General features: G+C 63.8%; 62 protein-coding genes and 1 pseudogene (2 of these 63 cut by a window edge). 28 read left to right on the top strand and 35 right to left on the bottom strand.

Annotated features, from left to right (window positions below; genetic code table 11):
• Nucleotides 1–497, top strand: the 3' end of a protein-coding gene (gene infB, locus AB7C87_RS20795) for a translation initiation factor IF-2 (RefSeq protein WP_369731430.1). 1309 nt of this gene lie to the left of the window's left edge; the window shows 497 of its 1806 coding nt (coding positions 1310–1806); the start codon falls outside the window, past its left edge; the stop codon is at nucleotides 495–497.
• A gap of 49 nt (nucleotides 498–546) precedes the next feature.
• Nucleotides 547–726, top strand: coding sequence for a DUF7987 family protein (locus AB7C87_RS20790; RefSeq protein WP_369731429.1), 180 nt, complete (start codon nucleotides 547–549; stop codon nucleotides 724–726).
• 177 nt (nucleotides 727–903) lie between these two features.
• Here the strand turns inward: AB7C87_RS20790 and AB7C87_RS20785 are convergent, their stop codons facing one another.
• The 3 genes from AB7C87_RS20785 to AB7C87_RS20775 all read right to left on the bottom strand — a co-directional run bounded on the left by AB7C87_RS20785 (nucleotide 904) and on the right by AB7C87_RS20775 (nucleotide 2907).
• Nucleotides 904–1443, bottom strand: coding sequence for a hypothetical protein (locus AB7C87_RS20785; protein WP_369731428.1), 540 nt, complete (start codon nucleotides 1441–1443; stop codon nucleotides 904–906).
• Nucleotides 1444–1585: 142 nt separating this feature from the next.
• On the bottom strand, nucleotides 1586–1960 hold the full coding sequence (locus AB7C87_RS20780) for a cyclophilin-like fold protein (protein ID WP_369731427.1): 375 nt from the start codon (nucleotides 1958–1960) through the stop codon (nucleotides 1586–1588).
• 26 nt (nucleotides 1961–1986) lie between these two features.
• On the bottom strand, nucleotides 1987–2907 hold the full coding sequence (locus tag AB7C87_RS20775) for a PH domain-containing protein (RefSeq protein WP_369731426.1): 921 nt from the start codon (nucleotides 2905–2907) through the stop codon (nucleotides 1987–1989).
• Between the two features lie 192 nt (nucleotides 2908–3099).
• Between AB7C87_RS20775 and AB7C87_RS20770 the strand changes: the two genes are divergently transcribed.
• From AB7C87_RS20770 to AB7C87_RS20750, 5 genes are all read left to right on the top strand, one after another.
• Nucleotides 3100–3468 (top strand): hypothetical protein, encoded by a 369-nt coding sequence (locus AB7C87_RS20770; RefSeq protein ID WP_369731425.1) that lies wholly within the window; start codon nucleotides 3100–3102, stop codon nucleotides 3466–3468.
• Between the two features lie 181 nt (nucleotides 3469–3649).
• Entirely contained in the window at nucleotides 3650–5311 is a 1662-nt protein-coding gene (gene pyrG / locus AB7C87_RS20765) for a glutamine hydrolyzing CTP synthase (RefSeq protein ID WP_369731424.1), read from the top strand.
• Nucleotides 5312–5506: 195 nt separating this feature from the next.
• On the top strand, nucleotides 5507–5911 hold the full coding sequence (locus tag AB7C87_RS20760) for a DUF5518 domain-containing protein (protein ID WP_369731423.1): 405 nt from the start codon (nucleotides 5507–5509) through the stop codon (nucleotides 5909–5911).
• Nucleotides 5912–6194: 283 nt separating this feature from the next.
• Nucleotides 6195–7112: a glutamine-hydrolyzing GMP synthase gene (guaA, locus tag AB7C87_RS20755; protein WP_369731422.1), complete on the top strand. Its 918-nt coding sequence runs from the start codon at nucleotides 6195–6197 to the stop codon at nucleotides 7110–7112.
• 2 nt (nucleotides 7113–7114) lie between these two features.
• Entirely contained in the window at nucleotides 7115–7435 is a 321-nt protein-coding gene (locus tag AB7C87_RS20750) for a DUF7126 family protein (RefSeq protein ID WP_369731421.1), read from the top strand.
• Nucleotides 7436–7879: 444 nt separating this feature from the next.
• Here AB7C87_RS20750 and AB7C87_RS20745 read toward each other — a convergent pair whose 3' ends face one another.
• Nucleotides 7880–8611, bottom strand: coding sequence for a 5-formyltetrahydrofolate cyclo-ligase (locus AB7C87_RS20745; RefSeq protein ID WP_369731420.1), 732 nt, complete (start codon nucleotides 8609–8611; stop codon nucleotides 7880–7882).
• Entirely contained in the window at nucleotides 8608–9276 is a 669-nt protein-coding gene (locus AB7C87_RS20740) for a MogA/MoaB family molybdenum cofactor biosynthesis protein (protein WP_369731419.1), read from the bottom strand. Before AB7C87_RS20740 ends, AB7C87_RS20745 begins: the two co-directional genes overlap by 4 nt.
• Nucleotides 9277–9353: 77 nt before the next feature.
• On the opposite strand from AB7C87_RS20740, the gene AB7C87_RS20735 reads away from it, so the two are divergent.
• Nucleotides 9354–10394, top strand: a complete 1041-nt coding sequence (locus tag AB7C87_RS20735) for a zinc-binding dehydrogenase (protein WP_369731418.1) — start codon at nucleotides 9354–9356, stop codon at nucleotides 10392–10394.
• A 61-nt stretch (nucleotides 10395–10455) separates the two neighbouring features.
• On the top strand, nucleotides 10456–10773 hold the full coding sequence (locus AB7C87_RS20730) for a DUF7977 family protein (RefSeq protein ID WP_369731417.1): 318 nt from the start codon (nucleotides 10456–10458) through the stop codon (nucleotides 10771–10773).
• A 91-nt stretch (nucleotides 10774–10864) separates the two neighbouring features.
• On the opposite strand, the gene AB7C87_RS20725 is transcribed toward AB7C87_RS20730, so the two are convergent.
• From AB7C87_RS20725 to AB7C87_RS20710, 4 genes are all read right to left on the bottom strand, one after another.
• Nucleotides 10865–11182 carry a DUF7853 family protein gene (locus AB7C87_RS20725; RefSeq protein WP_369731416.1) on the bottom strand — a complete coding sequence of 106 codons (318 nt, stop codon included), beginning with the start codon at nucleotides 11180–11182 and terminating at the stop codon, nucleotides 10865–10867.
• A 133-nt stretch (nucleotides 11183–11315) separates the two neighbouring features.
• Complete coding sequence (locus AB7C87_RS20720; RefSeq protein WP_369731415.1) at nucleotides 11316–11876, bottom strand: NUDIX hydrolase; 561 nt, start codon at nucleotides 11874–11876, stop codon at nucleotides 11316–11318.
• 93 nt (nucleotides 11877–11969) lie between these two features.
• Nucleotides 11970–12908, bottom strand: a complete 939-nt coding sequence (locus AB7C87_RS20715) for a diacylglycerol/lipid kinase family protein (RefSeq protein ID WP_369731414.1) — start codon at nucleotides 12906–12908, stop codon at nucleotides 11970–11972.
• Nucleotides 12909–13022: 114 nt separating this feature from the next.
• Nucleotides 13023–13436: an Lrp/AsnC family transcriptional regulator gene (locus AB7C87_RS20710; protein ID WP_369731413.1), complete on the bottom strand. Its 414-nt coding sequence runs from the start codon at nucleotides 13434–13436 to the stop codon at nucleotides 13023–13025.
• A 102-nt stretch (nucleotides 13437–13538) separates the two neighbouring features.
• On the opposite strand from AB7C87_RS20710, the gene carA reads away from it, so the two are divergent.
• From carA to AB7C87_RS20695, 3 genes are all read left to right on the top strand, one after another.
• Nucleotides 13539–14615 (top strand): glutamine-hydrolyzing carbamoyl-phosphate synthase small subunit, encoded by a 1077-nt coding sequence (gene carA, locus AB7C87_RS20705; RefSeq protein ID WP_369731412.1) that lies wholly within the window; start codon nucleotides 13539–13541, stop codon nucleotides 14613–14615.
• A 254-nt stretch (nucleotides 14616–14869) separates the two neighbouring features.
• The gene (locus AB7C87_RS20700) at nucleotides 14870–15220 is read left to right on the top strand and encodes a winged helix-turn-helix transcriptional regulator (protein WP_369731411.1); all 351 of its coding nucleotides are present in this window, start codon (nucleotides 14870–14872) and stop codon (nucleotides 15218–15220) included.
• A gap of 576 nt (nucleotides 15221–15796) precedes the next feature.
• A complete protein-coding gene (locus tag AB7C87_RS20695; protein WP_369731410.1) occupies nucleotides 15797–16723 on the top strand; it encodes a DMT family transporter in 927 nt (308 codons plus the stop codon).
• 35 nt (nucleotides 16724–16758) lie between these two features.
• On the opposite strand, the gene AB7C87_RS20690 is transcribed toward AB7C87_RS20695, so the two are convergent.
• Complete coding sequence (locus AB7C87_RS20690) at nucleotides 16759–17535, bottom strand: SIMPL domain-containing protein (RefSeq protein WP_369731409.1); 777 nt, start codon at nucleotides 17533–17535, stop codon at nucleotides 16759–16761.
• A gap of 110 nt (nucleotides 17536–17645) precedes the next feature.
• On the opposite strand from AB7C87_RS20690, the gene AB7C87_RS20685 reads away from it, so the two are divergent.
• A complete protein-coding gene (locus AB7C87_RS20685) occupies nucleotides 17646–18530 on the top strand; it encodes a universal stress protein (protein WP_369731408.1) in 885 nt (294 codons plus the stop codon).
• Between the two features lie 187 nt (nucleotides 18531–18717).
• Here the strand turns inward: AB7C87_RS20685 and AB7C87_RS20680 are convergent, their stop codons facing one another.
• The 4 genes from AB7C87_RS20680 to purH all read right to left on the bottom strand — a co-directional run bounded on the left by AB7C87_RS20680 (nucleotide 18718) and on the right by purH (nucleotide 25378).
• Nucleotides 18718–20343 carry a hydroxysqualene dehydroxylase gene (locus tag AB7C87_RS20680; protein WP_369731407.1) on the bottom strand — a complete coding sequence of 542 codons (1626 nt, stop codon included), beginning with the start codon at nucleotides 20341–20343 and terminating at the stop codon, nucleotides 18718–18720.
• Between the two features lie 156 nt (nucleotides 20344–20499).
• On the bottom strand, nucleotides 20500–22308 hold the full coding sequence (locus tag AB7C87_RS20675; protein ID WP_369731406.1) for an extracellular solute-binding protein: 1809 nt from the start codon (nucleotides 22306–22308) through the stop codon (nucleotides 20500–20502).
• A 274-nt stretch (nucleotides 22309–22582) separates the two neighbouring features.
• Nucleotides 22583–23542 carry a hypothetical protein gene (locus AB7C87_RS20670; protein WP_369731405.1) on the bottom strand — a complete coding sequence of 320 codons (960 nt, stop codon included), beginning with the start codon at nucleotides 23540–23542 and terminating at the stop codon, nucleotides 22583–22585.
• A 198-nt stretch (nucleotides 23543–23740) separates the two neighbouring features.
• Complete coding sequence (gene purH / locus AB7C87_RS20665; RefSeq protein ID WP_369731404.1) at nucleotides 23741–25378, bottom strand: bifunctional phosphoribosylaminoimidazolecarboxamide formyltransferase/IMP cyclohydrolase; 1638 nt, start codon at nucleotides 25376–25378, stop codon at nucleotides 23741–23743.
• A gap of 176 nt (nucleotides 25379–25554) precedes the next feature.
• Between purH and purB the strand changes: the two genes are divergently transcribed.
• Nucleotides 25555–26943: an adenylosuccinate lyase gene (purB, locus tag AB7C87_RS20660; RefSeq protein ID WP_369731403.1), complete on the top strand. Its 1389-nt coding sequence runs from the start codon at nucleotides 25555–25557 to the stop codon at nucleotides 26941–26943.
• A 48-nt stretch (nucleotides 26944–26991) separates the two neighbouring features.
• On the opposite strand, the gene AB7C87_RS20655 is transcribed toward purB, so the two are convergent.
• The 6 genes and pseudogenes from AB7C87_RS20655 to AB7C87_RS20630 form a co-directional block, all read right to left on the bottom strand.
• Nucleotides 26992–27183, bottom strand: a complete 192-nt coding sequence (locus tag AB7C87_RS20655; protein ID WP_369731402.1) for a hypothetical protein — start codon at nucleotides 27181–27183, stop codon at nucleotides 26992–26994.
• A gap of 86 nt (nucleotides 27184–27269) precedes the next feature.
• Nucleotides 27270–27932 (bottom strand): helix-turn-helix domain-containing protein, encoded by a 663-nt coding sequence (locus tag AB7C87_RS20650; RefSeq protein WP_369731401.1) that lies wholly within the window; start codon nucleotides 27930–27932, stop codon nucleotides 27270–27272.
• A gap of 120 nt (nucleotides 27933–28052) precedes the next feature.
• Nucleotides 28053–29156, bottom strand: a complete 1104-nt coding sequence (locus AB7C87_RS20645; protein WP_369731400.1) for a M20/M25/M40 family metallo-hydrolase — start codon at nucleotides 29154–29156, stop codon at nucleotides 28053–28055.
• Nucleotides 29156–30391 carry a diaminopimelate decarboxylase gene (lysA, locus tag AB7C87_RS20640; protein WP_369731399.1) on the bottom strand — a complete coding sequence of 412 codons (1236 nt, stop codon included), beginning with the start codon at nucleotides 30389–30391 and terminating at the stop codon, nucleotides 29156–29158. The genes AB7C87_RS20645 and lysA overlap by 1 nt, the downstream gene beginning before the upstream one ends.
• Before the next feature lie 26 nt (nucleotides 30392–30417).
• Nucleotides 30418–30867, bottom strand: a pseudogene (locus AB7C87_RS20635) (transposase); the annotation flags it as partial.
• Between the two features lie 781 nt (nucleotides 30868–31648).
• Nucleotides 31649–32038 carry a hypothetical protein gene (locus AB7C87_RS20630; protein WP_369731398.1) on the bottom strand — a complete coding sequence of 130 codons (390 nt, stop codon included), beginning with the start codon at nucleotides 32036–32038 and terminating at the stop codon, nucleotides 31649–31651.
• 216 nt (nucleotides 32039–32254) lie between these two features.
• On the opposite strand from AB7C87_RS20630, the gene AB7C87_RS20625 reads away from it, so the two are divergent.
• The 3 genes from AB7C87_RS20625 (at nucleotide 32255) to AB7C87_RS20615 (ending at nucleotide 34369) form a co-directional block, all read left to right on the top strand.
• On the top strand, nucleotides 32255–32536 hold the full coding sequence (locus tag AB7C87_RS20625) for a winged helix-turn-helix domain-containing protein (RefSeq protein WP_369731397.1): 282 nt from the start codon (nucleotides 32255–32257) through the stop codon (nucleotides 32534–32536).
• Nucleotides 32537–33677: 1141 nt separating this feature from the next.
• Nucleotides 33678–34028, top strand: a complete 351-nt coding sequence (locus AB7C87_RS20620) for a MarR family transcriptional regulator (RefSeq protein ID WP_369731396.1) — start codon at nucleotides 33678–33680, stop codon at nucleotides 34026–34028.
• Entirely contained in the window at nucleotides 34025–34369 is a 345-nt protein-coding gene (locus AB7C87_RS20615) for a type II toxin-antitoxin system PemK/MazF family toxin (protein WP_369731395.1), read from the top strand. Before AB7C87_RS20620 ends, AB7C87_RS20615 begins: the two co-directional genes overlap by 4 nt.
• A 28-nt stretch (nucleotides 34370–34397) precedes the next feature.
• Here AB7C87_RS20615 and AB7C87_RS20610 read toward each other — a convergent pair whose 3' ends face one another.
• The 5 genes from AB7C87_RS20610 to dapA all read right to left on the bottom strand — a co-directional run bounded on the left by AB7C87_RS20610 (nucleotide 34398) and on the right by dapA (nucleotide 37824).
• Entirely contained in the window at nucleotides 34398–34787 is a 390-nt protein-coding gene (locus AB7C87_RS20610; protein ID WP_369731394.1) for a type II toxin-antitoxin system VapC family toxin, read from the bottom strand.
• Nucleotides 34784–35032: an antitoxin VapB family protein gene (locus AB7C87_RS20605; protein WP_369731393.1), complete on the bottom strand. Its 249-nt coding sequence runs from the start codon at nucleotides 35030–35032 to the stop codon at nucleotides 34784–34786. Before AB7C87_RS20605 ends, AB7C87_RS20610 begins: the two co-directional genes overlap by 4 nt.
• A 61-nt stretch (nucleotides 35033–35093) precedes the next feature.
• Nucleotides 35094–35930, bottom strand: a complete 837-nt coding sequence (locus AB7C87_RS20600; RefSeq protein ID WP_369731392.1) for a 2,3,4,5-tetrahydropyridine-2,6-dicarboxylate N-succinyltransferase — start codon at nucleotides 35928–35930, stop codon at nucleotides 35094–35096.
• A gap of 149 nt (nucleotides 35931–36079) precedes the next feature.
• Entirely contained in the window at nucleotides 36080–36847 is a 768-nt protein-coding gene (gene dapB, locus AB7C87_RS20595) for a 4-hydroxy-tetrahydrodipicolinate reductase (RefSeq protein ID WP_369731391.1), read from the bottom strand.
• Nucleotides 36844–37824, bottom strand: coding sequence for a 4-hydroxy-tetrahydrodipicolinate synthase (gene dapA, locus AB7C87_RS20590; RefSeq protein WP_369731390.1), 981 nt, complete (start codon nucleotides 37822–37824; stop codon nucleotides 36844–36846). Before dapA ends, dapB begins: the two co-directional genes overlap by 4 nt.
• Before the next feature lie 514 nt (nucleotides 37825–38338).
• On the opposite strand from dapA, the gene AB7C87_RS20585 reads away from it, so the two are divergent.
• The 3 genes from AB7C87_RS20585 to AB7C87_RS20575 all read left to right on the top strand — a co-directional run bounded on the left by AB7C87_RS20585 (nucleotide 38339) and on the right by AB7C87_RS20575 (nucleotide 40347).
• Nucleotides 38339–38767 (top strand): ester cyclase, encoded by a 429-nt coding sequence (locus tag AB7C87_RS20585; protein ID WP_369731389.1) that lies wholly within the window; start codon nucleotides 38339–38341, stop codon nucleotides 38765–38767.
• A gap of 129 nt (nucleotides 38768–38896) precedes the next feature.
• Nucleotides 38897–39730, top strand: a complete 834-nt coding sequence (locus tag AB7C87_RS20580; RefSeq protein ID WP_369731388.1) for a M48 family metallopeptidase — start codon at nucleotides 38897–38899, stop codon at nucleotides 39728–39730.
• A gap of 119 nt (nucleotides 39731–39849) precedes the next feature.
• A complete protein-coding gene (locus AB7C87_RS20575; RefSeq protein WP_369731387.1) occupies nucleotides 39850–40347 on the top strand; it encodes a LabA-like NYN domain-containing protein in 498 nt (165 codons plus the stop codon).
• 8 nt (nucleotides 40348–40355) lie between these two features.
• Here the strand turns inward: AB7C87_RS20575 and AB7C87_RS20570 are convergent, their stop codons facing one another.
• Nucleotides 40356–40532, bottom strand: a complete 177-nt coding sequence (locus tag AB7C87_RS20570) for a hypothetical protein (RefSeq protein ID WP_369731386.1) — start codon at nucleotides 40530–40532, stop codon at nucleotides 40356–40358.
• A gap of 199 nt (nucleotides 40533–40731) precedes the next feature.
• On the opposite strand from AB7C87_RS20570, the gene AB7C87_RS20565 reads away from it, so the two are divergent.
• On the top strand, nucleotides 40732–41220 hold the full coding sequence (locus AB7C87_RS20565) for a PUA domain-containing protein (RefSeq protein WP_369731385.1): 489 nt from the start codon (nucleotides 40732–40734) through the stop codon (nucleotides 41218–41220).
• A gap of 150 nt (nucleotides 41221–41370) precedes the next feature.
• On the opposite strand, the gene AB7C87_RS20560 is transcribed toward AB7C87_RS20565, so the two are convergent.
• Nucleotides 41371–41514, bottom strand: a complete 144-nt coding sequence (locus tag AB7C87_RS20560) for a hypothetical protein (protein ID WP_369731384.1) — start codon at nucleotides 41512–41514, stop codon at nucleotides 41371–41373.
• Between the two features lie 152 nt (nucleotides 41515–41666).
• Between AB7C87_RS20560 and AB7C87_RS20555 the strand changes: the two genes are divergently transcribed.
• The 4 genes from AB7C87_RS20555 to AB7C87_RS20540 all read left to right on the top strand — a co-directional run bounded on the left by AB7C87_RS20555 (nucleotide 41667) and on the right by AB7C87_RS20540 (nucleotide 45163).
• The gene (locus AB7C87_RS20555) at nucleotides 41667–42047 is read left to right on the top strand and encodes a nascent polypeptide-associated complex protein (RefSeq protein WP_369731382.1); all 381 of its coding nucleotides are present in this window, start codon (nucleotides 41667–41669) and stop codon (nucleotides 42045–42047) included.
• A 4-nt stretch (nucleotides 42048–42051) separates the two neighbouring features.
• Nucleotides 42052–42855 (top strand): methyltransferase domain-containing protein, encoded by an 804-nt coding sequence (locus tag AB7C87_RS20550; protein WP_369731381.1) that lies wholly within the window; start codon nucleotides 42052–42054, stop codon nucleotides 42853–42855.
• 227 nt (nucleotides 42856–43082) lie between these two features.
• Nucleotides 43083–44186 (top strand): ABC transporter ATP-binding protein, encoded by a 1104-nt coding sequence (locus AB7C87_RS20545; RefSeq protein WP_369731380.1) that lies wholly within the window; start codon nucleotides 43083–43085, stop codon nucleotides 44184–44186.
• Complete coding sequence (locus AB7C87_RS20540; RefSeq protein ID WP_369731379.1) at nucleotides 44183–45163, top strand: ABC transporter permease; 981 nt, start codon at nucleotides 44183–44185, stop codon at nucleotides 45161–45163. Before AB7C87_RS20545 ends, AB7C87_RS20540 begins: the two co-directional genes overlap by 4 nt.
• A 16-nt stretch (nucleotides 45164–45179) precedes the next feature.
• Here AB7C87_RS20540 and AB7C87_RS20535 read toward each other — a convergent pair whose 3' ends face one another.
• Entirely contained in the window at nucleotides 45180–45866 is a 687-nt protein-coding gene (locus tag AB7C87_RS20535) for a helix-turn-helix domain-containing protein (protein ID WP_369731378.1), read from the bottom strand.
• Between the two features lie 141 nt (nucleotides 45867–46007).
• Nucleotides 46008–46268: a MarR family transcriptional regulator gene (locus AB7C87_RS20530; protein WP_369731377.1), complete on the bottom strand. Its 261-nt coding sequence runs from the start codon at nucleotides 46266–46268 to the stop codon at nucleotides 46008–46010.
• A 122-nt stretch (nucleotides 46269–46390) separates the two neighbouring features.
• On the opposite strand from AB7C87_RS20530, the gene AB7C87_RS20525 reads away from it, so the two are divergent.
• The gene (locus AB7C87_RS20525; protein ID WP_369731376.1) at nucleotides 46391–46624 is read left to right on the top strand and encodes a HalOD1 output domain-containing protein; all 234 of its coding nucleotides are present in this window, start codon (nucleotides 46391–46393) and stop codon (nucleotides 46622–46624) included.
• A gap of 21 nt (nucleotides 46625–46645) precedes the next feature.
• Here the strand turns inward: AB7C87_RS20525 and AB7C87_RS20520 are convergent, their stop codons facing one another.
• Together AB7C87_RS20520 and AB7C87_RS20515 are read right to left on the bottom strand one after the other, a co-directional pair.
• Nucleotides 46646–46954 carry a transcription factor S gene (locus tag AB7C87_RS20520; RefSeq protein ID WP_369731375.1) on the bottom strand — a complete coding sequence of 103 codons (309 nt, stop codon included), beginning with the start codon at nucleotides 46952–46954 and terminating at the stop codon, nucleotides 46646–46648.
• Between the two features lie 86 nt (nucleotides 46955–47040).
• Nucleotides 47041–47298: a DUF5789 family protein gene (locus AB7C87_RS20515; RefSeq protein WP_369731374.1), complete on the bottom strand. Its 258-nt coding sequence runs from the start codon at nucleotides 47296–47298 to the stop codon at nucleotides 47041–47043.
• Between the two features lie 127 nt (nucleotides 47299–47425).
• On the opposite strand from AB7C87_RS20515, the gene AB7C87_RS20510 reads away from it, so the two are divergent.
• Both AB7C87_RS20510 and AB7C87_RS20505 read left to right on the top strand, forming a co-directional pair.
• Entirely contained in the window at nucleotides 47426–48742 is a 1317-nt protein-coding gene (locus AB7C87_RS20510; protein WP_369731373.1) for an MFS transporter, read from the top strand.
• A gap of 296 nt (nucleotides 48743–49038) precedes the next feature.
• Nucleotides 49039–49542, top strand: coding sequence for a DUF5797 family protein (locus tag AB7C87_RS20505; RefSeq protein WP_369731372.1), 504 nt, complete (start codon nucleotides 49039–49041; stop codon nucleotides 49540–49542).
• 36 nt (nucleotides 49543–49578) lie between these two features.
• Here the strand turns inward: AB7C87_RS20505 and AB7C87_RS20500 are convergent, their stop codons facing one another.
• The 4 genes from AB7C87_RS20500 to AB7C87_RS20485 all read right to left on the bottom strand — a co-directional run.
• Nucleotides 49579–50625 (bottom strand): DUF5787 family protein, encoded by a 1047-nt coding sequence (locus tag AB7C87_RS20500; RefSeq protein WP_369731371.1) that lies wholly within the window; start codon nucleotides 50623–50625, stop codon nucleotides 49579–49581.
• A gap of 188 nt (nucleotides 50626–50813) precedes the next feature.
• Nucleotides 50814–52166, bottom strand: coding sequence for a right-handed parallel beta-helix repeat-containing protein (locus AB7C87_RS20495; protein WP_369731370.1), 1353 nt, complete (start codon nucleotides 52164–52166; stop codon nucleotides 50814–50816).
• Nucleotides 52167–52374: 208 nt separating this feature from the next.
• Nucleotides 52375–53121 (bottom strand): DUF4013 domain-containing protein, encoded by a 747-nt coding sequence (locus AB7C87_RS20490; protein WP_369731369.1) that lies wholly within the window; start codon nucleotides 53119–53121, stop codon nucleotides 52375–52377.
• 6 nt (nucleotides 53122–53127) lie between these two features.
• Nucleotides 53128–53910, bottom strand: the 3' end of a protein-coding gene (locus AB7C87_RS20485; protein WP_369731368.1) for an ATP-binding protein. 1068 nt of this gene lie beyond the right edge of the window; the window shows 783 of its 1851 coding nt (coding positions 1069–1851); the start codon falls outside the window, past its right edge; it ends in the stop codon at nucleotides 53128–53130.

The following is a 53910-nucleotide window of genomic DNA, read 5'->3' as shown; positions in this document are numbered from 1 at the left end:
TCGCCGACGAGGTCATCTACCAGCTCATCGAGGAGTACGAGGAGTTCGTCGACGAACTCGAGCGCGCCCAGCAGGATACGATCCTCGAGAACATCGTCCGACCGGCCCGATTCAGGATCCTCCCGGATCACACGTTTCGACAGAACGATCCCGCCGTCGTCGGCGTCGAGGTGAATTCGGGAACGCTCCAGAACAACTCGAACGTCGTCAAGTTCGACGGGAACGATCCGGAGCGCGTCGGCCAGGTCAAAGGCATTCAGGAACAGGGCGAAGACATCGACGAGGCTCGCGCCGGCAACCGGGTCTCGGTCGCGATCGACGGGCCGACCGTCGGCCGCGGCATCGAGGAAGACGACGAACTCTGGGCCGAACTCCCCGAGAAACACGCGAAGATCTTAGAACAGGAACTGACCGACGAGATCCCCGGCGACGAACTCGAGGCGCTGAACATGTACCTCGACAAACAACGGAGCCGCGATCCGTTCTGGGGCAAATAAAAATCAAATACCCGACATTCTTTTGTAATCTCGAGCGAGAGGGGGCTGTATGGTTTCCCGTGAAAACAAAGTTCTGACCGGGTTCGTCGTGGTTGCACTCGTTCTCGCCTACGGAGGATTTTTGTTGACAGATGTGCCATCGACCGTTCTAATTGGGATACTGATCTTCGTTGGCACCGTCGCACCGTTACTGGTGAATAACTACCTCGACAACCGAGAATCGACCTGACCGACTGAATCGCTGTACGCACGTTGTTCGTCCGCCAGCGTTCACTTCTGGGGCATGTAAGCGGGCACTGCGACCGTGTTGTATAGTAACAACTGCAACGATGTAGACACCCATCGCCGATCCGTCTGGCGATCAGGTGTGCACTGACGTGCAGTGACTACTATCGTATCGTCGAGTTCAGCCGCATCGATCGTCCATCGACAGATCGCCGGAAAACGGTGCGTCGATCACGTCGAACTCCGCCCGAATCATCGTTTCCCCTTTCTCGTGATCGACGTCGTCGCCCGCAACGTGCGCTCGCGGTTGGTTCCGGACGCTGGGCTCCCAGTGGCCCCTGACTTCTGTCCGCCCGTCGTGTGGAAACAGTCGCGCGTGTAACTGCCAGTCCCCGTCGTCGGATAGCCGAACGAGGTTGCCGCGTTCGTAGACGACCTCGTCGTATCGCTCGTACGCGTGAAGGTACGACAGGTAGTATTCGGAGAACCCGCGCCGTTTGAACTCGGCGATCGCGTCCACCGGGGACATATCGAGCACGCCGATATATCCCGCCTCCGACGGCGTACAGACGGCGAGTGATTGTGGTACGTGATCGTTGAACTGCTCGTAGGAGAGACGCGCCGTCGTCGTTCGAACCGACGACGGTGACGCGACGTGGGCGAGCCCGCCGGCCGTAAGCAATCCGGCACCGGAAACGGCCAAAAAACTCCGCCGATTCATTCGGATGAGACACTGTTAGAGCGGAGTAAATACACCAGGATGCAATCGTCCACACACTATGGGAGTTGGCACTCGTTCCGGCGTTCGAGTCCGGCGGAGCGGCCGATTCGGCGACGGGTATCCGACCGCGTCGCATTGTCCGTCACTCGAGTCGCTCGAGGCGAACCCGCGCCCCGCCGTCGACTTCCTCGAGCGCCGACGTATCGGAGAGCCGGGCGACGACGTCGACCGGCGAAGCCGCACGGGGCTCGCCATCCACGCTCGCGGGCGTCTCGCCCCAGAATAGACACAGTTTGCTCCCGGGCGGCCAGTAGGCGATCGCTCCCTTCGGAACTGCCTCCCTGGCGTTCTCCGCCGGGGCGTCGACCGGGACGTCGAAGTAGAGTTCCTCACCCCATCGGACGGCGTCCCCGGAAAGCGGGAGCGCCTCCTCGAGCGCTCGTCGCGTCTCGGGTGCGTCGTCGGTCCAGTCGGCCTCGAGTTCGAGGTCGTCGACGGTGACGCGAAGATCGGCCATAGCTGGGCCGACGAACTCGAGTTACTTCAACGCCGACGGTCGGGTTCCGTGGCCGGATCCGCGGACGAAGTCGTCCGCGCTCGCTCGCGGGCGCGGTCAATCCCCTCGAGCACGGCATCGGGGTCGTCGATCACCGAGCGATCGCACCGCAGACTCGGCCACAGCCGTTGCTCGAGGACGAGTTCGTCGTCGGTCAGCCGAACGTCGTCGATCCGTTCCCAGGGGACGAGTGAGCTACTGAGCCCCGTCTCTATGAGAATGCCGGCGTCGTGTGCCGCCATCTCGGAGCTACCCCACCGATCGGACGGTTCGAACTGGCCCATGATCCCGTCGTCCATCCAGAATGTCGCGAGCATCACGGCGCCCCAGAACGCCCAGAACAGGCCAAACCTGCTCCCCAGTACGGTGCTGACGAGACCACCTGCGATCACCGCGAGCCAGACCGCCGTGAGGACGTATCTATTCGAAAGCGCGGAGAGCTTCCGGTACGACCAGGTGGCGGTGGGCTCGTCGCGCGTCAGAAACGTAACGTAGCGGCTTCGTGCCATGTGGGCGACGCCGAACCCGAGAGCGCCGGTGAGGACGAACGAGACGGCGGCGAGGAGGAGAAGCCGATTGCTGGGATCGATCGACGTGTAGGCGGAAATCGGTATCATCGCTCCGAAGGCTGCCGCGGGCGCGTAGCAGGCAAGTCGGCGCCACAGACGTTCGCCAATGCGTTCGGCCAGTCCGGACGTCCGGCCCGCGAGGACGAAGCCGACGATGGTCGTAAACGTGACGGCGGTCGGAAACGTCGACAGGATCGTCGGCGTCTCCGCGCCCGCGAGGACGCCGGCGGCAGCGAGGACGCTGGCGACGAGTATTCCGGCGTAGAATCCGACCGCCGTCTTGAAGCCGATGTCGGGTGCGCCGAGATCGGCGACGTTCACGCGATCACGAGTTGCCACGGTGGATCGTTCGACGCTCGTCGGTATAAAGGATAGCGTTCCGACAGAAACCGTTCGCCGTCGCAATCGTCGAGACGCGGAGCCAGCACGAACAGGACTGCGTTGGATACCGTCGTAGATGACGTCAGTGGTTATAAACTGGTTGAGCCTTCCACTGGAACCACTATCCGATCGTTGCTGGTGGGTTCAGGTATGCTCGTCCATCTCCGCCAGTACAAACACGAGGAGGTCCAGTTCGACGACAACCGGACGACCGGCGAGTCCCAGACCGAGGACACGGTCGACAAGGATCCCGAGGAGTACTTCGGGAAGAGTACCGACGAGTTCACCGCCGAGACGTGGGAGACCGTCGAACACGAGGGTGATCCGATCCAGCGCCGCTCGCTGACGATCGACGGCGTCGCGTCCGTCTCCGTCCCACAGGAACCGACCGACGAGGACGATCCGGATCTGCCCGGACGGACGGTCCAGATTCGGATGGGTGGCACCGCCGAGTACGTAGCGCAGGCCGAGATCGTCGAGGCACAGGACGAAACCCCGCAGGATCCGGAGAGCGAGTGAACGGCCACGAAGAAGGACCGGCGAATGATCGACCGTACGGTCGCGACGCCCGGCTTTCGCCTCCGCGCGGACTCGAGGAGCGACGGCTGTCAGCGGACCGTTTCACCGCCTGGAGTGACAACGCCTGTCGGAGCCGATCCAGTCCCGAAATCGTTTTCAACTGCTCGCGCGGACACTCGGTATGCCGACGGAATCGGACACTCATTATGACCCCTCTCTGGGGAACAAGTTCATCTTCGTCACCGGCGGGGTGATGTCGGGTCTCGGCAAGGGGATCACGGCCGCGAGCACCGGCCGTCTCCTCAAGAACGCCGGGTTCGACGTCACCGCGGTCAAGATCGATCCGTACCTGAACGTCGACGCGGGGACGATGAATCCCTACCAGCACGGGGAAGTCTACGTCTTAGAGGACGGCGGCGAGGTCGACCTCGATCTGGGGAACTACGAGCGGTTTCTCGACGTCGATATGACCTCGGATCACAACGTCACCACGGGGAAGACCTACCAGCACGTCATCGAGAAAGAACGCGCGGGTGACTACCTCGGGAAGACCGTCCAGATCATCCCGCACATTACTGACGACATCAAACGCCGCATCCGCGAGGCGGCCGAGGGAACCGACGTCTGTCTCGTCGAGGTCGGCGGCACCGTCGGCGACATCGAGGGGATGCCCTACCTCGAGGCGCTCCGGCAGTTCGCCCACGAGGAGGACGAGGAGGATATCCTCTTTGCACACGTCACCCTGGTTCCGTACTCGAAAAACGGCGAGCAAAAGACGAAACCCACCCAGCACTCGGTCAAGGAGGTGCGCTCGATCGGCCTCCAGCCCGACGTGATCGTCGGTCGCTGTGAGGATCGACTCGAGCCCGAGACGAAAGAGAAAATCGCCCTGTTCTGTGACATCCCGACGGAGGCGGTGTTCTCGAACCCCGACGTCGAGGACGTCTACCACGTGCCGCTGATGGTCGAAGACGAGGGGTTAGACCAGTACGTCCTCGAGCGGTTTGGTCTGGCCGACGAGGCACTCCCCGAGGGGGAGCGAGCCAACGAGTGGCGCGAGATCGTTACCACGGAGAAAGACGGCGAGATCGACGTGGCGCTGGTCGGCAAGTACGACTTGGAGGACGCGTACATGTCGATCCACGAGTCGCTGAAACACGCCGGCTTCGAACTCGGCGTCGACGTGAACGTCCACTGGGTCCACGCCGACGGCATGGCCGAGAGCTACGACGGCCAACTCGAGGGCGTCGACGGGATCATCGTCCCCGGCGGCTTCGGGATGCGCGGTGCGGAAGGGAAGATCCGTGCAGTGCAGTACGCCCGCGAGAACGACGTTCCCTTCCTCGGGCTCTGTCTTGGCTTCCAGATGGCCGTCGTCGAGTACGCCCGGAACGCGCTCGGGCTCGAGGGAGCCCACTCGGCGGAGATGGACGGGGAGACGCCACACCCGGTCATCGACATCCTGCCCGAACAGTACGAGGTCGAGGATATGGGCGGAACGATGCGACTCGGCGGACACACGACGGTGATCGAACCTGAGACGCTCGCATACGACCTCTACGATGATACGTCCTGTTCCGAGCGCCACCGCCACCGCTACGAGGTCAACCCCGAGTACTTCGAACAGTTCGAGGACGAACCGCTCGTCTTCTCGGGTACCGCCGGCAACCGGATGGAGATCCTCGAACTCGAGGACCACCCGTACTTCCTGGGAACGCAGTTCCACCCGGAGTACACGTCCCGGCCCGGTCAGCCGAGTCCACCGTTCCTGGGGCTGGTCGAGGCGGTCGTGGAGCGAGCCAACGGTGATGAGGCCGCTGTCGAACCCGAAGCACAAACCTGATTCCCTGCTCGCACTCGCGTGTGAGTGCGGTGACGTTCGACGACGATAGGGAACGAACGATCGAGATACGGTGTCGATGCTGTCCATTTGTGATGGACTGGGAGCGCCTCGAACCGTGTCCGAAAAAATATACAATAGCCGACCCGATTACCGGGTAGGATCGTGGCTATCCCGACCAGAATTATCCAGTGGCTATTGGACGAAGATGTATCGGCTGCGACAGCGCTCGGGTTCCTCTCCCTTCCCGTCACGGTGGCCGTCTCCCTGAGCACGGGGCCGTCCCATTACAGTGCCGGCCCAGTGGTACTCGCTGGGTTCCTCGCGGGACTGTACTACAGCACCCGATCGACCTCCGCCGTTCGCGCTGGCTTGCGAACCGGCGTCATCGGCAGTCTCCCCGCCGTCTGGGCCTCTGCCAGTTTTGTCGCGTCTGGATGGGCGATATCGCCCGGCTACGCCGCCCTCGGGGTCGCGTTCGCGTTGCTCTGGCACTTTCTCGCCTTCGTGGCCTTTGGCTTTTTCAGTGTCCTCGGTGCGCTCGTCGGCAACGTTATCGGTCGCGTCCCTCCGTTTCGTCGCATCGGCTCGACGGCGGTCTGACCCGACGATCCGGAACACCGCCGCGTACTTCGGCTCGACGACAACGGTCGCGCTGGTCTCACCGACCGTGACGAACTGTCGCGGCAGGTCGGCAGGTCGAGGTTCGCAGACGTCGTCACGTCGTTCGAACACTCGAGCCGTTGTTCGAAACCGTCTCACGGCGTGATCGACTGACGATTCAAAATCGTTTTGTCCGTCCCGATCCGAAACTCGTCATGGCGACTACGCTCGATAGCACTATTCTGTACGCAGTTGCGACGAGACGGCAGGAGGGTGAACACTGATGGTAGACACAGAGACGTTCGTACCCGACGCAGTAGCAGAGATCGAAGACGAAATCGGCGACGCAAACGCCGTCATCGCCCTCTCGGGCGGCGTCGACTCCTCGGTCGCCGCCGCACTCGCCTACGAGGCGATCGGCGACCGACTCACCCCGGTCTACGTCGACACCGGCCTGATGCGGAAAGGCGAGACCGCCCAGATCCGCGAGACGTTCGACTACATGGAGTCGCTTCGCGTCGTCGAGGCGAAAGATCGGTTCCTCGAGGCGCTTTCCGGGGTCACCGACCCCGAAGAGAAACGGTCGGTTATCGGCGAGCAGTTCATCCGCGAGTTCGAGCGCGAGGCGAAAGACGCTGGCGCGGACTACCTCGTCCAGGGGACGATCTACCCCGACCGCATCGAGAGCGAGGGTGGGATCAAGTCCCACCACAACGTCGGTGGCCTCCCCGAGGTCGTCGACTTCGAGGGCATCGTCGAACCGGTCCGCGACCTCTACAAGGACGAGGTTCGCGAGGTCGCTCGCCACCTCAGTCTCGAGGAAGTCGTCGCCGAACGAATGCCGTTTCCCGGCCCGGGGCTCGCCGTGCGCGTGATCGGCGAAGTGACCGAGGAGAAACTCGAGGTCGCCCGCGAGGCCTGTCACGTCGTCGAGGAGGAACTCGAGGAGTACGAGCCCTGGCAGGCCCTCGCCGCGGTGATCGGCAAGGCGACGGGCGTCAAAGGCGACAATCGCGTCCACGGCTGGGTCGTCTCCGTTCGCTCGGTCGAGAGCCGCGACGGGATGACCGCCCGCGCCCAGGAACTCGACTGGGAGACCCTCCAGCGAATCCAGTCGCGGATCACCGGGACGAACGAGAACGTCGCCCGCGTCGTCTACGACGTGACGCACAAACCGCCGGCGACCATCGAGTACGAGTGACGATGGAGGTGATCGTCGCCGGACCCGACGAGGACGGGATCGCACCGGCACTCGAGGACGAGGGCGCGACGGTCGGCCGTCTCGAGGGCGTCGTCTCGCGTCCGGAACTCGAGTCCGCCGGAATCGTCGACGCGGATCTGTACGTGCTGACCGACGTCGACCAGGCGACGACGATTCCGATCGTCTGCGATCTCAACGACGAGATCCGAACCGTCGTCTACGCACGCGATACGGTCCCGGAGTTCGTGCGGGGCCAACTCGACTTCGCGGTCGACCCGGAGTTGATCGACCCGTCCGTCGTCGCGGACGAGTTGCTCGACTGACGACGAACCGGACGCCGGCGTCCGGTCGCGCCGGACCGTCGATCGGCGCGTTCAGTTTTGCCGACGATCGCTCGTCGCTTTGCGCAGTCGGTAATGTAAAACCATTATGAAATCTGTGGTTACGAGGTATGAACGTTCTAACTGTTGATATCGGTGGATTGAATCCGAGTTAAATGCGACGGAATTCGGCGTAAGAACGGTATACCGTCATCCCCGTTCAAGTGGTTCTCCCCGGTAGGATGTGATGGAGGTCGACGGGTAGACCCCACCGAGGCACCCCACGCCTGTTCCCGTGACTTCCAGCAATCCCACCACAGCACCCTTCCCCCCACCATTGCCATACCGTTTCCGACGCGGGCTACTGCACCGGCCTGCGTCACACCCTGCGGTTCTGGCACCCCCGGGACGTGCGTTGCGTCCCGGGATGGACTTTTCGTACGCGAGTTACAACTGACGTTCCCGAAGTCGACTGAGGACGGGGATCTCCGTCAGGCGTTCCTCCTCGAGGAGGCCCCAGTCGATTCCGGACGGCACCGCGGCGCCGTCCGGTCGCATCACGCGTTCGGGCGTGACGACTAGGTTCATCGGGACGTCGTGTGTGCCGAACTCGAGGTCGTCGTCGACGAGCTGTCGGTCGTGGACGGTCGTCGCGACCGTTGTCGCCTCGTCGACGAGGTCGAGTTCTCGACAGATGGCGTACTCGAGGTCGCTGTATCCTTCCCCCTTTCCAATGCGGCCGCCGTCAGCGACGGCGACGCTTCCGGCGACGATCAGGTCGATCGACTCGAGGGCGTCCGGGCCGACCTGTACGCCGTGGTTCGCGGAGCCGGAGACGGTGGTCGCCTCGTCGTAGTCCTCGAGCACGTCGGGGTCGAGTTCGAGAAAACACCGCTCGTCGCGTAGCCGTGGAACTGCCATGTAGACGGTCTTTCCGTCCCGGAGCGCCCGTCGTCGCACGGGGAGTTGTGGTGCGTCGGGGTTCGCCTTGATCGTCGTCGCCTCCGCCCACTCGGGCTGGTCTGCGAGGCGTTCGGCGGCTTCTTTGGCGCCCGCAAAATTCGGAATCCGCCCGTGGGGTGGGAACGGAAACCGGGCCGTACCGCTCTCCTCGAGGTCGTCCCAGACGCGTTGTCGAACCGATTCCTTGTCGATCTCGTCCACTGATTCGCTCGTCATCGGTTTCGGGGTTCGGCGTCGTTGGTTCCGGTTTTGCTTCGTGATTCGGCGTCGTTGGTTCCGTCGCCATTTCGCGATTCGGCGTCGATCAGCGTCGCGTCGTCGTGGCTCCCATCGTCGTCTGCGCCGCCGTTGCCACGCGCGAGTTCGACGAGGTGGCGCGCTTCGTGGAGGAGTATCTCCTCGACGCCGAGTCGGGCGGCCTCGGCGTTCCCCGGTAGGCTGAAAACCGGGGTCGATTCGGCGACGCCCGCGAGGGTTCGGGCCGCGACGACACGGGTGCCGACGGCGTCGTAGGCGAGCATCGTGAACAGGTCGGTGAATGCCGGAAGCCGCTTGTCCAGAAGGGGTTCGATCGCCTCGATGGCGATGTCGTCCGGTTCGACGCTCGTGGCGCCAGCGGTCACGACGACGTCGACGTCGTCGCGTTCGATCACCCGAAGAACGATCGACTGCACGCGATCGTGGTCGGGGCCGACGTGCTCTCTCGTCGCGATTTCGTGTCCGGCCCCCTCGAGCGCCGAGCCGATCGCCTCGCCGGCCGCGTCGGACGCGAGCGTTCGGTTCGAGGCGACGGTGACGATGCCGACGCCGAGTGACGGATCGGGTCCGGCGTCGTCACTGCCGGTCGCGTTCGCGGCCGTGGTCTCGTCGGTCTCGTTCATGGTGTGGCTTCGGTATCCACCGGGAAAACGCTGGCCAACCGAACCGTTATGGGCGCCGTTTCCGTCCGTGAGGACGTATGCAGGCAGTCAAGGTCACGGCACACGGCGACACGGACGTCATCGAGTACGGCGAGTACCCCGATCCCGACGTCGGTCGAGACGAGGTGCTCGTCGACGTGAAGGCGGGCGCGCTCAACCACCTCGACGTCTGGGTTCGTCGCGGACTGCCGACGCTTTCGCTCGAGATGCCCCACGTCCCCGGAAGCGATGCGGCGGGCGTCGTCGAGTCGGTCGGCGAGGACGTCAGTCGGTTCGAACCGGGCGACCGGGTCGCCGTAACCGCGGGGGTGAGCTGTGGTGACTGCGAGTTCTGTCGGGACGGGGATTCGACGCTCTGTGTCAACTTTCACCTCCTCGGCGAGCACGTCACTGGCGTCCACTCGGAGTACGCGGCGGTACCGGAGGAGAATCTGATTCCGGTTCCCGACGGCGTCGACTGGATCACTGCGGGTGCGTCGACGCTGGTCTTCCAGACCGCCTGGCGAATGCTGATCGACCGGGCGGATATCGAGGCCGGCGAGTCGGTACTGGTACTCGGCGCGAGTGGCGGGGTCGGACACGCCGCCGTCCAGATCGCCGACTACGCGGGCGCCGAGGTGTACGCGACCGGCAGTACGGACGCAAAGCTCGAGTCGGCCCGCGATTACGGTGCGGATCACGTCGTCAACTACGAGGAACGCGAGTTTCCGGGATGGGTGCGCGAGAAGACGGGCGGGCGCGGGGTCGACGTCGTGGTCGACTACATCGGCGCGGGGACCTGGCGGGACTCCATCAAGAGCCTCGCGAAGAACGGTCGACTCGTCACCTGCGGAGGGACCGCGGGCGGAAGCCCGGAGACCGACATCCCGCGGATCTTCTGGAACCAGTTGCAGATTATCGGCTCGACGATGGGGACGCCGGGGCAGGTCGACGACGTGATGGCCCTCGTCTGGGACGGGACGTTCGAACCGGCGATCCGCGAGGTGCTCCCGATGAGCGAGGCGGCCCGCGCCCACGAGATCGTCGAGGGTCGCGAGGGGTTCGGGAAGGTCGTGGTTCGCCCGGATAGCGAACTGTAACGGTTCGGAACGCGCCGACCAAACCGTGAGGACTTTCCTATCCCAGCGATAAGAGACGCTCGTGACTTCGAACGACGACGGCGGCTACGTTCACGATCCCTCGACGTTCGACGAGGACGGTCAACGCCGCGAGAGCGCGGACGGATCGTCGGGCAACGACTGGATCGAGGGGCCCGTCCACCCCGCGGATGCCGACCGCGAGTTCGACTGGCGAGGGTGGGTACTCGTCGCCGTTATCGTCTTCGCGTTCGTCGTCTCGCCGCTTGCGATTCTTCTGTGGCCGCCCGACGTGAGCTACCTGTTCGCGCTGTTGATCCTGCCGCTCGTCCCGGCAGTGTTACTCGCAGTGACGGCCGTCTGGGCGACGACGCGACCGTAAATCGCTGATTCGCTCGAGCGCCAGGAAAACGTGGACGTGGGTGGTGTCGTTACGCTCGAGCGCCAGGAAAACGTGGACGTGGGTGGTGTCGTTACGCTCGAGCGCTGGTGGCGTCCTCGAGGCGCTCGAGGACGGCGGATCCGTGGACGAGGTCCTGTTGGGGTGTCTTCTCGGAGTCGAGATAGTCCGCGAGTTCGCCCGTGAGTCGGCGAATCTGTCGGCGGGTGAACGTCTCCGGTTCGTCGTCGGATTCGATCGTTTCGAATACGTCGATTGCCCACGCTGGTGGCGTTTGCTCGGCGTCGAGTGCGTCGTCGACGCGCATCGCCATGACGTGGTGGACGACCCATCGTTCTTCTCGGGAGAGCGCAATTTCGTGCGTCTCGGTTTCCGGTGGTGGGGAACTCATTTCGTCACACGGACCGATTCCGTCGGCCCTCAAGGGACGATACGAACAGTACCGTAATAAGCCTTGTTGCATGATACCACGTAGCAATCGGGGGCGTGACTACGCCCGTCCGTCGGCGAGAACCTCCGAGGAGTTACCGGACGTCTCGCCGAAGCGCGATCTCGAACCAGGGACAGAGGCGAAGCTGTCGGTACCACTCCGGATTCGCGGACAATCGCTCGTAGGGTACCCACATCAGCCCGGCGACCTCCTCCTCGTTTGGCTCGAGGGAGCGGTCGGTTAGCGTGAGCTTCAAGACGGCACAGACCTCGTGTTCGACCCCCTGGTTCTCGAAGTAGCGTTTGTACTCGAAGCGGTCGGTCAGGCGCACCTCGTCGTACTGGTCGGGCGTGATTCCAAGTTCCTCCTCGAGTCGTTCCCGGGTCGCTTCCTCCTGGCTCTGGCCCTCGACGGGGTGGGAAGCGACCGTTCCGTCCCAGTAGGTTCCCCAGAGGCGCTTGTCGGGGGCTCGCTGTGCGAGTAGGACGTTGTCGTCCTCGTCGAAGACCAGCGAGGTGAACGCCCGATGACGGGTTCCGTCCCCGGTGTGTGCCTCGAGGCGGTTGACGAGTTCGAGTTCGGTGTCGTCTTGGTCGACCGCGATCACGTCCTGTGCGGCGTTTTCGTGCTCGAACTCTTCCGGTGAGGTAGTCATACTCTCCTAATCGGAGAGGCGCCTGAAACCAGTATCGCTCCGACACCAACCACCTCGACGATCGACAGGCACTCGTCCGGTCTGCTCGTACCGTCAGTCCGTCGGGTTCGCGTCCGGATTCGGTCGATATCCGTCGCCGACGACGATGCGAACTGCCCGCTCTTTCGTCTCGAGGGTGAGTCGGTCCGTTTCGAGTATCTCGCCGTCTAGACTGTATCCGACGGCGCTTCGCAGGCTCTCGATCGAGAGCGACTGCGCTCGCCGACGGGCGATATGCGGGGCATCGTGGCCGAACAAGCCCTCGCGGGCCATCTCTTCGACGAGACCGAGTGAAGGAGCATCCTCGACGATGGTCACTTCAAACAATCCGTCTTCGACGTTCGCCTGTCCACCGCGGTGGGGTCCGAACCGACGGCAGTTTCCGACGAGAACGAGCAACGCCCGTCCCTCCCACGGCTGCTCGAGTTCGTCGCTCGCCCGCTCAGCCGTCGCGACCCGAAGAGGGAGCGAGTCGAACGATCGCAGGGTCTCGAACGTCGACTTCACGTACGCGAGTACGCCCAGTTCTCGCTTGCTCTCGGAACTCGTCTCGGCACTGGCCTCCGCGGTGACGCCTCCGACACAGGAGTTGACGAACGCGCGATCGTTTGCGATTCCAAGGTCTATCCAGCGGCGTCGGCCCCGTTCGATCGCCTCGAAGCCGCTTTCGATTCCCTCGATGCCGACGTTCGTCGCGAAGTTGTTCCCTGTCCCTACCGGAACGACGGCGACGGTCGTCGACTCGAGGGCGTCAGCCGCGCGGACGCCGTTTACGACCTCGTTTACCGTGCCGTCGCCGCCGGCCGCGGCGACGACGTCGAAGCGGGATGCGACCTCGCGGGCGAGGTGTTTCCCGTCACCCGGTTCCTCGGTACGACGCATCTCGAATCCGTGTTCTCTCGCTCGCTCTACGACGTCGTGGGCGTGGTCCTCGCCGCCGCTGACGGGATTACAAACGAGAACGCGGTCCTCGTTTCTGTCGTTTATCCCCATCCGGTGGGCGTAGGACAACCGCGTGCAAAAGGAATCTCCCGGCGTACGCACTCGAGCGGTCGACGCCCCACTTGGTGCGTCCCCAGCCGGGTCGACGTCGACCGGCCACAAACGTCAGCCGAGTTCCTCGTCGAGGATGAGACGCGTCTTCGTGCTCACGACCTCCTCCTGATCGCGCGCCTGCGTGATGAGGTCGTTGACGCCGCGGGTGTCGGCGGCGTCGACGACGAGGACGATGTCCTGCTCGCCGGAGACCATCCAGACGAAGTCGACCTCCTCCCAGGTAGCCATCCGCTCGGAGACCGCCTTGGTGTCGACGTCGACCGCGACGCTGATCTCGACCATCGCCTTGACGTTCCCTGTCCGAGTCGAGATCGTAAACCGCTCGATGATCTCGTCGTCCATCATCCGTTCGACGCGGTTGCGGACAGTCCCCTCGCTGGTTCCGACCTCGTCGGCGATCTCGGTGTACGGCGTCCGGGCGTCCCGTCGGAGGCTATCGAGGATCTGTCGGTCCAGATCGTCCATGGAGATCCGAACCTTCGATCGGCGCTCACTTACCGATTACGAATTTCGTAACTCAGCTTCGAAGACAACACTTATGGCGGTGTGTCCGATACGTAGATCGTAATGACAGCGGCCTACGTTGCGTTGGAAGGCGGCCACGTACTCGAGGGGCGTGGTCGTGCTTCGGGAACAGCTCGCGGCGAACTGGTTTTCACGACGGCGTATACGGGATACGAGGAGAGCCTGACCGACCCGTCCTACGAGGAGCAGGTGCTCACCTTTTCGTACCCGTTGATCGGAAACTACGGCGTCCGAGCGGAACGGTTCGAGGACGACCGCGTCCACCCGCGAGCGGTGCTCGCGAAGGAACTCACCGAGGACGTCGTCGACTGGCTCGAAAGCGAGGGCGTTCCGGCGGTCGACCACCTCGACACGCGAGAGGTTGTCACCGACATCCGCGACGGCGGCGCGATGAAGTGTGGCATCGCCGTCGGCGACGACGTCACCGAGGAGGACGCACTCGACGAACTCGCGGCCTGCAAGGCGATGAGCGAACACGCCGACATCGGCGCACAGGTCAGCGTCGACGAACCGGTCGTCCACGGCGCGGACAACGACGGCCCTGACGTCGCGCTCGTCGACTGCGGTGCGAAGGGGTCGATCGTCGACTCGCTTCTCGACCGCGACGCGACGGTTCACGTCCTGCCGTACGACGCGGACGCCACAGACGTCGACGCGCTCGATCCCGACGTTCTGTTCATCTCGAACGGCCCCGGTGACCCCGCGAACTACGAGGACGCGATCTCGCTCGTCCAGGCGTTCGTCGAGGACGTCCCCGTCGCCGGCATCTGTCTCGGCCAGCAGATCGTCGCCGAAGCGCTCGGCGGCACGACCGCGAAGATGACGTTCGGCCACCGCGGCGTCAACCAGCCCGTCCTCGACGTAGAGTCGGGTCAGGTCGTGATGACGACCCAGAACCACGGCTACACGGTCGACGATCCGGGCGAGCACCTCGAGATTACCCAGGTAAACGTCAACGACGACACCCCGGAGGGACTCGACGGTATCGAGTACGACATCATCACCCGCCAGTACCACCCCGAGGCCAACCCCGGCCCGGAGGACACCCTCGAGTTCTTCGACGACGTCCTCGCGATGGCCGAGACGGAAGCGACGACGGCCGTTCCGGCCGACGACTGATCGGCGCACATTTCGAGTTTCGTACTTGGCCCGACCGTTCACTGCTCGTTCTGAGACGATCTGTCGTTTCGGGCGAGCGGCGGATCCAACAGTGTTTCGCCGGACTGTCGCGACGGCGGCCCGCCACCACGGCAAACGGGGGACGTGTCCCTCGATTCGAGACCGAGCGATCGCGCCGATCACGATTGGGGTGCCACTAACGGATCCGTAACCTGGGTGCGTAATTTATCCCCGCAGGTAGCACACCACCGAACGTGCCTGAACACACCACGGACGATTGGCAACGGACCTGGCATCATCTCCAGCGAGCGCTCGGAAACAAGTGGTCGTTTCACGTCCTTCACGTACTCGCCCGCGACGAGCATACGTTCGGCGGTCTCGAGGACGAAATCGACGGGATCTCCGCGACGGTGCTCGCCCGTCGTCTCGATCGGCTCCGGGAGACGGGATTCGTCGAAAAGCGGATCGTGGCGACGACCCCACCGAGGTCGTACTACCGGTTGACCGATCTCGGGAGGCGAGTCGCCACGTTCTTAGAGGAGATGGAGACGACCACTGCCGTCACCGAAACGCCCGATGGCGAACAGCTGGTCTTCCATGGCTGAGCGCTCTCCGACCGATGGGAAAGACGCCGGTATGACAGCGCATCCGACCGCTCACGTTGCACGACGCCGACGCCACGCCGTCTCCCGTCGACCCAAGATGCCCGAACGGTCGCCCCCGGCTCAGCCGTCGTCGGATTTCGGGTGGCCCTCTCTTCGCATCGCGATCCGGTGACGATCGACCTCTCGAGTGAGTGGTCTCGATCACACCGGCGATGGCACGGCGTGGACGCGGTCGACGTGGAGATCGCCCCTCGTATCGCCGCGTACACGGCGTTTTACGACCGTATCGGTCTCGATCCGGAGCAGACACCACCGTCACCGCTCTCGAGCGCGCGCTCGAACTCCTTCGACAGGGGTACGACATCTCGGCCGTTGGGCCGGCCGACTCCCCGATTGATACCGACACGTGAGGCGGACGGTCGTCACCTCCGGGTCGGACTATCGGTGTTGTAACCTCGGACCCCTGGTTATCCCTCGTCCCTTCGTCGGTGTTCGATATGCCCACGACCGACAGCATCTCGGTGGCCGTCCACGATCTCACACGCGAATTTACTCGGTGCCAACGCCACGAGAGCCATGGATCCTAACCCCGGCCCGGCAAACGGGTCGGCGGGCGCTGTACTCGCACTCGCGAGTTCGATGGCGATCGCCGGAAGCTCCGTCGTGGTCGCGAAGATCATCGTCGCCGATCTCCCGATTTTTCTCGCCAACGAACTTCGATTCGGTATTGCCGCCGCCATTCTCGTCCCTGCGTACGTGCTCACGAACGGTGGCATCAGCCGCGTTTCGAGACGCGATAGCGCCATTCTCGTTGGGCAAGCGCTCACTGGTGTCTTCGCGTTCAACGTACTGCTGTTCTACGGGGTTCAATTCACGAGCGCGATCGAGGCGGGCATCATCACGAGCACGGCGCCCGCACTGGTCGCGGTGCTCGCGATCGTCTTCCTGAACGATCGACCGACGAAAGCCACCATCGCCGGAACGCTGCTCGCGATTCTCGGCGTAGTCGCGCTCGAGGTTTTCGGGGGAACGGCCTCGTCCAGCCACGGGCCGAACCCACTGTTGGGAAACGCCCTCATCCTCGGGGCTGTCTTCGGCGAAGCGTTGTTTACGATACTCGGAAAGACAGTCTCCGACCGGGTCTCGCCGCTCGAGATTGCGACGGCGGCGAGCGTACTCGGAGTCGCGTTTTTCTTCCCGTTCGCGTTGTACGAACTGACGTGGTTCGACCCCCGAACGGTGAACGTCACCGCGTGGCTCCCCGTCGTCTACTACGGGGTCGTGGTTACTGTCGTCGCGTTCGTGCTGTGGTTTCACGGGCTTGCGACGGTTCCCGCGAGTACGGCCGGCGTGTTCACGGCGGTGTTGCCGGTGAGTGCCGCCGTTCTGTCGATCGTCCTCCTCGACGAACCGTTCGGGCTCTCTCACGGCGTCGGGATTCTGTTCGTTCTGGGCGCTGTCGTACTTACGTCGCGAGGGCTCCGAAACGGTTCCTCGAGTTGAAACGGTCGTTTCCTCTCTGTGCCACGAGAGAACGTTCACTCGGATTCTTCGAAGCCGTAGACGACCTCGACGGACGCGCTCACGGTAACGTATCCGGTGTCGATCTGGGTCTGGGGCGTCGCGCCGGCCGCGGAGTCGTCCGCCTCGGCGACCGCGTAGCCGTCGGCGCGGACGGGCACGACGTCGACGTTTCTGGTCGACACCGATTTCGTCCCGGTGATCGCCACCCCGCGATTGTCGGCGATGTGGCGGGCCTCTTCGTCGGCGTTCTCGAGGGCGTGATCCAACGCGTCGCCTCGCAACTCGGCGCGTTTCTCGTCGCTCAACCCGAAACTGACGCGTCCGACGTCGTCGGCACCGGCCGCGGTAACCGCGTCGATGACCGCTCCCGCCCGGTCGACGTCCTCGAGGCGAATCTGGAAGCTGTGTGCACCCTGGTAGCCGCTCCCGTCGCGCTCCGGCCGAATGGTGTACCGACCCGACTCGACGTCGTCGTCGGGAATCTCGAGTTCGTCGAACGCGTCCCGGAGGTCGTCGGCCCGTTCGGCGAGGTCGGTCTCGACCTCGTCGGCGCTCTCCCCGGTCGCCTCGATGCCGACCCGAAGCCTCGCCTCGTCGGGTTCGGTTTCGACCTCCCCGTTCGCGCTCACCTCGATCGTTCGACCCACCGACTCGCCGGTCGCCGATCCGGTTATCGATCCTTGGGCGGCCGATCCGTCGTTCGAATCGCTTCCCAGTACGGTCTCGAGACACCCTGCCGTCGCGGCGGTGAGGCCCGCCGCCGACACTGCGAGAAACTGTCGTCGGTCCATACCCTCGTATCGAGTGGACGTATCAAACCACCTCCGCAAGCTAAAACGTCTCTTTCACCGAGTACAGCCCGGCGGCGAGCTTATGTCTGCTCGAGTGATACTCACACGCAATGTCGGCTGGCCGTCTCCTCGTCCCCGTCGCGAATCCGGAGACCGCAAACCGGTTGCTCGACACCGCCGTGGACCTCGCGGCCGATCGCAACCTCGAGATTCACGTCCTCTCGGTCGTCACCGTCCCGATGCAACTGTCGCTCTCGCAAGCACGATCATCCCTCGAGACCGGGGACCGCGAGGAACTCGTCGACGACGCCGTCGAGCGCGCCCGCGGATACGGCGTCGACGCGTCGGGTCGAATCAGATTCGCCCGGAGCGTGGCGAGTGGCATCTGTGGCGTCGCGACCGACGTCGACGCCGAGGAGGTTTTGCTCGGCTGGCGCGGTCGGTCGAGACGGCGAGACGTCGTCCTCGGCAGTCACATCGACGCCGTCCTGGCCGACGCGCCGTGTGACGTATTGGTCGAACGTATCGACCGCGACCGCGCGCCAGTCTCCTCCGTACTCGTTCCCGTCGCTGGCGGGCCACACACGACGTTCGCCGCGTCGGTCGCCGGCTCGCTCGCCCGCACGTACGACGCTCGCGTCGAACTACTCACCGTCGTCCCCGATCGGACCGAGGCGGCGGTCGCCGACGCTCGAGGCCTGCTCACGCGGACGTCGCCGGCCCTCGATGCCGTCAGTTCCGTCGAGGAAACCGTCCTCGAGGGACCGGTCGTGGAGACGATCGTCGACCGAAGCGAACGCCACGAAATCACGGTCGTCGGCGCCGCCGAAGCTGGTCTCTTCCGGCGCGTCCTCGTCGGCGACATCGCCGAAGCGGTCGGGCGGGAGGCCGACGGGACCGTCCTCATGGTGAAACGACACGAACCCGTCTCGAGTGCGCTCCGGCGGCGGGCTCGCGATCGCGTCGGTTCGCTGTTCCGACACGAGAAGCGCTGAAACGGTTCGTACGTTTGCAGGCATCATTCCCGGGAAACCGCCGTTCGGGGTCGCGGTTGTGCCGGTACATCGCTACAGCAAGCCGTCTCACTCATTGCTCGCACTCGAGCGACCAGGATCGTCGTCGAGTGCAGAATCGGTCGAGTCGAACGGAAGATCGGACTCGACCGAACGGAAGATCGGACGTTCAAGACCGTCCGCCGAGCCGTGCCGTCACCGAACGCACAGACTGCGTTACTTCCGCGGGATGTGGTAGCCCGAGGCGGTAGCGGAACCGATCCTCCCGCTTGAACGGCTCGAAGACGACGGGTTCCTCGAGTTCCCAGATGGTCGCTCTCTGGGAAATTCCGTACCGGCGACGGATCGAATTCGCCGCCCGGCGGCCGGCCTCGTTCGCCGACTCCATCGACGCCAGGTCGGAGTTCGTCCGGACGTAGTCGCCCGCGAGCACGAGGTTCTCGATGCCGACGTCGGCGGGGGGACGGTTGCGAAGCGAGCCGGCGGTGTTGATCAAAAGCGGCGAGCGGTTCTCGACGCCGTCGTCGGTTTCGACGATCGCGGGATCGAGAAACCAGTCGACGAGTACGTCGTCGGTGAGTTGCGGTTCCGCAGTGTGAAGGTGCGCTTGTAGCTGAGCCCAGATCTCCGTCGCGATCTCCTCGCGGGTACACTCCCTGGCCGGTTTATCGTACAGCACACCCGGCGCGTTCCAGTTGGACGCGATCACCGAGAGGACGCCGGCGACGTCGTCCGGTCCGCGTTCGTCTACGTCGTAGTCAGTCCAGAACTGGCGCTGGGAGATCGACGTCAGCGCCCACGGCGAGTCGGTGTACACCTGGTGGCCGGGGCTCAACTCGAGGTCGACGGAGAGGTAGAACTGGATGCCGTTCATCCAGGCGGTCTCGAGGCGCTCGATCCGGCCGAGTTCCGGCGCGGCGCGTGCCAGATCGGGCGTGACGAACGCCGGTGCGACGTCGACCGGGACGGCGAGGACGTATTCGTCGGCCGAAATCGTCGTCCCGTCGGCGAGTTCGACGCCGTCGATCCGACGGCCATCGAACGAGATCGATCGGGCGGCGGTGTTCGGACGGAGGTCTACACCGAGGTCCTCGAGGTGACCGAGCCAGGGATCGATCCAGGCTTCGTTCGTCGGCGCGTTCAGGATCCGCTCGGTCGGTCTGGTGGGATCGAGTTGGCCGAACAGCAACTGGAGGTAGATCGTTCCCATCGTCCGTGCGCTGGCAACCTGTGGTCTGAGCGCGACCAGCGACTGCGTCGTCGACGCGAGCCGATCCCGAAACGCCGGCGAGCGGTTCTCGGCGTCGGTGAACTCCCACCAGGAGACGTCGTCCAGTTCTTCCGTCCGCCGTTTCTCGCAGGCGGTCAGGAGGTACGCCAGCCGCTCGAGCAGGAAGTGGACGTCGCGGGCCGGTAATTCGTCGGAAAACGCCGGACGGAGCGCCTCGAGCCAGCCACGAACCGAGTTGGGCGTCCGCGTCTCCGCAACTCGATCGGGACCGGTGGTGCTCGCGAGCAGCGTCGCCTCGGTCTCGACGAGGTTGTCCGCGACGGTCCCACTTCCGTCCGGAATGCGCGCCATCGTCTCGACGACGTGGCGGTAAAACGCGGGGAAAAACCGGAAGCCGTGCTCGCCGTGAAGCGGGGCGGGGCCGTCGTCGATCGGCATCGATCGCGCTTTCCCACCGAAACGGTCGTTGGCCTCGAGGACGGTAACGTCGACGCCGCTCTCGGCGAGTTCGTGAGCCGTCGTGAGGCCGCCGATTCCTCCGCCGATCACGAGAACCGTCGTCATTATCCCGTCCTACGGCGGCGAGCGGATTAACGGCCACCCCTAACGAGGTGGTTTCGATCGGTTACGGGGACGAAGAGATTCGCCCATTTCTGTCCACCGAATCCGGCACTGGGAATCGGTCTCGCGGACAATGTTCAGTCGTGGTGACCAATCAATTCAGGTTGGACCGCCACTCAACTCGCCCTCAATCTCCGCTTCGGCGTCCTCGAGGGCGGTCTCCGCGGCGCGGTCGCCGGCGAGCACCGATTCGAACGCCGCCTGCAGCGGCGGGTAGATCGTCCGCATTGTCGAGTCCGGTGGCTCGAGCGTTCCCGTCGTCGCCGATTCGACGAACCCAGCCGCCGACTCCGGGAGCTCGTCGCTGTCGGCGACCGCCGCCGACGCCGGGACGGTACCGTACTCGTCCGCGTTCCGAACCTGCACCTCCTCGTTCGTCACGTACCACTCCGCAAACGCGACCGCTGCAGCGGTCGCGTCGCGTTCCTCCGGATTCTCGAGTGCCGACGTGAACGACAGCAGATCTGCTCGGACGAACGGACGCGGCCGGTAATCCGCGTCGGCTGGCTTCGGCAGCGTCGCCACGCCGACGTCGATCCCGTTCGCTTCGGCTCGAGCGGCGACGTCGGGGCCGGCGATGGCGAACGGAACGTTCCCGTTTACGAATGCGTCGTCCCGATCGTCGGGATCGGTAGGGGCGGTCGTGACCTGCGGTGCCAGCCGCTCGGCGACGAACTCGATTCCACGGACGGTCCCCGATCCGGTCAGTCCCACCGAGTCCGACTCGGCGTCGTAGTAGTACCCGCCGAACGCGTACACCCAGGCGGCGTACGTGGATGGTCGGTCGAGGGAGTAGTCGATTCCGCTCGTTTCGTACCCCGTGTCCTCCGCGTGAGCGGCTATCTCGAGTAGTTCCGCGACCGTCTCCGGCGGTTCCTCGACGTGCTCTCGATCGTAGAGAAGTGCGACGGTCTCGAGCGTGCAGGGGACGCCCACGATCCGGTCCTCGACGATCCCCGCTTCGGCGACGGGCGAGACAATCGCGTCGTCGAGATCGATCCCGAGAACGTCGCGCTGGTCGGACAACAGCCTCCGATTCGCAACGTCGGCGGCAATCGTGTGAGATAACTCGACGACGTGGGGGCTGTCGCCGTGATCGTCGAGGGCTTCGACGACGTCCCGACGTAGCTCGGACGACTCGGGATCGACGGCGTACGGGGAGTCAACCACGAAGCGCTCGAGATCCGCCCCGAGCCGTTCCCGTCGGTCGTCGCTGCGGCGGTGTCCGAGCCGCGCTGCTGCCGGACGCGGCAGAAACGGATTCTCGAGCGAAGAATGCTGTCTCAGTCTCGAGGACTGGTACTCGTTTGGCTCCACGAGCCCGGAATCCGGTCGCTCCGACGCGAGTCGGGCGTACGAGACCGTCACCTCCGGAGGCGGTGACGAGGCGCGAGCGGTTCCGACGACGGCCCCGGTGGTTCGCCCCCCGTCCTGTCCCCGATCGACGGCGGTTCGTGGTCGGTCGTCCGCGTCGAACCACACGTCCGCTACTCGGACTGTGAGCCACTCGGGGACGGCGTCGACCTCGAGCGAGACGTCGACGGTCCAGTCGGCGCTGTAGGTCGTTACCGTCGTGAACCAGCCGGTGTCGTGTTCCGTGCTCTCGCGTCGGTCGGGGTCGGCCTCACGCCAGGCGAACTCGCCGAGCGACTTGCTCGCGAGCTCTCGGCGAGCGACGTCGAAACAGACTAGTTCGACGCCGTGGAGGGTCGCATCCCGCGAGTTGACGCCCTGGACGAAGACGTCGACCGATACCGGGATCGACGTCGGTACCTCGGCATCGAACGGCTCCCGAACCGACACCTCGAGACGGGTGTAGGGAAACGGGCCGTGATAGATACACCCGGCGAGGCCGGTTGCGGCTGCGAGGCTCCCGGTTCCCAGTAGCGCCCGCCGTGAGAGTTTCACGCGTCGATCACCAGCGCCCCCATGCCTCGATCACCCGTGGTCTCGCCCGTCGATTACCCGCGTATCGGCGCGGTTTCCCTTCGAGACACCCCATCGATCCATCTGTCACTCACACTGTCCGAACGAGTGATATACTTTACCCAGTACGACCGGTGAATCGAAGGGATGTCTCGACTACGAGTGGCGGGAGAGCCGTCTCCGCGAGCGAGGACGGCGGCCTCCTCAGCTCCGAGCGGTGTCGAGACCCGCCGTCAGCGCCCGATTACGTCCCGGTTCACCACGAGGTCAGCAGGTCTCGCGGTTTCCGGTCCGGAACGGCGTCGTCGGGAAGTGCGTCCCAGCCGAGTGGCTCTTCGTCGGGATCGGCGTCGGTCTCGAACCCGGGATCCGCGACCGGGGGGCCGCCGCGATACTCCGGCGGCGGCGCGTCGTGGGCGAACACGCCCTCGGGATGCGGGACGGTCCAAACGTGCATCATACACGGCGTCCGGCACGGAACCGAAAGCTCCCCCTCCTCGTAATCGCGCTCGTGGACCTGCCGGTAGTACGCCCACGCCAGTCGACCGGGCAATCCGCGGTGGTAGTGCCACGGCGAACACCGGTTCTCGTCGCCCGTCCCTTCGTGGTCCGTCTCCGCGTGATCCGTTTCACTGTGGCTCGAGCCGTCGTCCGCCCCCTCGTGACTCGAGTCGCCGTTCGCTCCGTCGTCGATCGAGTCCCCGTTGTCCGACGCCGATGCCGCGTAGAGCGTGGGCGGGTCGACCGGATCGCCGTCGACGGTCGCGATGAACATGACGCCGATCGGTCGCCAGGATTCGTTGTCGACGAGAATCGACTCGGGACGGTCGGGGTCGACCAGGGTGTCGTCCCCGATGTACTCCGGGCTCAGCCAGTGTGACCAACCCGCGGTCGCCCCGGGACGTTTGATGTCGAAGTACGGCAGGAACTCCTCCTCGAGCAGGCTCCCGACTGTCGGGTATTGGGTGTCGATCGTCTCACTGGCCTGCTCCCTAAGTTCGATCGTCTCCGGATGGTCGTCCGCACACCTCTCCATACTCGCGCCCTCGCAGTGGTCCATGTCGGTCCGAATCGTCGCGTCCGGACACCGCCGGCTTCCACCCGACTCGGCGTCTCGAGCCGTCGTCGTCCCCACCGCGGAGACGCCCACCGCCGATCCGACCGCCGAGAGCAGTGCCCGCCGCCGAACCGCCGAACGATCGCGTTCGCCGTTCATGCCACGAACTCGCACACCTGCCCCGACCCTAAATGCTGTCGGCGATCACCTGTACTGTCGTCGGCACAGAACAGTCGCTGCAGCGGATCAGTTAGTGACCGGATCGAGGAGCGGGTAGCCGACTACCTGGATCACGCGTCGCTGTCCCCTTCGTGGCTCACGACTCCCGTCGGTCGTCGCTCACCAGTCCGCGCTTGTTCAGTCGTGTCTGAACGACCGTTGACCCGTAAACGCCATCGAAATGCCGTGTTCGTCCGCCGCCTCGATCACGTCGTCGTCGTTGACCGATCCCCCGGGCTGGACGACCGCTTCGATGCCCGCCTCCGCGGCCTCCTCGATACCGTCCGGGAACGGGAAGAAGGCGTCCGAGGCCATCACGGCACCCTCGGCGTCTTTCCCCTCGGCGTGTTCGTCGGCTTTGATCGCCGCGAGCCGAACCGCGTCGACGCGGGAAACCTGCCCCATCCCGATGCCGACCGTCTCGGTGCCGTCGGCGAACAGAATGCCGTTCGATTTCACGTGCTTGAGCGTCTGCCACGCGAACACCATCGACTCGAGTTCCTCCTCCGTCGGTTCGCGTTCGGTAACGACCTCCAAATCGTCGACCGAGATGGTCTGTAGATCTCGTTCCTGGACGAGTCGGCCGCCGACGATGGGCTTCTCGGTAAAGCGGTCCGTTCGCTCGCCGAGTTCGCCGACATCCAGCACGCGCAGATTGTCCTTCTCGAACAGTACTTCGAGGGCGTCGTCAGTGTAACCGGGGGCGACGACGACCTCCTTGAACGAGTCGACGATCGCCGCGGCGGTGTCGGCGTCGCACTCGCGGTTGAGGGCGACGATGCCGCCGAAGGCGCTCATCGGATCCGTCGAGAGCGCCTTCTCGTACGCTTCCGAAAGGGAGTCAGCCGTCGCACAGCCGGCCGGGTTGGTGTGTTTGATCACCGCGGCGGCTGGCTCGTCGAACTCCTTGATCAGGTTCAACGCACCGTCGGCGTCGTTGTAGTTGTTGTAGCTGAGCGCTTTCGCGCCCTCGTTCAACTGGTCTGCGTGGACGACACTCGCCTCGTCGCAGGTGTAGTCGGCGTACACCGCGGCGTTCTGGTGGGGGTTCTCGCCGTATCGGAGGGTGTTGAGACGGTCGCTCGAGACGATTCGGCGACCGGGAAGCCCATCGTGTCCGGCGTCGTCGGCACTCGCCACGTCGACCTCGACGGTGACCTCGCCGGCGGCTTCGTCGACGTCTACCGCACCCTCGGCGAACCACTTCACGGCCCGGGGGTACGCGCGGAACTCTCCGTCGTAGAGGACGCGCTCTTTCAGGCTGTCGGCGTCGTCGCCCTCGTAGATCGGGATCGGTTCCTGGGTGACGATCGGACCGGCGTCGACTTCCTCCTCGATAACCTCGCCGTCGCCGTCCGTCGCGTCCGTCACGACGTGAACCGTACAGCCCGTCACGGAGACGCCGGCAGAGAGGGCATCGCCCCAGGCGTCCATGCCGGGAAACGACGGCAACAGCGAGGGGTGAACGTTCAGCGTCGTCGGCGCACCCTCGAGGAACGTCTCCGAGAGAATGCGCATGTAGCCATCGAGACAGACCAGGTCGAACTCGTAGCCCGACAGGGCCTCGAGGACGGCCTCCTCGTGTTCGCGTCGATCCATCCCGTCGACGAGCGGGACGACCTCGGTCGAGATTCCGCGCTCGGCCGCGGACTCGAGGACCGGCGCGTCCTCGCTGTTCGTCAGAATCACCTCGAGTTCGGCTCCGCCCGGTGCTCGATCGGCGATGTTCAACAGGTTGCGCCCCCGGTTGCCGGCCATCCCGGCGATTCGCGTCATAGTTCCATCGCCACCCGCGAGCGACAAAGTGATTGCGGTCTCGACGCCGACGTTATTCACGTCCTTGCATTATTTCTGTTCTATTTAGTCGCGAGACTCATCGGGTATGCATACTCGTGGCTCTTTCCGGTCCCGTTTTCGATACGCTTTTAGAGCGCGCTAGAAAGACTCGGACGATGACCGACACCGACGCACTGTACGCCGTCTCGCCGCTCGATGGACGGTACAGTGGCCGGACCGCACCGCTGTCGCCGTACGCGAGCGAGGCCGCGCTCATGCGCGCCCGCGTCCGCGTCGAAGTCGAGTACCTGATCGCACTCGCCGACCTCGAGGCGACGCCGCTCGAGTTGACCATCGAGGATCGCGAGCACCTCCGGGGGCTGTACAAACACTTCGCCGAGGAGGACGCCCAGTTGATCAAGAAACTCGAGACGGAGGGCCACGCGGATTTCGAGGCGACGAACCACGACGTCAAGGCGGTCGAGTACTTCGTTCGCCACCGCCTGCCCGCGGACAGCGACGCCTCGGCCTGGATCCACTTCGGGCTGACCAGCGAGGACGTGAACAACCTCGCTCACCGATTGCTCGTCCGCGACGCCGTCGACGAGGTCCTCCTGCCGGCGCTGTACGACGTCCAGGACGCACTCGCGGAGATGGCTCGAGAGTATCGTGACCTGCCGATGCTCGCCCGCACGCACGGCCAGCCCGCGACGCCGACCACCTTCGGCAAGGAGATGGCCGTCTACGCCTCCCGTCTCGGTCGTGCGACCGGCCGGATTCGCGCGGCGACCGACGACCTGAGCGGCAAGCTCGGCGGCGCATCCGGGACGTACGCCGCCCACGTCGCGGCCTACCCCGACGTCGACTGGCAGGCCGTCGCCGAGTCGTTCGTCGCCGACGGATTGGCCCTCGAGTTCGAACCTCTGACGACCCAGGTCAACCCGTGTGACGACCTCGCGGCCGTCTTCGACGCCTTCCGCGGGGCGAACGACGTCCTGTTGGACCTGGATCTGGACATGTGGCTCTACGTCTCCGATCGCTACCTCGGACAGGAGGCCGTTGCCGGCGAAACCGGCTCCTCGACGATGCCCCACAAGGTCAACCCGATCGACTTCGAGAACAGCGAGGGCAACCTCTCGAAGGCGAATTCCGACCTCGGCTTCCTCGCCGACTACGTCACCACCTCCCGGCTCCAGCGCGACCTCTCCGATTCGACCGTCAAGCGCAACATCGGAGGCGCGTTCGCACACTGCCTGATCGGCTACGCCAAGACCGCCGCCGGCCTCTCGAAGGTCGTCCCCACCGAGGCCGTCATGCGCGAGGAGTTGGAGTCGACCCCCGAGATCATCGGCGAAGCCGTCCAGACGATCCTCCGTCGCGAGGGTCAGGAAGACGCCTACGAGCGAGTCAAGGCGGTCACCCGCGGAAAGGACGTCTCGCTCGAGGATTTCCGGGCGATGTTCGACGACCTCGAGGTCGACGAGGACGTCCGCGAGGAACTGCACGCGCTGACGCCGACGGGGTACACCGGCGTCGCGAGCGAACTGGTGGACGACCTCGGATAATCTTCACGGTCTCGCGTCCGTACCCCACACTCGAGTAACAGTTGGTCGTTATTTCGAAATAGCCTCGAACTCCGAGGAACCACACCGACAGCCGTCCTTTCGACCGATGGGCTGAACGGTGTCGTCGGAGAGTATCCAGGCGGAGTAAACCGCGTTGCACTCGTGACACCGTGCGGCGACTTTCATCCGCTCGTCGCCCGTCCCGTCGTCGGTTTCCTGTTTCTGCTCGGGACCGTCCATGTGCGTATAAAGGCTCGCCTTGCGGAAGAGATAACGGGTTGTATAGACCACTTCGATCGGAATACGCGGGACGGTCGAGGACTACCTCATTCGTCATCCGGATGGGTGAACGTCAGCGTACTCGTGATGAGGTTCCTGTGTGCGGCGTGAAATCGCTTCGAAAGCGCCTGCTGGGAGACGTCCATCCGGTCCGCGAGTTCGCCCATCGTCACCGCTTGCGGAACCTCGTAGTAGCCCGCCTCGAGCGCGGTCACGAGCGTTTCGCGTTGTTTCGTCGTGAGGTCGTACTGGGCGCTCGCCATCGGCTGTTCCTGTTCTTGTATCCGGTTGAGTTCGTACGAGATGCCGTTGTCCGCACAGAAGTCCTGAAACTGCGAGAGACTGTTCCGGTCGTCGAATCGCATCCGTAGCTCCCAGTTTTCGTCCCTCCCGATCGCCTGCAGGATCGTTGCCCCGAGTTCGACGTACGCGTAGACGATCGTTTCGACGTTTTGTGTCCACTCAGCGCGGTACAATCTGGCGTCGTCTACCTCGTCGATCGGGGTGGCGTCCGTCACGGATTCGTCCTCGTGAAACGCCGTTTCGAACTCCGAGTGGTCGCCGCCGGTCACCCAGAAATACGGCATCACCCTATCCTCCATCGTCGCCACGACCTGTTCGATCTCGACGACCATCTGCGGCGCCGCCGTGAGCGCACGATTTAGCGCGAAATCGTCCGATCTCACCGAAAACTCCGCGATAATGCTCATGGGGCCGGTTCACCGTCGATCAGGATAAACTCGAGGTCGAGACACATCCACTCGAGTGTCCGACCGACCGCTGGCCCTACCGATCCCGTCTCATCGGAGACTGGCTGTGTGACTACCAAATCAGCCGACGAGGGTCTGAAGTGCTTCCTCGAGCGCGTCGGCCGCCGCTTCCACCGCCGACAGGCGGACGTACTCGCGCTCGGCGTGGGCGACCGCGCCCTCTTCGTCGGCCAGCACGCCGGGTCCGAAGACGACCGTCGGCGCGTCGGCCGCGAAGAAGCCGGCCTCGGTCGCCGCGCCGAACGGGCGAACTTCGCCGCCGCTTGCCGCCTGCAACGTCCGGACGAGATCGGCGTCGTCGTCGGTGACGAACGCCGTCGGGAACGGCGTGTCCGGGCGGATGAGGTCCACGTTCACCGACAGCGGGTCGGGAACGTGCTCCTGGAGGTATCCTTCGAGATCGGCCCGGAACGACTCGCTCGTCTCCGGTGGTACACTTCGCCGGTCGAACGTGAGTCGACAGGACTCGGGAACGCGATTGGGGGCCTCGCCGCCGGAGAGCGCCGTCGCCGTTAGCTTCGGCTCGCCCAGTACGGGGTCGGCGCCAGGCCCGGCGTCCTCGTCGTACGCCCGGAGGGCCGCGAGGATGCGCTCGAGCCCGAACACCGGATTGCGGTCGGCCGACACACTCGCGGCGTGGCCGCTCTCGCCCTCGATCGTGATCGTTCCTTCACACTGACCGCGGGCGGCGATGCAGACGTCGAGGCTGGTCGGCTCGCCGACGACGTAGCCATCCGCCTCGAGTTCCGCTTCCAATCCGGCCGCGCCGGTCATCAGCGTCTCCTCGTCGGGCGTGATCGCGAGCGTCAGTTTGCCGGCCGTGGGCTCGACGCGCAGAAAGGCGGCGAGCAACGCCGCGAGCGGCCCCTTCGCGTCGCAGGCGCCCCGTCCACGGACGACGTCTCCGGCGTCTGAATCCTCGCCGTCGGAGCGCTCGTAGGGAACGTGGGGCGCGACCGTATCGATGTGGGTGTTCAAAACGACGTGCGGGCCGTCGGCACTGGCGTCCCCTCGAGTCGCCAGGACGTTTCCGAGGTCGTCGACCGCGGGCTCGAACCCGGCGCCGCGAAGCGTCTCACACAGCAACTCGCGCATCTCGGAGACGTCCTCGTGGGAGGGCGTTCGGACGGCGTCGGCGTGGAAGGTGGCGATATCGAACGCCATCACTGTTCCAGCCGCGTCACGTCCTCGAGCGTCTCCCGCCGGCGCGCGACGCGGGCCTCGCCGTCCTCGAGGGCGACCTCGGCGGGTTTTGGCTGGGAGTGGAACTGATTCGCGAGTTCGTAACCGTAGGAACCGGCGTTGCCGATCGCCAGGATATCGTCGCGCTCCGGTTCGGCGATCGGCCGGTCGTGAGCGAAGACGTCCGCGCTGGTACAGACCGGGCCGCCAACGGTGACCTCGAGCGGGTCGCGCTCGGGTGCGCTGACGTTCAGCATGGGGTGATAGGAGCCGAACATCGCGGGTCGGATCAGCGTCGAGAGGCTGGCATCGACGCCGACGACGGTGGTGTCGGGCGCTTCCTTGATCGTATTTACGGTCGTCAAGATGAGCCCCGCGTCGGCCACGACGTAGCGGCCGGGCTCGAGTTTCAGTTGCGCCTCGAGCGGGCCGACCGCGTCGCGGACCATCGTCGCGGTTTTCTCGAGATCCAGCGGGTCGTCCTCCTCGCGGTAAGGAACGCCGTAGCCGCCGCCGACGTCGACGAACTCGAGGTCCGAATCGCCGACCCGGCGGGCCATCTCGCCGACGCGTTCGATCGCGCGGCAGTGATCCTCGAGTCCCTCCGTGAGGACGCCGCTGCCGGCGTGGGCGTGGATGCCGACGAGGTCGAACCTCTCGCGGACGCGCTCTGCGACTTCGGGGACCTGCTCGTAGGGAATGCCGAACTTCGCGTCGGCGCCGGTCGCGACCTTCTCGTGGTGGCCCGTTCCGATGCCGGGGTTGATGCGGATGGCGATCCGCCCGTCGTAGCCCCGCTCTGCGAGGCGCTCGAGGGTGTCGGTCGCGCCGATGGTGATCGTCAACCCCGGCGCGTCATCGGCGAGGTCGGTTGCGTACTCGAGGTCGTGATCCGGCGGATTCACGGCGGTGTACTGGAGTTCGTTCGGATCGGCGCCGGCGTCGATCGAGCGCTGGAGTTCCCCCCAGGCCGCACACTCGATCGTCCCGCCGGCCTCGAGGACCGCCTCGAGGACCGCCTTGCCGGTGTGGGCTTTCGCCGCGTACATCACGTCGGCGTCCGGGAACGCCGCCGAAAACCGCGCGTAGTTCTCCTTCACGCGATCGAGGTCCATCACGTACAGCGGCGTGTCGTGCGTTTCGGCGAGCGACTCGAGGCGCTCCGTGTCCCAGTCCGTAAGCCGGCGAACCGCCGGCGAATCCGCGAGATCGGTCATTACCCGCTTCAAGTGACCGCGAGGATTCAAGGGTTTGGGTTCGTCTCCGTGGTTTTCGGGTGTGGTGCAGGCCCGCTCGAGTTATTCGGCTTTGTTGAATCGCCAATCAGTTCGATTTCACAGAACTCTCGATACCAGCTCCACGTCCGCACGGCGTAGCCGAGCGAGCGCTTAACGGCAGAGTTAACGGTTTCGGTCATTGACCGCTGAGCGTACCGATTTTCGTCAATGCGTGCGTTGTGTGCGTGATCGTACGGTGCGAAGATTCGGTGTTTGATCAGCGGGCGAATGTCGAGTTCACGGAGCCGTTCGCGGAGTTGTTGTTTGTCGTAGCCCTTATCAGCGGTCAGAGAGCGCAGATCGCCCGCGTTCCGGCGGGCGATTTGCTCACAAAGATCTGTATCGCTGCCTTCTAACGTCGTTGAGCAGTGTAGATCGAGCACAGCCTGCGTTGCTGTATCGACGATTTTTGTAACTATGACGTGGCCTCCATCTTCGGCTACCCGTTCGGTGCTGCAAATCCATATGCTGAGTTTGAAGTGAACGCGTTTGGGGACTATAAACTGAAAGACCACAATAGAGACACACGATATTATGAAATCATAATTGACGACTAGGAGCCAGTTGGCTGTCTCATATGTCGGAAAGTATATTCCGATCAACATCTAAATTACTACAATGTCTTCTGAAAATTCAGATAATAATAGCAAAGAGGTTGTAGATGATACAAATATAGATGAACCCTTTCGGAATAAACGAAAAGAATTATTAAAGATGTTCTTTTACACACTCATATGTATTGTTTTATTCATCATTGGTTTAATTTATGCTTTAATTGGACTGGGGGGTCCGGGAAGAAACATCTTCCCGTTCATTCTAAGCGCCATTTTCATCATATCGTCAGTATTTATATGTTATTTGCTTTTAAGAGCATGATAGAGATCATTTTCTCTGGCATGTAGTCTGTTGTTTCATTTTTACAGCCTTATTTGCCGAGTGGCCATCTCTAACACGGGTTCAACGCCGACCTCGAGAGTCCCAAGTGTCGCTACAAACACTACCAGATGTCCGTGCGTTCTACAACTATAGTAGCCACTGAAAGTCATTGCACATCTGATCGCCAGACTGATCGGAGATCAGTGTGTAAATCGTTTCAGTTGTTACTATAACTCCAGATCGATCGTAACGTCGCGGTCAATCCAGCGGCCGCCGCACCACACGGGCGCCGATTGAAAGCCGATGTCCCTGAGTTACCTCCTACGGCCCGGTATTCTGACTGGCGAACCGACCGGAGCGGTCGTCGAACCGGACAGCGAGATCCGAAATCAGTTGACGACCGGTTTCACACCACTCGCCATCGCGGCGCTCGTGGGTGATCCGCCGGGCGTCGTCCCCACCCCGGACGAACGTGACGCGCTGGCGTCGGCCATCTATCGTCGTATACTCGAGGGTGAGCGCGAATCGGTCGGGTGCCATGTCCCGGCCACCATCGGTGGTAATCCGGTGGTCATCGTCTGTGCCGACCTGAACGGTGCCGAGTCGACCGTCCGTGACGAGTCGCGTCGGGTTCTCGAGTGATTCATCTCGTCGTTCGGGACCTTCAAGGTCCTTGGGAGTATCCTCGAACATGGCTTTCGTACCGTACATACGGGAGCCGCCGCGGATCCGGTGTCACGACCACCGATCCGCATTTTCGACGCGGGCCCAACCGAGTGGTTGTCTCGCCTGGAACTCCCGCTAACTAACCAGTCCACGACAACTATTATAAATTCTTCTACGATATCGTTGAACTATTTCTACGATATTGCATAGTAATTCAGACATTTCGAATCACGTAAGAAGATCGCGCGTTAGGGTTCAATGATGAGAAAACCCGGAAATTGGATGCAGAATCCGACAGATGAGCGGATTCTCGAGGCTCTCAATACCGGGTTAGAACTGGGTCCCACAACTATCGCGAGAAATATCGATCGAGACCGGACTGGCGTCAGTCGTCGGCTATCAGTGCTGGTTGACTACGGGTTAGTCAACAGAGTCGAAGAGGGCTATTACGAAATCACGGATCTGGGTGGGCAATATCTCGAGGGAGAACTCGATGCCAGCGAGTTAGAAGGGCCCACAAACCAAGGCGAATCTCAGAAATAATTCTTGGATCACAGCCTGCGGACGGTTCTATTCGTTGACGGTCGCGATTGATGCGTATCGGAACGTTCCAATTACGTTTCTCGCCAGAACGTAGATATCCAATTCCCAGTTTCCCATTGACGAAATGATTATAATCGGTAACAAACCATCATTGGACGTGTCCTCGTTTCGCTATCTGACAATCGAACTTCGTCGGTGCGAAACGTCTCCTGAAACGATCGCAGGCGCGCTCGCACCAGCTGAGTTCGAAACAGCGCCGGGGAGCTTCTTCGATACGTGTTTCGTCTGGGCTGACACGCTCGTCCTCGAACTGCCTCGAGGCTATCTCACGAGCGAAATGGAGACGCCGATCCGGACCTCACAGCGGGGCGAAACGGCACACGCCCGATGGCTCTCTGATCGGTTACAGGAGTACGACCGGGTGCACCGATTCGTCTACAATTACTTCTACGACACTCCTATGAGTGGCTACTTCAGCATTTGTCGCCGGTCGACTCCAGACGGCGTATTTCGGGAGATCGAACGAATCGAATACGGAGAGGGTGGCCCTGCTTCTGTCCCGAAACTACGTCGAGGAATCAGCTAACTACGTACAGTCAAAATACGGAATTCACGTCCTTTCCTATCAGGAGTTGGCATATCCTCACTCGCGGGCGTGGGATTTTGACGTCGACGAGATAACGTAACCGAAAAATCGGGTCGGCTCGAGTACCGACGTGTCGCTCGAGCCCCACAATACGTCGATGAGAAACGTCGAATCGAGGATCAGTCGTCTATAGTAACAACTGAAACGATTCACACACTGGTCGCCGACCCCTCTGGCGATCAGGTGTACAATGACGTTCAGTGGCTACTATCGCTCGTCGACGAACTCCGCGACGCGTTCCCGGTGCGTGTCGGCACGTTCCTCGCGGCAACGAAATGTGACGCCGACGAACGACGCGATGGAACGCTCACTCCCGCAGTGCGTCCTCGCGCTCGGTCGCCTCGAGCGTCTCGGTTTCGAGAACGACCGGCGACACCGTGTAGTCGGTCAATACTTACTTCCGGTGGAATACAGAGAATACAGAGAATACAGAATACGTCCCGTATTACTGATACTGAGGATACGCTTTTATCGGTTCGGCCCGTGGCTCCGCATATGTCGATCGATATCGAGGACTTCGAGGAACGCGCTCCCGAGGAACTCGAGGAGCCGAGTAACGCCGAACGAGTACTTCGATTCCTTTACGAGAACAGGGACAAGGCGTGGAAGGCAGCGACGATCGGCGACCGGGCGGACGTCAACGAAAACTCGATCTCGGCGGTACTCAACCGACTGAAAGAACAGAATCTCGTCCGGCACAAGGGCTCGTACTGGGCCATTACGGATGATACGGAACGGCTTCGCCGTGCGTACCAGTTCCATCGGGCGAACCAGCTATTCAACGATCTCTACGGCGAAGAGGATCGCGACGAATGGATCGAAGCGAGTGAACGAGCGAGCGAATGACGTACGATCGAGGAACGATCGTCTTCGCGGACGACCCATTCAAGGGCGACAGTGCAAGTCGACCTTGGCTGATCATCGGTACAGATGAGACGCCATTTCACGGCGGCCAATACATCGCACTTACACTCTCGCCCAAAACGTGGTACGACGAGCGCGTTCCGATCGACGACGACGATCTCCTGGACGGCGGTCTCCCGAAAGACAGTTCGATTCTTCCGTGGGCGGTCGCGTCAGTCGACTCGAGTCGAATCGATCGTGAACTCGGCGTCCTCGACGAACGGCTGGTCGACGAAGTTGTCAGACGGCTCGGTTCGTATATCGGTCTCGATCACCGCCTCTAGGACAGCCGTGCCGGTGGGCTTTCACCGGTCAGTACGAGATCACACCGAGACCGTCGATTCGTTCGAAGTGGCCCACGTTTCTGGTCACGACGGAGTGGTCGTGGACGAGCGCCGTCGCCCCGATCATCACGTCAGTCTCGTCGATCGGTTCGCCGGACGAAACGAGATCTGCGTTGATCCGTCCCGCTCGCATGGCGCACTCTCTGTCGAACGGAAGTTCGTCGATATCGGTGAGTAACTCTCGCACCTTCGTTTGCTCGGCTTTGCTCGCGTCAGCGAGGTGGATTCCCTCGTAGAGTTCCATCACGGTCACCGCGCTCACGAACGGCGAACCGGTCGCGTCGACGTCCTCGACCACGCCTGCCACGTCGCTCGAGCCCCGCAATACGTCGATGAGAAACGTCGAATCGAGGATCATTCGTCCAGCTCGTCGACAAACTCCGCGACGCGTTCCCGGTGCGTGTCGGCACGTTCCTCGCGGCGATGATCGACGATCGCGGCCAACTCGTCGGCGGTCTCCTCCTCGAGCGCGCCGTGATACTCGGCGAGCGTGACGCCACCGGTTAGTCGTCGCACGACGTCGCTGAAGCTCTCGCCCTCCCGTTTGTGTGCTTTGAGCTTCTCGTAGGCGTCGTCCGCCAACGAGATCGTTTTCGTCCCCATGTGGCTGTGTACGTACACATACGCATAAAATGTGACGCCGACGAACGACGCGATGGAACGCTTACTCCCGCAGTGCGTCTTCTCGCTCGGTCGCCTCGAGGGTTTCCTCGGCGAGGTCGGTCGCGACGACCGCCGGCTTGTACGCGCCGCCCTCGAAGAGGTCGTGGTCGCTGATCGAGGACTCGACGAACCGGGTGAACGCGCGCCGGTCTGCTGGCAGTTCGCCGTAGAGCACCTCCTCTTCGACGAGGTCGTAGACGGGGATCCGGGGCGTCAGGAGGGTGTTCTCGCCGACGACGCTGTTCTCGCCGACGACGAACCCGCTCGTGACGCGACAGCCCGCCCCGAGCGAGACGTTATCCTCGACGATCACGGGGGCGTCCTCGACCGGCTCGAGGACGCCGCCGATGAGCGTGTTCGCGCCGAGTTTGACGTTCTCGCCGATCTGGGCACAGGAGCCGACCGTATCGCAGGAGTCGACGAGCGTCCCGTCGCCGACGTGGGCGCCGATGTTGACGAACGCGGGGCTCATCAGGATGCAATCGGAGCCGACGTGGGCGCCCTGTCGAACGACGGTGCCGTCGGGCGTGTTCCGCGAGCCGCGGTCGCCGTACTCGCTGGTGTCAGCGAGCGGCAGGACGTCGTTGTACGTGACGCCGCCGTACTCGCGGGACTCCGTCTCGCGCAGGCCGAAGTTGAGCAGGATTCCCTGTTTGACCCACTCGTTGGCCTTCCATTCACCGTCTTGCTTTTCGGCTGCGCGAACGTCGCCGGCCTCGAGCGCCCCGATAAACTCCTCGAGCGTCGCGAGTTCGTCCTCGCCGGCCGACTCGGCGTCGACCTCGCCGTTCTCCTTGCGTTCCCACAGTTCGACGACGTCCGCCTCGAGCGTACTCATGATCGTCCGAACGTCGCGAGTGCAGGGCTAAAATACCATCCATTCGACGTGGCTCGTGGCCGGCCCGACGGGAGTGTTCGAGGAACGTGACTCGAAGAACGCGATTCGAGGGACCCGACTCGAGGAGCGTAACCGAGGAACGCGACCGCTTAGTCGGCGATGACGTCCGCGAACTCGTAGCTGCCGGGATCGCGGCCGGCAAGCCAGACCGCGGCGTCGACCGCGCCGGCGGCGAAGACGCCCCGGTCCTCGGCGCGGTGGGTCAGCCGAACCTCCTCGTGGTTGCCCGCGATGACGATCTCGTGTTCGCCCGTCACGTCGCCGGCCCGGAGCGCGTGGACGCCGATCTCGCCCGCCTCGCGGGGCTGATCGCCTTCCCGGCCGTGCGTTCGGCCCGTGAAATCGCCGTTGGCTTCGATCTCCGAGAGCAGTCGCTTCGCCGTTCCGCTCGGTGCGTCGCGCTTGCCGTTGTGGTGTGTCTCGAGGAGTTCGACGTCGTAGCCCGGCAAGTTCTGGATCGCCTCGCCGACCACGTTGACCAGCGCCTGGACGCCGCGGGCGAAGTTCGGCGCTCGAAGCACGGGAACGTCCTCGGCGGCCTCTGTGAGCGCCTCGAGATCGGCGTCGTCGAAGCCGGTCGTGCCGGTGACGAACGCCACGCCCGCCTCGGCGCAGGCCGTTGCGTATTCGACGGCCGACTCGGGGCCGGTGAAGTCGACGACCGCGGTCGGTTCGCGCTCGACGACGAGCGAGTCGAACGCCGCGGCGGACTCGACCTCGACGCCGTCGACCGCCTCGCCGTCCGGATCGCGGTTGACCGCGAAGACGACCTCACACTCCTCGTGACCGCCGGCCGCGGCGATCACCTCGCGGCCCATGCGCCCGGTCGCGCCGGTGACGCCGAGTCGGACCGTCATCGCTCGCCCTCGCGACTCGAGCCGGTCGCACTCGAGCCGGATTCGCCGTCTTCGAGACGGTCGCCGGCACCGTCGGTGACCGCCGTTCGCTCGCCCGCGAGATCAGCGAGCACCGCCTCGAGTTCGGATCGATACTCCTCGGCGAGCCGAGAGAGCGGCGGGCGGAGCCGTGCGGGGCCGTAGCCGCGGATCTGCATCGCTTCCTTGACTGGGATGGGGTTGGTCTCGACGAACAGCACCCGAAAGAGCTCCCCGAGTTCGTGGTGGAGGGCTCGAGCGCGTTCGTAGTCGCCGTCGAGGGCGGCGCCGACCATGGCACAGGTTCGTTCGGGTTCGACGTTCGCCGCGACGCTGATCGTCCCGGTTGCGCCGATCGAGAGCATGGGGAGTGTGAGCGCGTCGTCGCCCGAGAGTACCGCGAACTCCTCGTCTCGCGTGCGTTCGATCACCTCGCCGATCTGGCCGAGATCACCGCTTGCGGCCTTGTAGCCGGCGACGTTCTCGTGGCTCGCGAGGGAAACGGCGGTATCCGGCTCGAGGTTTTGTCCCGTCCGCGAGGGGACGTTGTAGACGATCTGTGGGAGGTCGACCGCGTCGGCGATCGTCCGGTAGTGGTCGAGTAGCCCGCGCTGTTCGGGCTTGTTGTAGTACGGCGAGATGAGGAGGAGACCGTCGGCACCCGCGTCGGCCGCGCGCTCGGAGAGTTCGAGCGCCTCGCGGGTGTTGTTCGAGCCCGACCCCGCGATGACGGGGACGTCGTCGACTGCCTCGATGACGGCCTCGACGACCCGGACGTGTTCGTCGTGGGTCAGCGTCGCGCTTTCTCCGGTCGAGCCGACGGGAACGAGCCCGTCGACGCCCGCCGCCTCGAGTCGCTGTGCGTCGGCCTGAAGCGTTTCGTAGTCGATCCGTTCGTCCTCGTCGAAGGGCGTACACATCGCCGGAAAGACGCCCGTGAAGTCGATTTCTGAACTCATTGTCGGTGGTGTAGTCGGTTGCTGGTTCGCTGTGGGTCCGCTGGTCGGTAGTGGTTATCGGTCGAGCGGTTCGCGTCGAAGCGCGCCCGCGACGGGGTGCCACTCCCGCCTCGAGCACAGTCAGACGCGTTTACGTTTCGGAAAACGGAGGACGGCGCCGCTCGAGGGCGAGCGAACGGGCGGACGAGCGACGCGGCGCATACTCGAAAGAGACACCCGGACGAACTTATCCGTTGTGACTTCTCTCGACTTCTGTGTCGAACCCGCGCCTGCCGGCCGTGGCGCCAATTGGGTTCACGCCGGCTGGTCGTGGCACCAACAAACGTGATTGCGCCGGTTGGCCGCGCCGACAGTCGAACTCCCACCTGTTAGGCGGTTCGACATCGAGATGACCGGGCTGGTCGCCATCCCCGGAGACGCCAGTCGGCCGGTCACTCTCCGATTCCGGTCGATCAGTAAAATCGTCGAAATCCGTTATTAGATTCGCTGGCGTACGAGATGCGGTGATACGACGATGCCGACTGACGAATCGATGGCGGTAGTGCGGCGGGATATCGAGACGGTCTGGAACGAGGCGGATCTCGAGGCGATCGCAGATCTGGTGACCGAGGATTTCGTCTATTACAACCCGATGGTCACGGAAGACGTCGAGGGACCGGAGGGGTACCGCTGGCTCGTCGAGAACTTCCGCGGTGCGATGTCGGATTTCGAGATGGAGACCGAATCGATGGTCGCCGACGATACGACGGTCGCGACGCGGTTCAGAACGACCGGCACCCACGACGGCGAACTGCTCGGCGTCGAGCCGACCGGCGCGGAGATCTCCGTCACCGGCATGATGTTCGATCGAATCGAGGACGGCCGACTGAGCGAACGATACGTCAACGACGACGCCCTGGGATTCATGCGCCAACTCGGCCTCGTCGACCAGGGGTCGTTCTGATCGGCTCCGAACCCCGCGAGCCTGCTTTTTTCCGAGCACCCGTTACCTTCTCGAGTCGGATACATCAACAGTGTAACATTCGGATCCGCTTTCGACGATATTTATAGGATCGATCCCCTCCCTGCGAGCATGAACAAGACTGGCTTACAGCTTCGGATGGCGTTCGTCGGAAGCATCCTATTCGGCCTCTATCTGGTCGCGGCGTGGTTTCTCGTCGAGACCTTTGGTGTCTCGCTGGCACCGCTGGTCCTCCTCGGGGTCGTCCTGTTACCCGTGGGCCAGTACAAACTCGGCAAGTGGCTCGCGATCAGAAGCGCCGGCGCCGAGGACATGCCGGATCAGGGCCAGTACGCCCGCGTCCACCGGATGACAGAATCCCTCTCGCGAGACATGGGACTCGAGAAGCCCCGGCTGATGGTCACAAGCATGGGCGTCCCCAACGCCTTCGCGACCGGACGAAAGGGCGCTGGCGTCGTCGTCGTCTCGACCGAACTCATGCAGATCCTAGACGAGGACGAACTCGAGGGCGTCGTCGCCCACGAACTCGCCCACCTGAAAAACCGCGATACGGTGATGATGGTCCTCGGTCAGTCGATCGCGACCATCGTCGGCTACGCCGTGTTCTTCGTCGTCCAGGCGATCGGCGAGAACAACCCCGCGAGCTTCGTCCTGGCGTGGGTCGCTTCGATCGTCGCGAACTTCCTCGTGATGATCCTCGTGATGGCCATCTCCCGGTACCGCGAGTACGTCGCCGACGACACCGCCCGCCAGTACATCGGCACCGGCGAGCCGCTCGCCCGCGCCCTCGAGAAGATCTCCCAGGGCGCTGAAGGTCGCGAATCCCGCGTCGACGACAGCGGTGTCAACGCGTTGTGTATCTTCAACGCCGACCGCAGTTTGCTCCAGCAGGTGTTCTCGACGCACCCACCGACGGAGAAGCGAATCGAGAAGCTCCGCTACTGACGCGGGTTGACGACTCCGCGATCGTGAGAACGTGTCACGTCTGTCCCGCTCGATGACGTGGCCGGGAGGCAGACGTTCGACCGCGGTAATTTTTAGGTGAGGCCGTCCCACTATCGGTCGTGACGGAAATTCATCCGGGACAGCGCGTCGCGGTTCTGGTCGACGCCCAGAACCTCTACCATACGGCTCAGAGTCTCCACAGCCGTAATATTGACTACTCCGCGTTGCTCGAGAAGGCCGTACAGAACCGCCAGCTAACCCGTGCGATCGCCTACGTCATCCGCGCGGACGCGCCCGAGGAGGAGAGCTTCTTCGATGCGTTGATCGACATCGGATTCGAGGCGAAGATCAAAGACATCAAGACGTTCTCCGACGGGACGAAAAAGGCCGATTGGGACGTCGGCATGAGCTTAGACGCCGTAACGCTCGCGAATCACGTGGACACGATCGTTCTCTGTACGGGCGACGGGGACTTCTCTCGGCTGTGTTCGCATCTCCGACACGAGGGCGTTCGGGTCGAAGTGATGGCGTTCGAATCCTCGACCGCCGAAGAACTGATCGACGAAGCCGACACCTTTCTGGACCTGAACGAACGCGCCGACACTTTCTTGCTCTAACTGTCGAGCTACCTCGAAAATTTCGCATCCCGCGCTACGCTCGTACACACCGCGAGCGCGCCGACGACCAGCGCGACACCGGTCAACGCGGCGATGACGCTCGAGGCGAGTACGGACGTGCCCAGGAACGTCAGACTGCTGACCACGAGAAGACCGATACCGATGCCGATCTGCGCGAAATCCATCTGAAGCCGAGTAGTTGCCCTGTCTATATAATAGCCCTGATCGCCAGACCGCCGCGGTCAGTGACAGATCGAACACGACGGCGGGATCGATGGCAGGACGACCACGACGGTAGGATCAGTGACAGGACGACCACGACGGTAGGAGTCAGCGTGGGGATCGATCGAAGGGCTTTCGCCTCGTCGCGCGAACCCGTAGACGATGAGCGAGTCAGCCGACGGGAGTGCAGATCTCTCGAGCCTGCGGACGATCGCCGACTACCAGTTCGGGGCGGGGACCGGCGAGGCGCTGTTTCCGAGAGCGGAGTCGCTGTCGATCAAGCGGACGACCTCCGGTCGTCCCCAGCAGGTCCACTGCGAGGACGGCCGTCTCGTCTCCTTCGGCGTCGACGGCCGATTTACGCTCGGCCTCGAGGGCGGCTACCGCCTCCTCGAGGCGCTCGAACACCCGGCGTATCGCGTGGTCGTCGACGACGAGAGCGAACCGTTCGTCCGGGAGGAAAAGAACGTCTTCTCGAAGTTCGTCCTCGAGGCGGGCGAGGAGATTCGGCCGGGAGACGAGGTCCTGGTCGTCCACGAGCGCGGCGAGTTACTCGCGGTCGGAACGGCACAACTCGACGCGGCGGCGATCCAAGATTTTGATACGGGAATGGCCGTGAACGTGCGAGAAGGCAGGCCGGCCGATCCGTGATCCCGACTTCGCGGGCGACGAGCGACCGCTCCCGGAGCCGATGAGGTCGGTTCGGACGAGCGGTTCCTCATACGGTCTGCTGCCAGTCATTTCCAGCGCAACCGCCGCCCAAGTCGCGGTTGCGCTCATAAATCGGTACAGGAATCCGTCTCACTTCTTTTCGATCCCGTTTGGAAGGTGGTCTACGCCTTCTGCCTGTATCACCTGTCGAACGTAGAAATCCTTCTCGGACGGATCGTCGCTCTGTAACGCTTTTTCCAGATGCTCCCGACTCCAGTCGCTCAGCTTCGTCATCTCGAGTAACACCGTGTGCTCGATGAATAAAAGTATAACGTATACGGTGGACAATTTCAACCACAAATTCGACGTAACGATCGGGGGTTCCGAGAAATCCAACTGCGGTGAAGACCGCAGGGTAAAAGGTTGCGGGTGTCGACGTATCTGGTATGTTTGGAGGAGGCGGCGGCGGACTCAACCCGCGCAAGATGGAACAGATGATGCAACAGATGGGGATCGACGTCGACGATATCGACGCCGAAGAGGTCATCATCCGGACCGAGGAGTACGACCTCGTCTTCGGCGATCCGGAGGTTACCAAGATGGACGCCCGCGGTCAGGAGACTTACCAGATCATCGGCTCCCCCGAGGAAGTCGAGGCCGGAAGCGCCGACGCTGGCGGCGAAGACGACGTCGATGCGGCCGGTGCGATCCCCGACGACGACGTCGAACTCGTCGCGACCCGTGCCGACGTCAGCGAGGACGAGGCCCGCGCGGCACTCGAGGACAACGACGGCGACCTCGCCGCCGCGATCGGCGACCTCGAGTAACTGCGTGAGCGACGAGACCGACGCCGAGACGGCCGGAGAGGAGGACGCGGCCACCGACGACGAAGAACGGAGCGACCGCGTTCCCGTCTTGCTCGTCTGTGACGACCGCGAGTTTCTCGTCGAACCCGGCGAGGAGATGGGAACCGACCTCGGCGTCCTCGAGGTGCCGGCGGACGTCGAGCCGGGCGAAACCGTCGAGACACACCTCGGTGACGCGTTCGAGGTGCGCCGACTACGAGGGCCGGATCTCTTCCATCACTTCGAGCGCACCGGCGCACCGATGGTGCCCCGTGACGTCGGGCTGGTGATCGGTGAGACCGGCATTTCGAGAGGCGACCGCGTCCTCGACGCCGGAACCGGGACGGGCGTGCTCGCGGCGTCGATGGCCCGCGCCGGCGCCGAGGTGATGACCTACGAGCGCGACCCCGAGTTCGCCGACGTCGCCCGCGAGAACATGGCACTCGGCGGTGTCGTCGAGGCGGTCGACGTTCGAACCGGCGACCTCCGCGAGGAACTTGAGGGCCTCGAGCCGTCCTCGTTCGACGTCCTCACGCTCGATACGGGCGACGCGGCCGACGTGGTCGGACACGCCCCCGACCTCCTCGTCGACGGCGGGTTCGTCGCGGTCTACAGCCCGTTCATCGAGTCGACTCGAGCGGTCGTCGAGGCCGCCCACGAGTCGGGGCTGTCGAACGTTCGCACGCGCGAAACGATCCAGCGCGAGATGCAGTTCGACGACCGCGGCTCGAGGCCTTCGACGGCGCCGGTCGGACACACGGGCTACCTGACGATCGCCCGGAACGTCTGACCGACTTGCGTCGACCGAGGCGTCCGTTCTATCCGCGATTTACGTATCGAAGACTTCGTTTTGCCATCGCTTCGTCCGTCGAGAGCCACGGTTCGCGTTCGTTTGCGTTCCTCCGCGCTCGTGCGTCCGTGAGTGATCGAGGGGTGGCTCACAGCGTAGTGACCACGGGGTGCCTCACAGATTAGGGACGGCCCTACCCGCGGTCCGCTCTACTTCTCGAGTCCACCATGAAATCTGCTCGACCTGTCGGTTCACGGATCGAATCGACGTCGAACCGACCGCTCGCGATCGACGCGGAGAACGTCAGCGTCACCTACGAGGACGGAACCGAGGCGGTCAGGGGCGTCTCACTCGAGGTCGAACCCGGCGAGTTCTTCGGGTTTCTCGGCCCCAACGGCGCCGGAAAGACGACGACGATACGGGCGCTCGTGACGCTTCTGTACCCGACAGAGGGGTCCGTCTCGATCGACGGATTGGACGTACGAACCGACCCCAGGGCCGTCCGCGAATCGATCGGCTACATGGCCCAGGAGACGGCCGTCGACGAGGAGCTGACCGCCCGCGAGAACCTCCGGTTCGCCTGCCGGCTGTACGGCGTCCCGAAAGCCGATCGGAGCGGGCGAATCGCAGAACTACTCTCGATCGTCGGGCTCGAGGACGTCGCTGATCGACGGACATCGACGTTCTCCGGCGGGATGCGAAAGCGCCTGGACGCGGCCACCGCACTGGTCCATCGGCCGCCGCTCGTCTTTCTCGACGAGCCGACGACCGGCCTCGACCCCGAGGCACGGATCCGTCTGTGGGAGTACGTCCAGTCGCTCAACGACGCCGGAACGACAGTTTTCCTCACGACGCAGTACCTGGCCCAGGCGGATCAGCTCTGCGATCGAATCGCCGTGATCCGGGACGGACGAATCGTCGCGACCGACTCCCCCTCGGCGCTCAAGTCGCGGGTCGGTGGCGACGTGTTGACCCTCGAGATCGCGGACGCATCCGATCGGAACCGCGAGCGCGCGGCGCGTCTCGCCGAAGAGACCGCGGCGTTCGAGAATCCGGTGGTCGAGCGGACTGACGATGGGCTCAGGATCGTCGCCGAACGAGCGAGAGCCGGCGCCCACGACCTCCTCGTCGCGCTCCACGAGGCCGACGTTCGGGTAACGGGTTTCGGCGTCCGATCGCCGACGCTCGACGACGTGTTTCTCTCGCTGACCGGCGAACGGTCCGACGCCGTCGAACCCGGTCGAGACGTCGCGGTCGACGAATCGGAGCGAGACGTCGTGATCGACGAACCCGATCGAGACGCTGCCGTCGACCGCGAGGTGCCGCAATGAGTTCGATCGACGGGGCGCCTGACGACTCCTCGAGCCACGAGTCGGCGGCTGGCACCTCGAGCCACGAGTCGGCCGCCAACATCTCGAGAGACTCGTCTCGAGCGGTGACGCGAAACGCGGGGAACGGATTCGGCGCCGACGTTGCGCTCTCGCTGAAGCGCTGGCTCGTCAAAACCTCGCGGAGTCCATTCGTCACGTTCTCCTCGCTCGTCCAGCCGGTCGTCTTCTTCGTGTTGCTGGCGGCGGTCTTCGGCGTCGTCGCGGACGGCCCGCTCGCGCAGGTCTACGGCGAAGACGTGAGCTACGTCGCGTTTCTCACGCCGGCGATCGTGATTCAATCGGCGCTGGCGGCGGCCGCCGTCTCCGGTATCGGGCTCGTCAAGGAGATGGAGACGGGAATGTTCGATGCGATCCTCGTCTCGCCGATGAATCGCGGCGCGATGTTGCTGGGGAAGGTGCTCTCGGAGCTGATCCGGATCGCCGTCCAGACGCTGATCATCCTCGCGCTCGGTTACGTCGTGTTCCGCTACTCGACGGGCGAACCCGTCGGTTCCTACGTCGAGACCGGGTTGCTCGGCGTCGTCGGAATCCTCGCCGTCACGATCGTCTTCGGGCTCGTCTTCGTGGCGTTTTCCAACGTCGTCGCGCTCGTCACCCGCGACGAGGAGGCGACGATCCTGATCGCGAACCTGCTCACCTTTCCGCTGTTGTTCGTCTCGAGTGCCTTCTTACCACTCGAGGTGCTCCCGGGCTGGATTCGGACGGTCGCAGTCGCGAACCCCGTCACCTACGGCGTCGACGGGGTGCGAGCCGTGCTGTTCGGTAAGGACGTGATGGTGGTGCTCGAGGTGAACGCGTTCGCAGGATTCTGGAACACCGTCATCCCTGCGGTGGTGATCCTCCTGTCGTTCGCGTTGCTTACGGGTGCGATCGCCGGCAGGCTTCTCTCTGTGGCCTGGAAAGCCGAGGTTCGATAGATGGGGTCGTCGATCCTCAGTGTCGACGTTGTACGGCGGCCGGGACGACGGTGGTCGCGACGAGGTGGGTCTGCGCCCGGCGGAGCCGTTCGGACAGCGACGGCGCGGTGATCCCGAGTTCCTCGGCGACGTCGGACAGCGACGCCGTCCGCGGGACGTCGAAGTACCCCATCTCGTAGGCGGTCCGAAGCGCTTCGAACTGTGGATCAGTCAGGCCGTCGCCAGTGCCTCGAGCGTCGCCGTCGGGAGTGAGCCGGCGAAGCGTGAATCCTCCGTTTCGTACCCAGAACTCCCGGAACTCTTCGAGAGTCTCCCTGTCTGCGAACCAGCCGGTCTGGATCCAGCCGGTTTCCGTGACCCGGATCCGGTCGATCGCGGAGTCGGTCCTGGCGAGTTCGCGAAGCGCCGAGAGGTCGTCGACGTGGTCGCCGAGTAGCGCGTCCATGCCGATCGCCGGCTGTATCTTGTACCGATCGGCTCCCGCCGCTCGTCCGACCGGGGTGTACGACGCGACGAACGCGGCGTCATCGAACGCCTGCGCGACGGCGTCTGACTCCCCCTCGATCGCGTAGACGATAAACGGCGGATGGCCGCCCTGATCGGGGCCGATCTCGACCTCGAGGGTGGCCCGGGGGACTGCCGTTGCGACCTCGACGAGCGGGAGGTGTTCACACGATATTTCGTATTCGGCGACGAGACCCATACGCCAACGCGTAGACGAGGTCAATTATAGTATTCGTCGAGACGATTCTCTCCCCGCCCGCACTCGAGGGTGATGACTGACCATCGGACAGTGTCGACCACACCTTGGCCGTCGGGCAGTGGTGCCCTCGCCTCGACCGACTTACTCCGCCTCGAGTTCTCGAACGTCGAGTTCTCCCGCCAGGTATCGCTCTCCTTCACGTGTGACGTCGTAGACGCCGTTGCCGAGGTGGACGAGCAGTCCGTGCGAGACGAGCGTCTTACACCGGGCGTTGATGTGCTGTCTCGAAAAGCGGACGCGGCCGCTGTCGGCCATCTCCTTTGGCGTATCCGGGCCGGCGTCCGCGAGGTGTTCCATCACCCGATCGTCCGCACGCGACATCCAGTCGGCGTCCAGTCTCATGATCAACGTTCCCGTCTCCGATAGTATCGAACACGCGGATAGTCAACTACACAGTCGTTACGATCCGCTAGACTACTAGAAATCTCTAATACGGTAGAACACATCCCTATCCGTGTTTCTCGATGACCGACTCGTCGCCGAACCGATCGGATTCGTCCGACTCCGTTCTCGCGGAACTAGTCGACACACTCGAAGCCTATGGCTACGATCGCGACGAGTATCGACTCTACGACGACGTCGACGTCGAGGCGCTCGAGCGACTGATGATCGATTCCTCGATCCCCGTCGAAGTTCGCTTCGAGATCCGAGGCGTTCACATCGTGGTAACTTCTGCGGGTGTGAGCGTTCTCGAGTGATCGGTATCCGGAGAAAAGCGACTAGTTATCGTCCTCGCGCCACTTGTACTCACACTCGGTGCAGATGAAAAACCGCGTCTCGGACTCGTCTGCCGAACGGATCTGTTGCATGTACCAGTAAGCGCGGTCGTTGCCACACTCCGGACAGTGTGCGTTCGTTTCCGGAAGCGACGTCTCCTCGGAGGATTCGATGATCTCGCTGGCTTCCTGATTTTCGGTGATGGTGTACTGGTCGGCGTCGCCTTTCGGCTTCGTAAAGCCACAGCTTCCACACGCCCAGATGCCGTCTTCGGCTTTCATCATCGAACCGCACTCGTCGCAAAATTCCATGGTATCCGGGCTACGGCGGCCAGGTCACTTAAGCGACGCGTTTGTCTTCATCCGTCGCCACCGACCCCCCACTGATCCGCTCGAACTCACCCTTCACCTTCCGACTGAAACGGCTCCCCCACCGCCTCTCGAGGCAAGACGTTGTGGAGTTCGGTCTCTAAGTCGTCGGTCGACTCGAAGCGTTCGGCGTCACTGGTCTCGATGAGCGAGCCGAGATTCCGCTCGCCGTCCGCGAGCAACAGCGTGACGTCGTCGAACTCCGCCGCCGCCGCGTCGTTCGTTACGGGGTACTCGAGGCGTTCGAACGCCGATTCGACTTCGTTGAGTTTGATCTCCCCGGTCACGGCTCAACCGACAACGGCGGAGTCCTTGTAGTTCGTCGTTGGTTCGAGTGAGTGTCCGCTCGACGGACGGAATCCGTGTATTTCGATTCGAAATACTAATCGGGCGGGCCGGCCCAGGTACTGACCGATGCGGGAGATCCTCCGTCGGATCGTCGCGCAGTTCGTCGTCGATCGTCGAGTGCTCGCGCTCGCGTTCGCACGGATGGCCGACGGAATCGGCAACTCGTTTCTGATCATCGTCATCCCACTTTACGTCGCGAGCGACGTCGTCGCCGGTGCGACGTTCGGTCTCGAGGAGGCGATGATCATCGGCATCGTTCTCTCGATCTTTGGCTTTCTCAACAGTAGTTTCCAGCCGTTTACGGGTCGCCTCTCCGATCGAATCGGTCGGCGAAAGCCCTTTATCCTGCTCGGACTCGGCGGTCTCGCGGCGACGAACCTGGCGTACCTGCTCGCGGAGTCGTATCTCTCGCTCGTGGTGATTCGCGGGCTCCAGGGGGTGAGCGTGGCGTTTATCGTTCCGGCATCGATCGCGCTCGTCAACGAACTCGCGACGACGGACGACCGGGGTGGAAACATGGGCGTCTACAACACGTTTCGACTGGTCGGCTTCGGTGCCGGGCCGGTCGCGGCCGGAGCCGTCGTCAACCTCGGCCCGTACTCGATCCCCGCCCTGACCGTCGGTCCGTACTCACTTCCCGCCTTAACGGTGAGTGGGTTCGAGGCCGCCTTTTCGATCGCGGCGATCACGGCCGCCATCAGCTACCTGCTCGTGACCGTGCTGATCACCGATCCCGAGGCGACGGAGGCCAACGCGGGTGCCGACCTCTCGATCGCGGTCCGCGATCCCTCGGGTAAACACCTGCTCGATCCGATCTTTACGTTGGGCGTCGCCTCGCTGTTTATGGCCGCGTCGATCGCGTTGCTCGCGACGATTCAGCCACAGGTGAACGTCCGCTTGGCGCAGGGATCGACCTGGTTTGGCCTCCAGTTCGCCGCGTTCATCATCGCCCAGATTTTCCTGCAGACGCCGATCGGGCGTGCCTGCGATCGGTACGGTCGACGCCCGTTCATCGTCGGCGGCATGCTCCTGTTGATCCCCTCGACGCTCGCACAAGGGTTCGTGACGAGTTCGGAGACGATGTTTCTCGCCCGACTGATCCAGGGGGTCGCGGGCGCGATGGTGTTCGCCCCGTCGCTCGCGCTCGCGGGCGATCTCGCGGGGGAGGGCGAATCGGGGTCGAAGCTCTCGATACTGACCATGGCCTTTGGCTTCGGCATCGCCGTCGGGCCACTTGCCTCCGGCGCGCTCATCGAATACGGCTTTGCGATTCCGTTCGTCTTTGGGACGGCCCTCGCGACGGTCGGCGCGATTCTGGTCTACACCCAGATCGAGGAGACCCTCGAGACGAGCGCATCAGTACCGCTCGTCGGAAGTGATTGACGGGGACTGAGACTGTCGGACAGCAGTCAGTGAGACGCCGGTCGCGAATTCGCGGCCCCAACCAGCGGAGACAGCCGCAATAGCGCGGTCGGGTGTGCAATGACGTTCAGTATCGTTCACCATCACTTCGAGTGGGAGTTCTCCAGCGGCCGCAATAGCGCGGTCGGGTGTGGAATGACGTTCAGTGGCTACGATAATGCGATCCGACAGTGCGAATCGATCGACATCGGGACTGAACAGACGCCGAGAGCGACGGGACGCAACGCAAAAGTAGCGGATCCGCGTACGATTCGACGATGACGCTCTCGGAGGAGGCCACGGAACGGCTGGCCGACGTGGTGGAGCTACAGCCGACGAAAAACGCCGAGTTACAGGAACGGTGGGGGATGGAAAGCGGGAGCGAGGTTCACCAGTACCTCGAGGGTGAACTGGAGGAGTACTACTTCCGAGACGACAACAGCCTGATCCGCGCGACGGCCGACGCGGCGGACCTCGTCGACGTCGAACCGGGCGTCGAAAGTGGGGACGAGGAAGGCGGCGCACCCTCGAAAATCCGCGTCCCGGAACGACAAGCGCGGATCGTCGAGGTACTCGCTGGGCCCGACGAGGAGTCCGAAAGCGTCGTTTCGGTCCTACACAAGCTCAGAGACGAGTTCGACGTCGACGCCGAGGCCGAGGACGTCCGCTCGGACCTCCAGAGTCTTCGTCGAAAGGGCGTCGTCGAAGTCGAGTACCGGACCGTCCCGACGTTCCGACTCGCCGTCTCGAGGGCCGACCTCGAGGTCGGCGTTTCCGACTGACGACGCTCGAGCGGGCTCTTTCTCGTCGCCCTCGTGTTACAGACCGGGCCGCCGTCGCCGTCGTCGCTTCTCGAGTAACTGCCGACAGCGTTTTCCCGGCCCTCCCTCGATCGGCCACCCCTTCGTCCGCCAGATCGGCGGCTCGGGCTCGAGGTCCGGACAACGACTCGAACACTCGGCGGCGGTCTGGATCCGTTCCTTTGCACCGCAGTACGGAACCAGTTGATTCCCGTCGCTCGCTCGCAACTGGAAGTGTCGACAGTCTGGCCGCATCGTGTCGACGAACGACCGCCAGCCCCGTTCGTAGGCTCGCTCGGCGATCTCGAGCCGAATCGCCGCTTTCTCGTCGGGGTCGACGTACTCGAACCGGGCGGCGGATGCGTCCCGGCCGTCGCCCGCCGGTCGCTCGAGAATTCGCGTCCCCGGTTCGTCGACCGGAAGCGTTCGGGGGTACCACTCCACCTCACCGGCGAGCGCGTCGGGCTCGAGCGCGAGCACGCCGGCTTCGATCGGGAGGTCCTCGAGCAAGACGGGTTCGATGCGTTCGCCGGTCTGACGCGTGGCGACCCAGACCTCGTCGGCGAGCGCCATCGCGACGTCGTACTCGAGTTGTGCGCCGAGGGTTCGAGCGGCGCTCGCGTCGAGATCCGGCTTGTTCTCGACGGCGACGAGCCGCTCGAGCCAGTCGGGGTAGGGCCACTTTCGACGGATCTGGATGCGGTTTCCCTCCCGCCGGGTCTCGAGGATTCCCCGTTCGTCGGCGCGGTGGATCGCCTCGCGGACGTACCGCCACGGGTAGCCGGGGTGAGGGAGAACGTCGCGGTAGTACGCCCACTCGGCGGGTGCGTTTCGGACGACGTGAAGCAGGTCGCTATCGAGGCGTTCCGAGCCGAAGTTCGCGCGCTCGCGGAGACCGTCGGGGTCGCACTCGAGGACGATGGTGTCGAACCGACGGCGTTTCGTCCCCAGTTGGCGGGCGACGAACACCGCCCGACCATCGGATCCGTCGAGCGGCCAGTTTCGTTCGGCCCATCGACAGGTTCGAAGCTCGAACGCGAACTCGCTGGTCACGTCGTCTGTCACTGCGTTGGGCAACGTGTGGGCGTGGCAAGTGTGCTCCGGTCGTCCGCGACCGCGAAGCCTCCTCACGGCTCGATGGCAATGTTACTCCGCGAGACCCAACGGTGTGTCACTCCGCGAGACCCAACGGTGTGTCACTCCGCGAGACCCAACGGTGTGTCACTCCGCGAGACTTCAATGGCGTCTCGTGGTCAGGACGTGAGGTTCGCCGCCACCTCGGAGTCGTCGTGACTAGACCGGATTGCCGTCGAATACGTGCCTCGGACGACGTTTCCGAGGACGATAGACGGCCCCGTCCCGCCGCGTTCGTCGAATCCGAACGACGCGTCGCCGACGACGAGCTGGTTGCCGATCGCGCTCACGAACCCGCTCGGATCGACGTTCTCCTGGACCGATATTTCGGCGTTTCCACGCTCCGTGACGTTCTCCTCGAAGACGTTGTCCGTAATCGATACGTTAGATGCACGCGAGAGGTTGGCTCCGTACTCGCCGTTCTCCCGGACGACGTTCCCCGTGATCGTGACGTTCTCCGCGGGGCCGGTACTCGAGCCCAATCGTATCCCGTTGTTGGCGTTTCCGTTGATCGACGTCCCCGTAATCGAGACGCCGTCGACGCCGACCTGTACCGTGAGTCCGTCGCCGCCGTTTCGAGCGAGCACGCAGTTCGAGACGGTGATATCCTCGCCCTCCACGTCGGTCAGATTCGCGCCGTGGCGGTCGTTGTCGACGCCGACGCAGTTCTCGAGCGTCGCGTTTTTCAGCCCTGCGAGGGTAAAGCCGTCGAGGCCGTTGTCACTCGAGATGCAATCACGGATCGTGAGCTGGCTAGTCTGGACGCCGGCCGTCGCGTGGGGATCGAAGCCATAGCCCGGACAGTGGTGGGTCCACACCCGCTCGATGCGGATGTTGTTCGCCGCACTCGAGAAGAAGCCGTACTCGTCGCCCGTGTCTTCGACGTTCGCCCGGTTTCCGTCGACCTCGAGGTCGGAAAGGACCACGTTGTCCTCCTTGATCCGTACCAAACCGGCGTTGGATAGGTCACCGCTCGCGTCGTCTGCGAATTTCAACACCGTGGTCCCGAACATTCCGGAGCCCCGGAGCCACGTGTTTCCGGGAACGACGAGGTTGTCCGCGACGTCGTCGACGACGCCGGGTCGGATCACGACCGTGACGGGATCGTCCCCGTACTCGTCGAGCGTCGACTGCAACTCGTCGTAGCCGCCGTCGGGATCGACGTAGACGACGTCGTTCACGCTCGTCGCCTCGAGCGACTCGAGGTGGGCCGTTCCCGGTAGGGGATCGGTCTCGGTACCGAGTCCGGTTGCCGGTTGCCAGTCCTCGTCGCCGGCGTCCCAGCGCCAGAGAACGCGCTGGTCGGTCGCGAGGTAGAGTTCGTCGTCGTAGGCACCTTCGTCCGGTCGATTCTCGATCGAGCCGCGGCCGACCGCGAACTCGTCTACGGCCTCGACGGTGTCGGTGTGATCCCACTCCGTATCACCCGCTTCGTAGGTCCCCAACCCGAATCGCGGCGTTTCGTCGCTCATCGGAGTACCTCGATATCGCACCATCTCGCTCGAGTACCGATCGACTGCCATCTCGAATTAGACATTATTCCACGTACGAACTCGCACGTCTTATTCTTTTTTCAAATTGTAATTATTTGTATGAAATATGTGCCGGGCTGAATCGATATTGGCGCCCGCGGCTCGTGACGTGTTCTCACCCGCCGGATCGCGCTTTCAATTCGACCCGTTATCCGGGACGGGCCGACGGATCGCGGACGGCAACGCGTTCGGCGTCAGATCGGCCGTCGGTCGACGCAGTCGCGGCGACGCCGATCAGTCGCAGACTGAGGAGAGCTCCCACGAACGGAAACACCGGTACGAGGAGGAGTCCGACCAGCGTGATTGCGGCGCCGACGACGAGCACCGGGACGACCAGCGGAACGAGTTGTAACACGGCCATCGCGAGGAGGTACTCGCCGCTCGTGACGACCGGCCACAGCGCCTCGCGGTCGAACGCGCCACGCACTCGGCCCGTCCTCGCGTAGTTCGCGACGGCGGCGGGAAAGGCGTAGTAGACCGCGAACGTGACGGCGGTGAACGCGAGCAACGCCGCACCTGCGAGGAGAGCGGCGACGAGGCTCGTCCCCCAGACGAGCGCCTCGCTGGCGGCGAGAACCGGGGCGAGTGCGGTCAGCCCGTAGTAGCCGACGGCCCCCACGAGCGCGGCGAGGACCGCGCCGACGACGAGCGGACCGAGGAGATACACCGCTGAAACCGCGACAACGACCACACCCGACGCGGCGAGATCCGACCACGAGTCGAACGGTGGCGGCTCCGTCTCGCCCTCGAGGGTCGACTCGAGGACGCGAACGCCGTACCCGGCGAGAACGAGTGCGGGGAGAACGAACACCGAACCGAGGACGAGCAAGCCCCCGACGGCCGTCTGCCGGATTGGATCGCCACGAAACGGGTAGCGTATGGCGTCCTCGAACATCGTCGATCAGTCTCGTCCGTGGCGAGTCAGACAGTGTGGGAGGCCGATCAGTTCGACGGGTTCGGAGTTGTCCGGCGAGTAGACGACCATCTGCCCTTTCTCCATGTACGGCACTTTCGACTCGAGATTGCTGGGGATGTTGACGCTCTTGATGGCGTCCTCGTCGCCCAGGTTGAGGACGATGGTGGTGTTGATCTGCTTGAAGACGGCGTCGTCGATGTCTTGGGGGTCCTGCGTGATGAGAAAGAGCCCGAGCCGTTCCTTGCGGCCCTGCTTTGCGGCCTCGGTGAACTTTTTGATGACCTTGCCCGCCTGGACGCTGTCGGCGTCGGTGAGAAAGTTGTGGGCCTCGTCCATCCCGAGGATCAGCGGCGTCTCCTTGATCCGGTCGTAGCTCGGATCGTTCGAGAGCTTCTCGTCGATCAAAAGCGAGGAGAGTGCGAGGACGACGGCTTCGGTCGCCCGCGTATCGTTGATGTGGTAGGTCGGCACGACGGTGAGTCCGCCGGGGCGGACGAACTCGTGGATCAGATCGGTGATCGGCCGGGCGTCCTGGTCGAAGACGTGGCCGAAACCGAGGACGCGTCGGCGGACGGCGTCGAACGTCGCCTCGTGAACCCGTCCGGACTCGTCGAGTTCCTCGCGCAGGGCGGGGTCGTCGAGGAACGTCGTGAACTCCTCGTACGTACCGCCGGCACCGTACTGGCTCCGAAATCGCGGGAGGAGGACGCTCACGAGCGCGCCGTACTGGTTGTCGTTCAGCCCGCTTCCCGCGACCAGCCAGGGGTT

It is taken from the genome of Natrarchaeobius versutus (assembly GCF_041205745.1).
GTDB classification, from domain to species: Archaea; Halobacteriota; Halobacteria; order Halobacteriales; family Natrialbaceae; genus Natrarchaeobius; species Natrarchaeobius versutus.
This window is presented reverse-complemented; position numbering and strand designations above follow the sequence as displayed.

Excerpts from the sequence above, each read along its gene's own strand:
- AB7C87_RS20645 (WP_369731400.1), bottom strand. The coding sequence starts at position 29,156 with ATGGCGTTCGATATCGCCACCTTCCACGCCGACGCCGTCCGAACGCCC.
- AB7C87_RS20615 (WP_369731395.1), top strand. The coding sequence starts at position 34,025 with ATGACGTACGATCGAGGAACGATCGTCTTCGCGGACGACCCATTCAAG.
- AB7C87_RS20495 (WP_369731370.1), bottom strand. The coding sequence starts at position 52,166 with ATGAGCGACGAAACGCCGCGATTCGGGTTGGGGACCTACGAAGCGGGT.
- AB7C87_RS20585 (WP_369731389.1), top strand. The coding sequence starts at position 38,339 with ATGCCGACTGACGAATCGATGGCGGTAGTGCGGCGGGATATCGAGACG.
- AB7C87_RS20780 (WP_369731427.1), bottom strand. The coding sequence starts at position 1,960 with ATGGCCGATCTTCGCGTCACCGTCGACGACCTCGAACTCGAGGCCGAC.
- AB7C87_RS20505 (WP_369731372.1), top strand. The coding sequence starts at position 49,039 with ATGACGCTCTCGGAGGAGGCCACGGAACGGCTGGCCGACGTGGTGGAG.
- AB7C87_RS20490 (WP_369731369.1), bottom strand. The coding sequence starts at position 53,121 with ATGTTCGAGGACGCCATACGCTACCCGTTTCGTGGCGATCCAATCCGG.
- carA (WP_369731412.1), top strand. The coding sequence starts at position 13,539 with ATGACAGCGGCCTACGTTGCGTTGGAAGGCGGCCACGTACTCGAGGGG.
- AB7C87_RS20605 (WP_369731393.1), bottom strand. The coding sequence starts at position 35,032 with ATGGGGACGAAAACGATCTCGTTGGCGGACGACGCCTACGAGAAGCTC.
- pyrG (WP_369731424.1), top strand. The coding sequence starts at position 3,650 with ATGCCGACGGAATCGGACACTCATTATGACCCCTCTCTGGGGAACAAG.
- AB7C87_RS20695 (WP_369731410.1), top strand. The coding sequence starts at position 15,797 with ATGGATCCTAACCCCGGCCCGGCAAACGGGTCGGCGGGCGCTGTACTC.
- AB7C87_RS20670 (WP_369731405.1), bottom strand. The coding sequence starts at position 23,542 with ATGAACGGCGAACGCGATCGTTCGGCGGTTCGGCGGCGGGCACTGCTC.
- dapA (WP_369731390.1), bottom strand. The coding sequence starts at position 37,824 with ATGAGTTCAGAAATCGACTTCACGGGCGTCTTTCCGGCGATGTGTACG.
- AB7C87_RS20540 (WP_369731379.1), top strand. The coding sequence starts at position 44,183 with ATGAGTTCGATCGACGGGGCGCCTGACGACTCCTCGAGCCACGAGTCG.
- AB7C87_RS20750 (WP_369731421.1), top strand. The coding sequence starts at position 7,115 with ATGGAGGTGATCGTCGCCGGACCCGACGAGGACGGGATCGCACCGGCA.
- AB7C87_RS20770 (WP_369731425.1), top strand. The coding sequence starts at position 3,100 with ATGCTCGTCCATCTCCGCCAGTACAAACACGAGGAGGTCCAGTTCGAC.
- AB7C87_RS20525 (WP_369731376.1), top strand. The coding sequence starts at position 46,391 with ATGACCGACTCGTCGCCGAACCGATCGGATTCGTCCGACTCCGTTCTC.
- AB7C87_RS20790 (WP_369731429.1), top strand. The coding sequence starts at position 547 with ATGGTTTCCCGTGAAAACAAAGTTCTGACCGGGTTCGTCGTGGTTGCA.
- AB7C87_RS20530 (WP_369731377.1), bottom strand. The coding sequence starts at position 46,268 with ATGAGACTGGACGCCGACTGGATGTCGCGTGCGGACGATCGGGTGATG.
- AB7C87_RS20655 (WP_369731402.1), bottom strand. The coding sequence starts at position 27,183 with ATGGACGGTCCCGAGCAGAAACAGGAAACCGACGACGGGACGGGCGAC.
- AB7C87_RS20680 (WP_369731407.1), bottom strand. The coding sequence starts at position 20,343 with ATGACGACGGTTCTCGTGATCGGCGGAGGAATCGGCGGCCTCACGACG.
- AB7C87_RS20745 (WP_369731420.1), bottom strand. The coding sequence starts at position 8,611 with ATGACGAGCGAATCAGTGGACGAGATCGACAAGGAATCGGTTCGACAA.
- AB7C87_RS20625 (WP_369731397.1), top strand. The coding sequence starts at position 32,255 with ATGAGAAAACCCGGAAATTGGATGCAGAATCCGACAGATGAGCGGATT.
- purH (WP_369731404.1), bottom strand. The coding sequence starts at position 25,378 with ATGACGCGAATCGCCGGGATGGCCGGCAACCGGGGGCGCAACCTGTTG.
- AB7C87_RS20740 (WP_369731419.1), bottom strand. The coding sequence starts at position 9,276 with ATGAACGAGACCGACGAGACCACGGCCGCGAACGCGACCGGCAGTGAC.
- AB7C87_RS20720 (WP_369731415.1), bottom strand. The coding sequence starts at position 11,876 with ATGACTACCTCACCGGAAGAGTTCGAGCACGAAAACGCCGCACAGGAC.
- AB7C87_RS20690 (WP_369731409.1), bottom strand. The coding sequence starts at position 17,535 with ATGGACCGACGACAGTTTCTCGCAGTGTCGGCGGCGGGCCTCACCGCC.
- AB7C87_RS20570 (WP_369731386.1), bottom strand. The coding sequence starts at position 40,532 with ATGGATTTCGCGCAGATCGGCATCGGTATCGGTCTTCTCGTGGTCAGC.
- lysA (WP_369731399.1), bottom strand. The coding sequence starts at position 30,391 with ATGACCGATCTCGCGGATTCGCCGGCGGTTCGCCGGCTTACGGACTGG.
- AB7C87_RS20580 (WP_369731388.1), top strand. The coding sequence starts at position 38,897 with ATGAACAAGACTGGCTTACAGCTTCGGATGGCGTTCGTCGGAAGCATC.
- AB7C87_RS20565 (WP_369731385.1), top strand. The coding sequence starts at position 40,732 with ATGAGCGAGTCAGCCGACGGGAGTGCAGATCTCTCGAGCCTGCGGACG.
- dapB (WP_369731391.1), bottom strand. The coding sequence starts at position 36,847 with ATGACGGTCCGACTCGGCGTCACCGGCGCGACCGGGCGCATGGGCCGC.
- AB7C87_RS20725 (WP_369731416.1), bottom strand. The coding sequence starts at position 11,182 with ATGAGTTCCCCACCACCGGAAACCGAGACGCACGAAATTGCGCTCTCC.
- AB7C87_RS20510 (WP_369731373.1), top strand. The coding sequence starts at position 47,426 with ATGCGGGAGATCCTCCGTCGGATCGTCGCGCAGTTCGTCGTCGATCGT.
- AB7C87_RS20650 (WP_369731401.1), bottom strand. The coding sequence starts at position 27,932 with ATGAGCATTATCGCGGAGTTTTCGGTGAGATCGGACGATTTCGCGCTA.
- purB (WP_369731403.1), top strand. The coding sequence starts at position 25,555 with ATGACCGACACCGACGCACTGTACGCCGTCTCGCCGCTCGATGGACGG.
- AB7C87_RS20715 (WP_369731414.1), bottom strand. The coding sequence starts at position 12,908 with ATGGGGATAAACGACAGAAACGAGGACCGCGTTCTCGTTTGTAATCCC.
- AB7C87_RS20735 (WP_369731418.1), top strand. The coding sequence starts at position 9,354 with ATGCAGGCAGTCAAGGTCACGGCACACGGCGACACGGACGTCATCGAG.
- AB7C87_RS20630 (WP_369731398.1), bottom strand. The coding sequence starts at position 32,038 with ATGTACGGTACGAAAGCCATGTTCGAGGATACTCCCAAGGACCTTGAA.
- AB7C87_RS20685 (WP_369731408.1), top strand. The coding sequence starts at position 17,646 with ATGTCGGCTGGCCGTCTCCTCGTCCCCGTCGCGAATCCGGAGACCGCA.
- AB7C87_RS20600 (WP_369731392.1), bottom strand. The coding sequence starts at position 35,930 with ATGAGTACGCTCGAGGCGGACGTCGTCGAACTGTGGGAACGCAAGGAG.
- AB7C87_RS20545 (WP_369731380.1), top strand. The coding sequence starts at position 43,083 with ATGAAATCTGCTCGACCTGTCGGTTCACGGATCGAATCGACGTCGAAC.
- AB7C87_RS20785 (WP_369731428.1), bottom strand. The coding sequence starts at position 1,443 with ATGAATCGGCGGAGTTTTTTGGCCGTTTCCGGTGCCGGATTGCTTACG.
- AB7C87_RS20535 (WP_369731378.1), bottom strand. The coding sequence starts at position 45,866 with ATGGGTCTCGTCGCCGAATACGAAATATCGTGTGAACACCTCCCGCTC.
- AB7C87_RS20610 (WP_369731394.1), bottom strand. The coding sequence starts at position 34,787 with ATGATCCTCGATTCGACGTTTCTCATCGACGTATTGCGGGGCTCGAGC.
- AB7C87_RS20520 (WP_369731375.1), bottom strand. The coding sequence starts at position 46,954 with ATGGAATTTTGCGACGAGTGCGGTTCGATGATGAAAGCCGAAGACGGC.
- AB7C87_RS20560 (WP_369731384.1), bottom strand. The coding sequence starts at position 41,514 with ATGACGAAGCTGAGCGACTGGAGTCGGGAGCATCTGGAAAAAGCGTTA.
- guaA (WP_369731422.1), top strand. The coding sequence starts at position 6,195 with ATGGTAGACACAGAGACGTTCGTACCCGACGCAGTAGCAGAGATCGAA.
- AB7C87_RS20555 (WP_369731382.1), top strand. The coding sequence starts at position 41,667 with ATGTTTGGAGGAGGCGGCGGCGGACTCAACCCGCGCAAGATGGAACAG.
- AB7C87_RS20710 (WP_369731413.1), bottom strand. The coding sequence starts at position 13,436 with ATGGACGATCTGGACCGACAGATCCTCGATAGCCTCCGACGGGACGCC.
- AB7C87_RS20620 (WP_369731396.1), top strand. The coding sequence starts at position 33,678 with ATGTCGATCGATATCGAGGACTTCGAGGAACGCGCTCCCGAGGAACTC.